Origin of the sequence: Microbacterium sp. MYb72, assembly GCF_002979415.1 — a bacterium.
In the GTDB taxonomy this organism is placed as follows: Bacteria; Actinomycetota; Actinomycetes; order Actinomycetales; family Microbacteriaceae; genus Microbacterium; species Microbacterium natoriense.
In genome coordinates, this window is sequence record NZ_PCOT01000028.1 from 1 (window position 1) to 53,771 (window position 53,771).

At 68.2% G+C, this 53,771-nt stretch carries 52 protein-coding genes; 10 read left to right on the plus strand and 42 right to left on the minus strand.

From position 1 onward, the window contains the following. Positions 1-73 precede the first annotated feature (73 nt). Genes CQ047_RS14490 through CQ047_RS14500 form a run of 3 tightly spaced genes read left to right on the plus strand, consistent with a single transcriptional unit; the run spans position 74 to position 1,481 of the window. Positions 74-487 carry a RidA family protein gene (locus CQ047_RS14490; RefSeq protein ID WP_105676423.1) on the plus strand — a complete coding sequence of 138 codons (414 nt, stop codon included), beginning with the start codon at positions 74-76 and terminating at the stop codon, positions 485-487. Continuing rightward, a complete protein-coding gene (locus CQ047_RS14495; RefSeq protein WP_105676424.1) occupies positions 484-1,020 on the plus strand; it encodes a GNAT family N-acetyltransferase in 537 nt (178 codons plus the stop codon). Before CQ047_RS14490 ends, CQ047_RS14495 begins: the two co-directional genes overlap by 4 nt. A 41-nt stretch (positions 1,021-1,061) precedes the next feature. Next, positions 1,062-1,481: a rhodanese-like domain-containing protein gene (locus CQ047_RS14500; RefSeq protein ID WP_105676425.1), complete on the plus strand. Its 420-nt coding sequence runs from the start codon at positions 1,062-1,064 to the stop codon at positions 1,479-1,481. A gap of 70 nt (positions 1,482-1,551) precedes the next feature. On the opposite strand, the gene CQ047_RS14505 is transcribed toward CQ047_RS14500, so the two are convergent. The 5 genes from CQ047_RS14505 to CQ047_RS14525 form a co-directional block, all read right to left on the minus strand. Beyond that, positions 1,552-1,986 carry a cytochrome c oxidase subunit 4 gene (locus CQ047_RS14505; RefSeq protein ID WP_105676426.1) on the minus strand — a complete coding sequence of 145 codons (435 nt, stop codon included), beginning with the start codon at positions 1,984-1,986 and terminating at the stop codon, positions 1,552-1,554. Between the two features lie 3 nt (positions 1,987-1,989). After that, the gene (gene ctaD / locus CQ047_RS14510) at positions 1,990-3,720 is read right to left on the minus strand and encodes a cytochrome c oxidase subunit I (protein ID WP_181155957.1); all 1,731 of its coding nucleotides are present in this window, start codon (positions 3,718-3,720) and stop codon (positions 1,990-1,992) included. 3 nt (positions 3,721-3,723) lie between these two features. Continuing rightward, positions 3,724-4,626, minus strand: coding sequence for a cytochrome c oxidase subunit II (coxB, locus tag CQ047_RS14515; RefSeq protein ID WP_105676427.1), 903 nt, complete (start codon positions 4,624-4,626; stop codon positions 3,724-3,726). Positions 4,627-4,723: 97 nt separating this feature from the next. After that, positions 4,724-5,089, minus strand: a complete 366-nt coding sequence (gene erpA, locus CQ047_RS14520; protein ID WP_105676429.1) for an iron-sulfur cluster insertion protein ErpA — start codon at positions 5,087-5,089, stop codon at positions 4,724-4,726. Positions 5,090-5,164: 75 nt separating this feature from the next. Next, the gene (locus CQ047_RS14525; RefSeq protein ID WP_105676431.1) at positions 5,165-6,568 is read right to left on the minus strand and encodes a dipeptidase; all 1,404 of its coding nucleotides are present in this window, start codon (positions 6,566-6,568) and stop codon (positions 5,165-5,167) included. Between the two features lie 46 nt (positions 6,569-6,614). Here CQ047_RS14525 and CQ047_RS14530 point away from each other — a divergent pair, with 46 nt between their 5' ends. Next, positions 6,615-7,184, plus strand: a complete 570-nt coding sequence (locus tag CQ047_RS14530; RefSeq protein ID WP_105676433.1) for a DUF3043 domain-containing protein — start codon at positions 6,615-6,617, stop codon at positions 7,182-7,184. Positions 7,185-7,193: 9 nt separating this feature from the next. Here the strand turns inward: CQ047_RS14530 and CQ047_RS14535 are convergent, their stop codons facing one another. The 13 genes from CQ047_RS14535 to CQ047_RS14600 form a co-directional block, all read right to left on the minus strand. After that, positions 7,194-8,231: a quinone-dependent dihydroorotate dehydrogenase gene (locus tag CQ047_RS14535; protein WP_105676435.1), complete on the minus strand. Its 1,038-nt coding sequence runs from the start codon at positions 8,229-8,231 to the stop codon at positions 7,194-7,196. A 29-nt stretch (positions 8,232-8,260) separates the two neighbouring features. Next, positions 8,261-8,713, minus strand: coding sequence for a transcriptional regulator NrdR (gene nrdR, locus CQ047_RS14540; RefSeq protein WP_105676437.1), 453 nt, complete (start codon positions 8,711-8,713; stop codon positions 8,261-8,263). Between the two features lie 9 nt (positions 8,714-8,722). Beyond that, positions 8,723-10,027, minus strand: coding sequence for a histidinol dehydrogenase (gene hisD / locus CQ047_RS14545; RefSeq protein ID WP_105676439.1), 1,305 nt, complete (start codon positions 10,025-10,027; stop codon positions 8,723-8,725). 2 nt (positions 10,028-10,029) lie between these two features. Then, positions 10,030-11,340, minus strand: a complete 1,311-nt coding sequence (locus CQ047_RS19130; protein WP_105676440.1) for a hypothetical protein — start codon at positions 11,338-11,340, stop codon at positions 10,030-10,032. 67 nt (positions 11,341-11,407) lie between these two features. After that, entirely contained in the window at positions 11,408-14,926 is a 3,519-nt protein-coding gene (dnaE, locus tag CQ047_RS14555) for a DNA polymerase III subunit alpha (protein ID WP_105676441.1), read from the minus strand. A 79-nt stretch (positions 14,927-15,005) separates the two neighbouring features. Further along, complete coding sequence (locus tag CQ047_RS14560; protein ID WP_105676443.1) at positions 15,006-16,118, minus strand: hypothetical protein; 1,113 nt, start codon at positions 16,116-16,118, stop codon at positions 15,006-15,008. After that, positions 16,093-16,698 (minus strand): RNA polymerase sigma factor, encoded by a 606-nt coding sequence (locus tag CQ047_RS14565; RefSeq protein ID WP_105676444.1) that lies wholly within the window; start codon positions 16,696-16,698, stop codon positions 16,093-16,095. The genes CQ047_RS14560 and CQ047_RS14565 overlap by 26 nt, the downstream gene beginning before the upstream one ends. A 321-nt stretch (positions 16,699-17,019) precedes the next feature. Next, positions 17,020-18,117, minus strand: coding sequence for a hypothetical protein (locus tag CQ047_RS14575; protein WP_146114357.1), 1,098 nt, complete (start codon positions 18,115-18,117; stop codon positions 17,020-17,022). Further along, a complete protein-coding gene (locus CQ047_RS14580; protein WP_105676448.1) occupies positions 18,104-18,694 on the minus strand; it encodes an RNA polymerase sigma factor in 591 nt (196 codons plus the stop codon). The genes CQ047_RS14575 and CQ047_RS14580 overlap by 14 nt, the downstream gene beginning before the upstream one ends. A 57-nt stretch (positions 18,695-18,751) precedes the next feature. Continuing rightward, positions 18,752-19,324, minus strand: a complete 573-nt coding sequence (locus CQ047_RS14585; RefSeq protein WP_105676449.1) for a GNAT family N-acetyltransferase — start codon at positions 19,322-19,324, stop codon at positions 18,752-18,754. Between the two features lie 34 nt (positions 19,325-19,358). Further along, the gene (locus tag CQ047_RS14590) at positions 19,359-20,081 is read right to left on the minus strand and encodes a hypothetical protein (protein WP_105676450.1); all 723 of its coding nucleotides are present in this window, start codon (positions 20,079-20,081) and stop codon (positions 19,359-19,361) included. After that, positions 20,078-20,527 carry a DUF6114 domain-containing protein gene (locus CQ047_RS14595; protein WP_219844629.1) on the minus strand — a complete coding sequence of 150 codons (450 nt, stop codon included), beginning with the start codon at positions 20,525-20,527 and terminating at the stop codon, positions 20,078-20,080. Before CQ047_RS14595 ends, CQ047_RS14590 begins: the two co-directional genes overlap by 4 nt. Further along, entirely contained in the window at positions 20,518-21,135 is a 618-nt protein-coding gene (locus tag CQ047_RS14600; protein WP_105676452.1) for a DUF6230 family protein, read from the minus strand. Before CQ047_RS14600 ends, CQ047_RS14595 begins: the two co-directional genes overlap by 10 nt. Positions 21,136-21,233: 98 nt before the next feature. Between CQ047_RS14600 and CQ047_RS14605 the strand changes: the two genes are divergently transcribed. Beyond that, positions 21,234-21,833: a TetR/AcrR family transcriptional regulator gene (locus CQ047_RS14605; protein ID WP_105676453.1), complete on the plus strand. Its 600-nt coding sequence runs from the start codon at positions 21,234-21,236 to the stop codon at positions 21,831-21,833. Here the strand turns inward: CQ047_RS14605 and CQ047_RS14610 are convergent. From CQ047_RS14610 to CQ047_RS14700, 19 genes are all read right to left on the minus strand, one after another. Beyond that, the gene (locus CQ047_RS14610; protein ID WP_105676455.1) at positions 21,830-22,759 is read right to left on the minus strand and encodes an RluA family pseudouridine synthase; all 930 of its coding nucleotides are present in this window, start codon (positions 22,757-22,759) and stop codon (positions 21,830-21,832) included. The genes CQ047_RS14605 and CQ047_RS14610 overlap by 4 nt on opposite strands. A 2-nt stretch (positions 22,760-22,761) precedes the next feature. Beyond that, entirely contained in the window at positions 22,762-23,307 is a 546-nt protein-coding gene (locus tag CQ047_RS14615; RefSeq protein WP_374197873.1) for a signal peptidase II, read from the minus strand. A 96-nt stretch (positions 23,308-23,403) separates the two neighbouring features. Then, the gene (locus tag CQ047_RS14620) at positions 23,404-24,006 is read right to left on the minus strand and encodes a DivIVA domain-containing protein (protein WP_105676458.1); all 603 of its coding nucleotides are present in this window, start codon (positions 24,004-24,006) and stop codon (positions 23,404-23,406) included. Positions 24,007-24,159: 153 nt separating this feature from the next. After that, the gene (locus tag CQ047_RS14625) at positions 24,160-24,456 is read right to left on the minus strand and encodes a YggT family protein (protein ID WP_105676459.1); all 297 of its coding nucleotides are present in this window, start codon (positions 24,454-24,456) and stop codon (positions 24,160-24,162) included. Between the two features lie 3 nt (positions 24,457-24,459). Continuing rightward, positions 24,460-24,933 carry a cell division protein SepF gene (locus tag CQ047_RS14630; protein WP_105676460.1) on the minus strand — a complete coding sequence of 158 codons (474 nt, stop codon included), beginning with the start codon at positions 24,931-24,933 and terminating at the stop codon, positions 24,460-24,462. A 43-nt stretch (positions 24,934-24,976) separates the two neighbouring features. Further along, the gene (locus CQ047_RS14635) at positions 24,977-25,660 is read right to left on the minus strand and encodes a YggS family pyridoxal phosphate-dependent enzyme (protein WP_105676462.1); all 684 of its coding nucleotides are present in this window, start codon (positions 25,658-25,660) and stop codon (positions 24,977-24,979) included. Further along, entirely contained in the window at positions 25,657-26,799 is a 1,143-nt protein-coding gene (gene ftsZ / locus CQ047_RS14640) for a cell division protein FtsZ (protein WP_105676463.1), read from the minus strand. The genes CQ047_RS14635 and ftsZ overlap by 4 nt, the downstream gene beginning before the upstream one ends. A 202-nt stretch (positions 26,800-27,001) precedes the next feature. Continuing rightward, positions 27,002-27,922 carry an FtsQ-type POTRA domain-containing protein gene (locus CQ047_RS14645; RefSeq protein ID WP_105676464.1) on the minus strand — a complete coding sequence of 307 codons (921 nt, stop codon included), beginning with the start codon at positions 27,920-27,922 and terminating at the stop codon, positions 27,002-27,004. Positions 27,923-27,926: 4 nt separating this feature from the next. Continuing rightward, complete coding sequence (gene murC / locus CQ047_RS14650) at positions 27,927-29,327, minus strand: UDP-N-acetylmuramate--L-alanine ligase (RefSeq protein ID WP_105676465.1); 1,401 nt, start codon at positions 29,325-29,327, stop codon at positions 27,927-27,929. A 12-nt stretch (positions 29,328-29,339) separates the two neighbouring features. After that, positions 29,340-30,419: a glycosyltransferase gene (locus CQ047_RS14655; protein WP_105676467.1), complete on the minus strand. Its 1,080-nt coding sequence runs from the start codon at positions 30,417-30,419 to the stop codon at positions 29,340-29,342. Next, positions 30,416-31,621 (minus strand): putative lipid II flippase FtsW, encoded by a 1,206-nt coding sequence (gene ftsW / locus CQ047_RS14660; RefSeq protein WP_105676468.1) that lies wholly within the window; start codon positions 31,619-31,621, stop codon positions 30,416-30,418. Before ftsW ends, CQ047_RS14655 begins: the two co-directional genes overlap by 4 nt. Next, positions 31,590-33,122 carry a UDP-N-acetylmuramoyl-L-alanine--D-glutamate ligase gene (gene murD, locus CQ047_RS14665; protein ID WP_105676469.1) on the minus strand — a complete coding sequence of 511 codons (1,533 nt, stop codon included), beginning with the start codon at positions 33,120-33,122 and terminating at the stop codon, positions 31,590-31,592. The genes ftsW and murD overlap by 32 nt, the downstream gene beginning before the upstream one ends. Beyond that, a complete protein-coding gene (gene mraY, locus CQ047_RS14670; protein WP_105676471.1) occupies positions 33,112-34,224 on the minus strand; it encodes a phospho-N-acetylmuramoyl-pentapeptide-transferase in 1,113 nt (370 codons plus the stop codon). The genes murD and mraY overlap by 11 nt, the downstream gene beginning before the upstream one ends. Continuing rightward, the gene (gene murF, locus CQ047_RS14675) at positions 34,221-35,633 is read right to left on the minus strand and encodes a UDP-N-acetylmuramoyl-tripeptide--D-alanyl-D-alanine ligase (protein ID WP_105676472.1); all 1,413 of its coding nucleotides are present in this window, start codon (positions 35,631-35,633) and stop codon (positions 34,221-34,223) included. The genes mraY and murF overlap by 4 nt, the downstream gene beginning before the upstream one ends. A gap of 31 nt (positions 35,634-35,664) precedes the next feature. Continuing rightward, positions 35,665-37,443, minus strand: a complete 1,779-nt coding sequence (locus CQ047_RS14680; RefSeq protein WP_105676473.1) for a penicillin-binding protein 2 — start codon at positions 37,441-37,443, stop codon at positions 35,665-35,667. 32 nt (positions 37,444-37,475) lie between these two features. Then, complete coding sequence (locus tag CQ047_RS14685) at positions 37,476-38,042, minus strand: hypothetical protein (protein WP_105676475.1); 567 nt, start codon at positions 38,040-38,042, stop codon at positions 37,476-37,478. Beyond that, the gene (gene rsmH / locus CQ047_RS14690; RefSeq protein WP_105676476.1) at positions 38,039-38,977 is read right to left on the minus strand and encodes a 16S rRNA (cytosine(1402)-N(4))-methyltransferase RsmH; all 939 of its coding nucleotides are present in this window, start codon (positions 38,975-38,977) and stop codon (positions 38,039-38,041) included. Before rsmH ends, CQ047_RS14685 begins: the two co-directional genes overlap by 4 nt. Before the next feature lie 102 nt (positions 38,978-39,079). Next, positions 39,080-39,511 carry a division/cell wall cluster transcriptional repressor MraZ gene (gene mraZ / locus CQ047_RS14695; protein ID WP_105676477.1) on the minus strand — a complete coding sequence of 144 codons (432 nt, stop codon included), beginning with the start codon at positions 39,509-39,511 and terminating at the stop codon, positions 39,080-39,082. Between the two features lie 270 nt (positions 39,512-39,781). Beyond that, positions 39,782-40,156 (minus strand): DUF3040 domain-containing protein, encoded by a 375-nt coding sequence (locus tag CQ047_RS14700; RefSeq protein WP_105676479.1) that lies wholly within the window; start codon positions 40,154-40,156, stop codon positions 39,782-39,784. An 85-nt stretch (positions 40,157-40,241) separates the two neighbouring features. Here CQ047_RS14700 and CQ047_RS14705 point away from each other — a divergent pair, with 85 nt between their 5' ends. Further along, positions 40,242-41,342 (plus strand): polyprenyl synthetase family protein, encoded by a 1,101-nt coding sequence (locus CQ047_RS14705; RefSeq protein WP_105676480.1) that lies wholly within the window; start codon positions 40,242-40,244, stop codon positions 41,340-41,342. Here the strand turns inward: CQ047_RS14705 and CQ047_RS14710 are convergent, their stop codons facing one another. Continuing rightward, a complete protein-coding gene (locus CQ047_RS14710; protein ID WP_374197872.1) occupies positions 41,343-41,702 on the minus strand; it encodes an Rv2175c family DNA-binding protein in 360 nt (119 codons plus the stop codon). Between the two features lie 122 nt (positions 41,703-41,824). Here CQ047_RS14710 and CQ047_RS14715 point away from each other — a divergent pair, with 122 nt between their 5' ends. From CQ047_RS14715 to CQ047_RS14725, 3 genes are all read left to right on the plus strand, one after another. Next, positions 41,825-42,976, plus strand: coding sequence for a LysM peptidoglycan-binding domain-containing protein (locus tag CQ047_RS14715; RefSeq protein ID WP_258132693.1), 1,152 nt, complete (start codon positions 41,825-41,827; stop codon positions 42,974-42,976). Between the two features lie 76 nt (positions 42,977-43,052). Further along, on the plus strand, positions 43,053-45,008 hold the full coding sequence (gene pknB, locus CQ047_RS14720; RefSeq protein WP_105676483.1) for a Stk1 family PASTA domain-containing Ser/Thr kinase: 1,956 nt from the start codon (positions 43,053-43,055) through the stop codon (positions 45,006-45,008). Positions 45,009-45,133: 125 nt separating this feature from the next. Further along, positions 45,134-47,896, plus strand: a complete 2,763-nt coding sequence (locus CQ047_RS14725; protein ID WP_105676484.1) for an esterase-like activity of phytase family protein — start codon at positions 45,134-45,136, stop codon at positions 47,894-47,896. A gap of 66 nt (positions 47,897-47,962) precedes the next feature. Here the strand turns inward: CQ047_RS14725 and CQ047_RS14730 are convergent, their stop codons facing one another. Then, a complete protein-coding gene (locus tag CQ047_RS14730; RefSeq protein ID WP_105676486.1) occupies positions 47,963-49,303 on the minus strand; it encodes a class II 3-deoxy-7-phosphoheptulonate synthase in 1,341 nt (446 codons plus the stop codon). 26 nt (positions 49,304-49,329) lie between these two features. After that, positions 49,330-50,028 (minus strand): 1-acyl-sn-glycerol-3-phosphate acyltransferase, encoded by a 699-nt coding sequence (locus tag CQ047_RS14735; RefSeq protein WP_105676488.1) that lies wholly within the window; start codon positions 50,026-50,028, stop codon positions 49,330-49,332. A 128-nt stretch (positions 50,029-50,156) separates the two neighbouring features. On the opposite strand from CQ047_RS14735, the gene CQ047_RS14740 reads away from it, so the two are divergent. Beyond that, positions 50,157-51,989 (plus strand): long-chain fatty acid--CoA ligase, encoded by a 1,833-nt coding sequence (locus CQ047_RS14740; RefSeq protein ID WP_105676490.1) that lies wholly within the window; start codon positions 50,157-50,159, stop codon positions 51,987-51,989. Positions 51,990-52,052: 63 nt separating this feature from the next. On the opposite strand, the gene def is transcribed toward CQ047_RS14740, so the two are convergent. Beyond that, a complete protein-coding gene (gene def, locus CQ047_RS14745; RefSeq protein WP_105676492.1) occupies positions 52,053-52,544 on the minus strand; it encodes a peptide deformylase in 492 nt (163 codons plus the stop codon). Further along, a partial coding sequence (locus CQ047_RS14750; protein WP_258132694.1) for a MinD/ParA family protein occupies positions 52,544-53,771 on the minus strand: 1,228 nt, incomplete at its 5' end. The genes def and CQ047_RS14750, both read right to left, overlap by 1 nt.

The window sequence follows — 53,771 nt, forward strand, 5'->3', positions numbered from 1 at the left end:
CGGTCGTGCTGATCCGTTCAGCACGACCGGGGCCTTCTTCGTCCCCGCCGCCCCGGCCTGACAGGATGGATCGATGACCTCTGTAGTCCAGCTGCTCCGCGCCCCCGCTCTCGCCGATGCTCCGTATGCCTACGCCGCCACCGCACCCGCGGATGCGCGGCTCCTCTTCCTCGCCGGCTCCTGCCCTCTGGACGCCGACGGAGCCACCGTCTCCCCCGGCGACCATGCCGCACAGGCCGCACGCTGTGTGACGAACCTCAGGGAGGCCCTGACGGCCGCAGGCGCTGAGCTCACGGACGTGATCAGCACGCGCGTGCTCGTGGCCTCCACGTCTCGCTCCGACCTCGTCGCCGCCTGGGACGTCGTGCACGCCGCTTTCGGCGACCACGATGTCCCCAGCACCCTGCTGGGAGTGACCGTGCTGGGATACCCGGATCAGCTCGTCGAGATCGAGGCGGTCGCCGCGGTGAAGGACGGGCTGCTGTGAGTTTCCTCATCCGCCTCGCCGAGTCCCGAGACTACGGTGCGACCGAACGCATCGAGGCAGTTGCGGACGCGCTCCTGATCGACCGCTTCGCCGCTCAGGACTGGCCAGGCGCCACGAGTGCGGCGGAGCGCGAGGCGGCTCCCGGCTTCGTCCTGGTCGCCGAGAACCAGGACACGGCCGAGGCGGTCGGATTCGTGCAGGTGCTGGAGATCGATGAACATGCTCACCTCGAGCAGCTCTCGGTTCTCCCGTCGTTCTCGCGTCAGGGTCTGGGACGTCGTCTGGTCCAGACGGCACTCGATGAATCGACGAAGCGCGGATACGAGGAGGTCACCCTTCGCACCTACGCGGACGTCCCCTGGAACGCACCGTTCTACGCCTCCTGCGGCTTCATCGAGACGGATCCTGACACGCACTTCCTGCGGTCTCTCGTCGACGTGGAGCGTGCTCTGGGACTCTTCGACCATGGTCCGCGCGTGCAGATGACGGCTCGCCTCGGCGACTGGCAGCATTCCTCGCTCGCGCGTCCGTAAAGTCGGCGACGTCTCGCTGGACCCCGCTCTAGGCTGAGGGCATGATCGAACGTGCCGACTACTACGCCGCCAAGCTCGCCTACGAGACCGATGCCAGCGATGTCCACGCGGCTCGCACGGCCGGCGAGACGATCTACGTGATCGACGTCCGCTCCGATGAGGCATGGGCTCAGGGTCGTGTCGCCGGAGCCGTCCATATGCACTACAGCGAGATCGCCACCCGCGCGCCTGCCGAGATCCCCGCGGGGGCGCCCGTGGTCGTGTACTGCTGGAGCCCCGGTTGCAACGCCGGCGCCAAGGGGGCCCTCGAGTTCTCTAAGCTCGGGTACGAGGTCCGCGAGATGATCGGCGGATTCGAGTACTGGGTGCGAGAGGGCTACCCCATCGAAGACGCAGACGGAGTCCATCGGCGTCCCGTCGACCCGCTCACGGGAATCGCGCGCGTACGCACTCGAGCCTGACGCGCGAGGGACATACCCCGCACATGCGGAAGGCCCCCGGAGATGTCTCCGGGGGCCTTCCGCATGTGGATCAGCGGGCGAAGTTGCCGCGGTAGTACTCGTAGACCCATCCGACGATCGCGACCACGAAGATCGCGAGACCGATCGGGAGCAGGAAGTGCCCGACGGCGAGGCCGACGACGAACACAGCGGCGGAAGCCGCGAGAACCAGCGGCCACCAGGACCACGGGCTGAACTCGCCGAGCTCGGGATCGCCGTCGTCGATGTCGGCCGTCAGGATGTCTTCGGGCAGCTCGCCCTGCTGTGCGTGGTGCGTGCGGTCGAGGTAGAACGCGACCATCGCGCCCATGAACGCCGCGAAGAACAGGGCGACCGTGCCGACCCACTCGATGCGCTCGGCGAAGTTGTCCGACGGCGTGGCCAGGATGTGCCAGCCCGTGTAGATCACGCCGATGAGGGCGAAGAACGCGGTGAGGACCCACCAGAGGATGACGTTGTCGCGCATGGCTCAGTGCACCTCTCGCTCGCCGGCCGCGACCGGGAAGTCGGCCGCCTCCGGGTGGTTCAGGTCGAACGCGGGACGCTCGCTGCGGATGCGCGGGATCGACGTGAAGTTGTGGCGCGGCGGCGGGCAGGAGGTCGCCCACTCGAGCGATCCGCCGTAGCCCCACGGGTCGTTGACCGTGACCTTGGGCGCCTTGCGTGCCGTGATCCAGACGTTCAGGAAGAACGGCAGCATCGAAGCGCCGAGGATGATCGCACCGATCGTCGAGACCTGGTTCTGCCACGTCCAGTTGTCGTACGACGAGTAGTCGGCATAACGACGCGGCATGCCGTCGACGCCCAGCCAGTGCTGGATGAGGAACGTCATGTGGAAGCCGATGAACAGCATCCAGAAGTGGATGTAGCCGAGGCGCTCGTTGAGCATCCGGCCGGTCCACTTCGGCCACCAGAAGTAGAAGCCGGCGAACATCGCGAAGACGACGGTGCCGAAGACGACGTAGTGGAAGTGAGCGACCACGAAGTACGAGTCGGAGAGGGCGAAGTCCAGCGGCGGAGCCGCGAGGATGACACCGGTCAGACCACCGAAGACGAACGAGACGAGGAAGCCGAGGGCGAAGACCATCGGGGTCTCGAAGGTCACCGAGCCGCGCCACAGCGTGCCGATCCAGTTGAAGATCTTCACACCGGTCGGGACCGCGATGAGCATGGTCATGACGGCGAAGAACGGCAGGAGCACGGAGCCTGTGACGTACATGTGGTGCGCCCACACCGCCACGGACAGCGCCGCGATCGCGATGGTCGCGTAGACGAGGGTCTTGTATCCGAAGATCGGCTTGCGGCTGAACACCGGGAAGATCTCGGAGACGATGCCGAAGAACGGCAGCGCGATGATGTACACCTCAGGGTGCCCGAAGAACCAGAACAGGTGCTGCCAGAGCAGGACACCGCCGTTGGCCGGGTCGTAGATGTGCGCACCGAGGACGCGGTCGGCTCCTGCGGCGAAGATCGCCGCGGCGAGCACGGGGAACGCCATCAGGATCAGGAGGCTCGTGATGAGCGTGTTCCACGAGAAGATCGGCATGCGCCACATGGTCATACCGGGGGCGCGCATCGTGATGATCGTCGTGATGAAGTTCACTGCACCGAGGATCGTGCCGAAACCGGAGATGCCGAGTCCCAGCATCCAGAGGTTTCCACCCGCACCCGGCGAGAAGGAGGCGCTCGCGAGCGGCTGATAGGCGAACCAGCCGAACGAGGCCGCACCCTGCGGGGTGAGGAAGCCGGCGACGGCGATCGTCGAGCCGAACAGGAAGAGCCAGAAGGCGAAGGCGTTCAGACGCGGGAACGCGACGTCGGGGGCGCCGATCTGCAGCGGCAGGATCGCGTTCGCGAAGCCGGCGAAGAGCGGCGTCGCGAACATCAGCAGCATGATCGTGCCGTGCATCGTGAACAGCTGGTTGTACTGCTCCTTCGTCGGGATGATCTGCATGCCCGGCGCGAACAGCTCGGCGCGGATGACGAGAGCCATCACGCCGCCGAGGAGGAAGAACAGCACGGAGGCGATGAGGTACATGTACCCGATCGTCTTGTGGTCAGTGGAGGTGATCCACTTGACGACGATGTTGCCCTTCTGCTCGACGCGCGAGGAACTCATCAGAGCAGCCTGACGCGCGGGAACAGCAGTCGGACGGGAGCGAGGAGCCTCGTCGGTGCGGGGTGCTTCAGTGGTCGACATGGCTTACTCCTCTCCTTCCTCGGTGCCGGTCGCGCCGGTCTTTCCGGGATAGTTCGACAGGCGATCGTAGGCTTCGGTGATGTCGCCCGTGTTGCCCTCTTCCTTGAGGGACTCGAGGTAGGCCTCGTAGTCCGCCTGGGAGACGACCTTGACGTTGAAGACCATCATCGAGTGGTACTCGCCGCAGAGCTCTGCGCACTTGCCGTCGTACTCGCCGATGCGGGTCGGGATGAAGGACCAGGAGTTGTCCCTCCCGATGAACATGTCCTTCTTGTAGAGGAAGTCGATGATCCAGAAGGAGTGGATGACGTCGCGCGACTGGAGGTTGATCGTGACCTTCTGGTCGACCGGGAGCACCAGGGTCGGCAGCGTCGAGCGGTCGATGTTGCCCTCGGCGTCGGGCTGGGCCTGGATGCCCATGGTCCAGACGGCGTCGGAGTTGTCCTCCTTCTCGCCGTCGTACTGGAAGTCCCACGCCCACTGCTTGGCGATCGCCGTGATCTCGACGTCGGGGTTGTCCCACTTCGTCTCGATCTCGGTCTGGTCACGAGCGGTGAAGAAGAACATGCCCAGGACGAGGATGAGCGGCACGATCGTGTAGAAGATCTCGATCGGCATGTTGTACCGCATCTGCACCGGCAGACCCGTCTGGCCCTTGCGGCGACGGTAGGCGATCGCGGCCCAAGCCATCAGGCCCCAGGTGATCACGCCGACGGCGAGCAGGACGATCCAGGAGTTGACCCAGAGAGACGACACGCGCTCGGTCTGGTTGGTGGCCGCAGGCTCACCCTCCACGAAGCCCGGCAGGTAGCCGTTCAGCTCGGTGGTGGTACATCCCGCCAGGATCACGGCTGCCACGACTCCCACGGGGAGTGCGGCCCAACGAAGGCGGCGTTTCGAGGGCACGATGCACCTTTCAGATTGCGGACAGGGCACACCCAAGTCTAGGGCAACCTCACACCTGATTCATGCCAACCACGCAGGTTGACCGAGGCCCATCGGGTCAGTGGAAGCTGTCGCCGCAGGCGCAGCTGCCCGCCGCGTTGGGGTTGTCGATCGTGAAGCCCTGCTCCGAGATCGTGTCCTTGAAGTCGATCGACGCGCCGTCCAGATAGGGCACGCTCATGTTGTCGATGATGACCTCGACGCCGTCGAAGTCGACGGTCTCGTCGCCCTCGAGATAGCGCTCGTCGAAGTAGAGCTGGTAGATCAGGCCCGAGCATCCGCCCGGCTGGACGGCGACGCGCAGACGCAGGTCGTCGCGGCCCTCCTGCTCGAGAAGGTTCTTCACCTTGGTCGCCGCGGCGTCGGTGAGGCTCACGCCGTGTGCGCGGGTGGTGTCTGCTGCTGTCAGGGTGGTGTCGCTCATGTCGCTCCTTGTGACGGGCGCCGCTCGCACGGCAGGTGCTTCGATTTTACCCTCCGGCGTGTCCGGAGGGGCGGTTCAGAGGGTGATCTCGTTCATCCGCGACAGCATCAGCGCCTCGGTGGCGACCGCGTGGCGGAACGTGTCGAGGTGCAGGGACTCGTTGGGGCTGTGCGCGCGGGAGTGCGGGTCCTCGACCCCGGTGACCAGGATCTGCGCGGCGGGGAACTCCCGGACGAGATCGGCGATGAACGGGATCGAGCCTCCGACGCCGAGGTCGACGGGCGGAACGCCGTAGCCGTCGCGCATCGCGTCGCGGGTGAGCGAGACGGCCCAGCCGCTGGTGTCGACGAGGAATCCGTTGCCGAGATCGACGTCGGAGAAGGTCAGCTCTGCGCCGTACGGGGCGTGCGCACGGAGGTGCTCCTCGAGCGCACGGTAGGCCTCCTCGCCCGTCTGCCCGGGAGCCACGCGAGCGCTGATCACGACGGTGACCTCGGGGAGAAGGGTGTTGGATGCCGCGGCGACACTCGTCGCATCGATGCCGATCACCGTGACGGACGGCTTGTTCCAGATCCGGCTGAGGATGGTGCCTTCGCCGATCGGCGAGGTGCCGGGCAGGAGTCCTGCCTCATCGCGCAGCGTCCCCTCGGTGTACTCGGGCGTGTCGGCATTCCTGGAGGTCATCCCGGCGACGGCGACGGAGCCGTCCTCGTTCCAGAGCGTCGCGAGCAGGCGGACGGTCGCCATCATCGCGTCGGGCACCGCTCCCCCGAACATCCCGGAGTGCGATGCGTGGTCGAGCGTGCGGACGCGCATCGTGAAGCGGGCGTTGCCCCGGAGTGAGACCGTCAGTCCGGGGGTGACCGAGTCCCAGTTGCCCGAGTCCGCGACGACGATAGCGTCGGCCCGCAGGGCCTCCTTGTTGTCGGAGAGGAACTGCGCGAAGGAGCGGGAGCCGTACTCCTCCTCCCCCTCGATGAACATCGCGATACCGAGCTCGAGGTCGTCTCCGAGCACCTCGGCGACCGCGCGGATCGATGCGATGTGCGCCATGATCCCGGCCTTGTCGTCCGCGGCGCCGCGACCGTAGAGCCGTCCGTCGCGGACGGTCGGCTCGAAAGGCGGAGTCTCCCACAGCGCGTCGTCCCCCGGGGGCTGCACGTCGTGGTGGGCGTAGAGCAGGATCGTCGGCTTGCCGCCGCGCGCCGCGCGCGTCGCGAGGACCGCGGGCTGCCCGTGCTCGTCCGTTCCCGGGATCGCCGCTCGGAGCACCCGCACCTCGTCGAAGACTCCGGTCGCCGTCGCCAGCGCCGCGACGGCGTCCGCGCTGCGCTCGAGCTGGGACTGGTCGAACGCCGGCCACGCCATTCCGGGGATGCGCACCAGGTGCCCGAGATCGCTGAGAGCCGCCGGAATGCCGGTGGCCACCGCGTCGAGGATCGTCGAGTCGTTATCACGGGGAGGAACGGGAGAGGTCATGCGAGTAATCTTAAGGTGATCCACCGCAAGCGAACCGAGGAACCTCGTGCCCAACAACCCCGCCTCCCCTTCGACGAACGACGACGCCCCCGAGACGCCTGCCGTCGGCAAGGGACGCGCGACGCCGACCCGCGCGGAGCAGGAGGCGGCTCGACGCCGCCCCCTCGTCGCGAACACCAAGGAGGCCAGGGCCGCTGCCCGCGCCGACCTCAACGAGCGCCGCAACCGCGCTCAGGCCGGGCTGGCCGCCGGCGAGGAGAAGTACCTCCCCGCTCGCGACAAGGGCCCGCAGCGCCGCTGGGTGCGCGACTACGTGGACGCCGGTTGGCACCCCGCCGAGTTCGTGATGGGCATCATGGTGCTGGTCATCGTCGCCTCGCTCATCCCCGTCACCGCCATCGCCTACTGGGCGTACCTCGTCATGATGGGGTACATCGTGCTCGCGATCGGCGGGATGGTCCTGCTCGGCATCCGCGTGAAGAGCAAGGCGGCGGCGAAGTTCGGCAAGGACCGCCTCGAGCGCGGTCTTGGCTGGTACGCCGCGATGCGATCGCTGCAGATGCGCTTCATGCGCCTGCCGAAGCCGCAGGTCAAGCGCGGCGACTACCCCGCCTGACCCGCCGGCTCAGCGGGCTCGACGCCGGAGGGCGATGAGCCCGCGGTTGATCTCGCGACCCCAGAAGGGCCCTCGGTAGAGGAACGCCGTGTAACCCTGAACCAGAGTCGCCCCGGCATCCAGACGCTCCTGCACGTCGGAGGGGGTCTCCGCTCCCCCGACCGCGATCACGCAGAAGTCCTCGGGCACGGCATCGCGCACGAGCCGCAGCACCTGCAGCGACCGCTCCTTCAGCGGCGCTCCGGAGAGCCCGCCCGCACCGGCCGCCTCGACCACGGCGGCATCCGTCAGCAGTCCTTCACGGGAGATCGTCGTGTTGTGCGCGATTATCCCCGCGAGACCCTCGTCCACCGCGAGCTGCGCGATCGCCGTGATCTCGTCGTCGGGGAGGTCGGGGGCGATCTTCACCAGGAGAGGTGTGCTGCCTGATGCCGCTTTCACCGCGCGGAGCAGCGGCGCGAGGGTCTCGACCGCCTGAAGTCCGCGCAGGCCGGGGGTGTTCGGCGACGAGACGTTCACCGCGAGGTAGTCGGCGAGGGGGGCGAGACGCGTAGCCGATGCGACGTAGTCGGCGGTGGCGTTCTCCACCTCGACGACGCGGCTCTTGCCGATGTTCACGCCGATCACCGTGTCAGGCGCGCCGCGTCGCAGCGTCGCGAGTCGGCGAGCGGCGGCATCCGCTCCCTCGTTGTTGAATCCCATGCGGTTGATGACAGCTCGGTCGGCGATCAGACGGAACAGCCGCGGCTTCGGGTTGCCGTCCTGCGGGATCGCCGTGACGGTTCCGACCTCGACGTGTCCGAAGCCGAGCGCTGCCAGGCCGCGCACTCCCACCGCGTTCTTGTCGAAGCCGGCGGCGATCCCGAACGGCGAGGGGAAGGTCAGACCCAGCGCCTCGACCGAGAGCGACGGATCGGGCCGGGTGACCGCACGGGTCGCCCAGGAGAAGGGCGGTACGCCGAGCACGCGGATCACCGCCATGCCTGCGTGGTGGGCGAACTCGGGATCGAAGCGCGAGAGGACAGCGCGGAAGAGCAGCGGATACATCACTGCCAGATTACCGCGCGGCGCCGTGCCTACTCGGCGTGATCGGCCCGGAGGTCGCTGATTGCGCTCTCGAAGTCCTCGAGAGAGTCGAATGCCTGATAGACGCTCGCGAAGCGCAGATAGGCGACTTCGTCCAGATCACGGAGCGGACCGAGGATCGCCAGTCCGATCTCGTTCGCGTCGAGCTGGGACACTCCGGTCTGACGCACGGCCTCCTCGACGCGCTGCGCGAGGATCGCCAGGTCGGCTTCGGTCACGGGACGCCCCTGACACGCCTTGCGGACGCCGAGGATCACTTTGTCGCGACTGAACGGCTCCATCACACCCGAACGCTTGATCACGTTCAGGCTCGCCGTCTCGGTGGTCGTGAAGCGGCCGCCGCACTCGGGGCACTGACGACGACGACGGATGGAGAGTCCGTCATCGCTCGTGCGGGAGTCGATCACGCGCGAGTCTGGGTGACGGCAGAAGGGGCAATGCACCTGAAGATCCTACGCCGTGAACCTGGCCTCGATCGCCTCACCGTGCGCGGGGAGCACTTCGGTGTTCGCGAGCGCGACGACGCCCTCCCGCACGGCGCGGAGCGCGTCGCGATCGTAGGAGATCACCTGCTGCGGCCGAAGGAAGGTGTACGACCCGAGTCCAGGGGCGTAGCGCGCCTGCCCACCTGTCGGCAGGACGTGGTTGCTCCCGGCCATGTAGTCGCCGAGGCTCACGGGGGTCTGGTCGCCGACGAAGACGGCGCCGGCGCTGGTGAAGGCGGATGCTGCGTCCTCCGCGTCCTGCAGGTGCAACTCCAGGTGCTCCGGCGCATAGGCGTTGCTGAATGCGGTCGCCATGGCGCGGTCGTCGACGAGGACGATCGCCGACTGAGGGCCGTCCAGGGCCGCGGACACGCGCGCCGAGTGGCGCGTCCTGGCCGCGTGCTCCGAGACCTCCACCGCGACGCGCTCCGCGAGCTCGGGAGAGTCGGTGACGAACACGGCGGAGGCCTGCTCGTCGTGCTCCGCCTGGCTGACCAGATCGGCCGCGATCAGACGCGGATCCGCGGGCGCGTCCGCCACGACGAGGATCTCGGTCGCTCCGGCCTCGGAGTCGGTGCCCACCACACCCGCGACGGCGCGCTTGGCCGATGCGACGTAGTTGTTGCCGGGGCCCGAGACCACGTCCACGGGATCCAGGCCGATCCCCTGCACGCCGTGCGCGAAGGCGCCGATGGCGCCGGCGCCGCCCATCGCGTACACCTCGGTCACGCCGAGGAGACCGGCGGCGGCGAGGATCGTGGGGTGGATGCGGCCGCCCTGATCCTCCTGCGGAGGAGAGGCGAGTGCGATCTGCTCGACGCCGGCGACCTGCGCCGGAACCACGTTCATGATCACGCTGGACGGATAGACGGCCTTGCCGCCGGGGATGTAGACGCCGACGCGCTGCACCGGCTGCCAGCGCTGCGTGATGCGCGCACCGGGGCCGATCTCGGTGATCTGCGTCTGCGGCACCTGTGCGGCCGACGCGATCCGCACGCGACGGATCGCCTCCTCCAGCGCGGCGCGGACGTCTGCCGAGAGCACCTCGAGCGCCTCGGCGATGTGCGCGGCGGGGACGCGGATGTCGTGTCCGCTCACGCGGTCGAAGCGATCAGCCTGCTCGCGCAGCGCCTCCTCACCACGGTCGCGGACGTCGTCGACGATGCGTGCCGCCGTGTCCAGCGCCTCTGCCCGCGCCTGCGTGGCGCGAGGGACGGCGGCGAGCATGTCAGCCGGCGAGAGCTCGCGCCCCCGCAGATCGATCGTGCGCAATGTCAGCCCTTCGTGATGTCGGAGATGTCGTGCAGATAGCCGATGCGGCCGTCGTCATGTCGCACGACGAATGCGCCGCCGCGGTCTTCGATCACCAGCGCCCACGCGGTCGGGCCGATCGTGAAGATCACATCACCGCGCTCGTCGTGCACATCGCGCTCGCTCGGGGCGAGGACCCAGAACGGCTGCTGCGGCTCGACGGCGGCCTCCCGAGCGCTGTCGGCCGAGGACTCGCGGGGGTTCGTCGCCTCGACGTCCACGTCGGATGCCTCGGCATCCGCGTCACGCCCCGACCGTCGCGACGGCACCGGCTCGACGGCGATCGGCTCGACCGCGTCGGTGTCGGGGGTCGGCTCGACGGCGATCGGCTCGACCGCGTCGGTGTCGGGGGTCACGAGCGCGACGATGCTGTCGGTGTCCGAGACGATCTCCTCGCCTCGCGACCGACGGGAGTAGACCGGGGTGTACTCCTCGTCTGCGGTCACCTGCTCCGTGCCGGTTCCCCCGCCCGAGGCGTGGGCCGCCAGCGGCACCTGTGCGGCCAGGTCGACACGGGCGATCTCGTCGGTCGCGTGCTGGCCGGAGAGCTCGACGTCGAGCTCGGCAGCGGGCGAGTAGGCGACGGTGACGGATTCCGACGGCGCGGGCTCGGCCTCAGCAGCCGCAGCGGGCTCCACGCCTGCCTCGGCGTCATCGACCGCGGCCGGCTCGGCCGCGACGACCGGTTCCGGTCGGGGGCGCGGGATGACGGGCCGGACGGGGTTGGCGTTGCGGTGCGCGAGCGTGACCAGCCGACCGTGGAAGTCGTCCTTCAGGCCGGGGATGATCGGCGCGAAGACGGTCAGCGCCACGAGTGCGAGGGAGAGGATGAGCTGCGCCCACGGCACCCAGACGACGGCGTCGAGTCCTGTCGCGATCACTGTCGCGAGGTACTCCCACAGCATCTGCACCCACCACACCGCGGCGACGGAGAAGGCCACTGAGGCGAACTGGTCGATCCCGAGGGATCCGACCCGGCGGATGCCGTCGGGCGAGAAGCGTCGGAGGACGATGAGGAACACCGCAGCAGTGGGGACGCCGATGGGGAGGATCCAGGCCACCCCCTGCGCCCACAGCGCCGGCGACCATCCCAGAGGGAAGAACGACAGCACGAACGTCACCAGCCAGACGCCCACGATGAGCAGCTCGCGCAGGGTGAATCCGAGGATGCCGTACTCCGGCGTCACGTCGTCGTCATACAGCACGCCGTCGTCGACGAATCCGCTGTCGGTGTCGAGGGTGTCGGATTCGGGAGTCTCCGGCAGATCGGTCATGGTGTTCCTTTCGTCACGGCGCGCGGCGAGGGGACCCGCGAGCCTAACGCGTCCCGATATTACCCGCTCACCCTAGACAGGAAGGTCCGAGCAGAGATTTGAGGTCACCGAAGAGGTCGGCCGACACCTTGACCGGCATCGGGACGTCGAACACCTTGGCGGTCCCCCCGCGGTGGACGCGGAGCACGACCTCCGTCTCGCCGTTGTGCCTGCGCAGCACTTCGGCGAGCTCGTTCATGACCCGCTCGGTCGCACGCTGTTCCGCGAGCACCAGGGCGAGCGGTCCTGCGGCGTCGAAGGAGCCGATGTCCGGAGCGAACGCCGACTGCGCATGGAGGTTCAGACCGTCGTCACGTCGAGACACGCGCCCCCGAACCGCGAGGATCGAGTCCTGCTGCAGGATGTGCTGGAACTCGGTGTAGGTCTTGCCCATGAACATCACGGTGACCTCGCCGTTGAAGTCCTCGACCGTGATCATGCCGTACGGATTGCCGCTGGCCTTGGCGACGCGGTGCTGGACGCTGGTCACCAGTCCTGCGACCGTGACCTGGTCTCCGTCCTGCATGTCCTCGGAGTTGTTGAGGTCGTGGATCGAGATCGAGGCGTGCTTGGCGAGCGGCACCTCGAGTCCGGCGAGGGGATGGTCGGAGACGTACAGACCGAGCATCTCGCGCTCGAACGCGAGCTTGTCCTTCTTGATCCACTCCGGACGATCGGGGACCTTCGCCGGCGGCGCCTCCTCCATCTCGTCGTAGAGGCTGTCGAAGTCGAATCCGATGGCGCCCTGTGCCTCGTTGCGCTTGCGGTCCACCGCGGCCTCGACGGCGTCTTCGTGGATCTCCATGAGCGCTCGTCGGGAGTCGCCCATCGAGTCGAAGGCTCCGGCCTTGATCAGGGACTCGACCGTGCGCTTGTTCGCGACGTGCAGAGGCACCTTGTCGAGGAAGTGGTGGAACGATGTGAACCGCTCGTCCTTGCGCGACTGGACGATGCCGTCGACGACGTTGCTGCCGACGTTGCGGACGGCGCCGAGCCCGAAGCGGATGTCGTCGCCGACGGCGGCGAAGAAGTTGATCGACTCCGAGACGTCGGGCGGGAGGACCTTGATGCCCATGCGACGGCACTCGTTGAGGTAGAGGGCCATCTTGTCCTTGGAGTCGCCGACGCTCGTGAGGAGCGCCGCCATGTACTCGGCGGGATAGTGCGCCTTGAGGTAGGCGGTCCAGTACGACACGACACCGTAGGCAGCCGAGTGCGCTTTGTTGAAGGCGTAATCGGAGAACGGGAGCAGAATCTCCCACAGCGCGTTGACCGCGGCATCCGAATAGCCGTTGGCATGCATGCCCGCCTGGAAGCCCTCGAACTGCTTGTCCAGCTCGGACTTCTTCTTCTTGCCCATCGCGCGACGGAGGATGTCTGCCTGACCGAGAGAGAAGCCCGCCACGCGCTGTGCGATGGCCATGACCTGCTCCTGGTAGATGATCAGACCGTAGGACTCCTCCAGGATGTCGGCGAGAGACTCTGTGAACTCCGGGTGGATCGGCGTGATCGGCTGCTGGCCGTTCTTGCGCAGCGCGTAGTTCGTGTGCGAGTTCGCACCCATGGGTCCCGGTCGGTACAGCGCGATGAGTGCCGAGATGTCTTCGAAGCTGTCGGGCTTCATGAGACGCATCAGCGCGCGCATGGGCCCGCCGTCGAGCTGGAACACGCCCAGCGAGTCGCCCTTGGCCAGCAGGTCGTATGCGCCCTGATCGTCGAGGGCGAGGTGTTCGAGGTCGAGCTCCTCACCACGGTTCATCCGGATGTTGTCGAGCGCATCCGAGATGATCGTGAGGTTGCGCAGACCGAGGAAGTCCATCTTGATGAGGCCGAGGGTCTCGCACGACGGGTAGTCGAACTGCGTGACGATCTGGCCGTCCTGCTCGCGGCGCATGATCGGGATGATGTCGAGCAGCGGCTCGGACGACATGATCACACCGGCCGCGTGCACACCCCACTGGCGCTTCAGGCCTTCGAGACCGAGGGCGCGGTCGAAGACCGTCTTCGCCTCGGGGTCGGTCTCGATGAGCGCGCGGAACTCGCTGGCCTCCTTGTAACGGGGGTGGGCCGAGTCGAACATGCCGTCGAGCGGCATGTCCTTGCCCATGACGGGCGGCGGCATCGCCTTGGTCAGCCGCTCCCCCATGCTGAACGGGAACCCGAGGACGCGTCCGGCATCCTTGAGCGCCTGCTTGGACTTGATGGTCCCGTAGGTGACGATCTGCGCGACGCGCTCAGACCCGTACTTCGCCGTGACGTAGTCGATGACCTCGCCACGACGACGGTCATCGAAGTCGACATCGAAGTCGGGCATCGAGACGCGATCGGGGTTGAGGAAACGCTCGAAGATGAGGCCGTGCTCGAGAGGGTCGAGGTCGGTGATCTTCATCGCGTAGGCGACCATCGATCCGGCACCGGAGCCACGCCCGGGTCCGACGCGGATGCCGTTGTCCTTCGCCCAGTTGATGAAGTCCGCGACGACGAGGAAGTAGCCGGGGAATCCCATCTGCAGGATGATGTCGGTCTCGTACTCGGCCTGCTTGCGCACCTTGTCGGGGATGCCGCCGGGGTAGCGGTACTGGAGGCCGTTCTCGACCTCCTTGATGAGCCAGCTGTCTTCCGTCTCCCCGTCGGGCACGGGGAAGCGCGGCATGAAGTTGGCCGAGGTGTTGAACTCGACCTCGCAGCGCTCGGCGATCAGCAGCGTGTTGTCGCACGCCTCCGGGTGATCGCGGAACATCTGGCGCATCTCGGCGGCGGTCTTGATGTAGTAGCCGTCACCGTCGAACTTGAAGCGGTTCGGGTCGTCGAGAGTGGAGCCGGACTGCACGCAGAGCAGAGCCGCATGCGCGTCGGCCTCGTGCTGGTGCGTGTAGTGAGAGTCGTTCGTGGCGACGAGAGGGATGCCGAGGTCTTTCGAGAGCCGCAGCAGGTCGGTCATGACCCTGCGCTCGATCGAGAGGCCGTGATCCATGATCTCGGCGAAGTAGTTCTCCTTGCCGAAGATGTCCTGGAATTCCGCCGCCGCCGCGCGCGCCGCGTCGTACTGCCCCAGGCGAAGGCGTGTCTGCACCTCGCCGGACGGGCATCCGGTCGTCGCGATGAGCCCCTTGCCGTAGGTCTGCAGCAGCTCGCGGTCCATTCGGGGCTTGAAGTAGTAGCCCTCCATGCTCGAGCGCGAGCTCAGCCGGAACAGGTTGTGCATGCCCTGGGTGCTCTGGCTCCACAGCGTCATGTGGGTGTAGGCGCCGGAGCCGGAGACGTCGTCGCTCTTCTGGTCGGGGGATCCCCACTGCACACGGGACTTGTCGCTGCGGTGCGTCCCGGGGGTCACGTAGGCTTCGAGGCCGATGATCGGCTTGACGCCCGCGGCCTGCGCCGCCCGGTAGAACTCGAACGCCGCGAAGGTGTTGCCGTGGTCGGTCACGGCGATGGCCGGCATGCCGTAGTCGGCGGCCGCCTGGGTCATCGCACCGATCTTCGCAGCGCCGTCCAGCATCGAGTATTCGCTGTGGACATGCAGGTGCACGAAGGAGTCGGATGCCATGCTTCGAGTCTACGGCGGAGCCCCGACACCGAAGGCCGGTGCCGGGGCCGAGCCGAGGCGGAGCCGGTACCCCATCGGGCTAATGCCGCGAGTCGACCACGCCCACCTCGAAGGTCCTCCGGATGTCCGGAACATCAGCAGGCGCCAGATCGACGGACGCGTCTCCGATGCGGTCGAACCGAGACGTGTACTCGACCGCCCATCCCGTCGCCATATCGATCGACAACGTCACCGCGCACGGATCGCTCATGTGAGTGAACCGGAAACGGTAAGTGACGACGCTGCCCACTGAGCCGATCTGCTCCGCCTCCCCTGTGAGCGGCAGCGCCTCGACGAAGGCGGCCCTGATGTCGGCAGGGGCGTAGTTGGTCGTGAGAACGTCGATGATGTTGCTCGCCGCCAGTTCCTCGGCCTCTTCCTCTGACGACCCGAAAGATACCGCCCTGTCATGGAACCATCGGACGAGAGCTGCTGGGTCGTTGGGATACTGATCATACGACTCGAGCGACCCGGTCAACGGGAGTATCTCTCCGCCGATCCCCCCGGTGTAGGTCCACTCTTCGACTCCGGCGCGGAAGGGGAGCATGGCATCCCAGGCCGCGCCGTCATCCGTGCTCTGTTCGCGAGAGAAGATGGTGACGCGTTCATTGGAGGGCCCGTACCTTCCGACCCACACCCCGCTACGGTCTCCCGGCATGTACAGGGTGTCGATGTTCCGGTACACGGCAGCCGACAGGGGAACGGACTGCGCTGGGCGGTAAGCCCACTCGTAGAACCACGACTGGCCTTGACTTCGGTAGAGGACGCGCTCGTCGGTCGTGACGACACGCAGGTACTGCCCCGCCTGCGGCGTGGTTCCGGGGAACGGCTCGGTCGCTGTCGTACCGGACGTCGGATCAGGGCGCGGAATGATCTCCCCCTGCGGTCGAGGAGAGATCGTCCCAGTCGGGACAGCCTCCACTCGGATTGTCGGCGCGCCGAGCTGGCTCACCACGATGAGGGTCGCCGTCACTGCGGCCACTCCCGCGACGAGCCCGGCGATCGGGAGGAGCAGCCGATGGCCGCTCCTCGTTCGTGCCGCTGCGCCTCCTTCGTCGATGCGCTGGACAAGCCGAGAACGTGCTCCTCGGATCTGATCCTTGGTGAGCGCAGTATCCGCGTTCACCTCACGCACTTGCTCCAACACGTCCATCGGTCTCTCCTTCCTTCTCGTTCATGACGCGAGTGCGAGCCCCGGCCCGGCCGGGGTCGAGTCGTCGACGTATGCTGTTCATCCGCGATCGGACAGTGCCGATGGGAACGCCGAGCGCGGCGGCGACCTCCTCATATGTGAGATCGCCCCACGCGTAGAGCAGCAGCGTGTCGCGGTCCTTCGCTGACAGCCGGGCGATCACGGGGGCGAGCACCCTCGTGGAGAGCTGGGCGTCGAGCCGCGCATTGGTCGCCTCGACATGTCCCGCCGACACATGCTCCTCGCGGCCCGCTGAGTGGATCGCCGACCGCAGATACCTCGCCTCCTGCGCCCTGTGCTTCCTGATCAGCCGGGACGCGATCCCGTACAACCAGGGAAGCGCCGAGTCCCAGGACGTGTCGAACGTGGCCCTCCTCGCGAAGGCGACGAGGAACGTCTCACTGAGGATGTCCTCACCTGCATCCGCGCCAAGACGCCGAGCGGCATAGCCGCCCAGCGTCCCGGCATGCCGGTCGAAGAGTTCAGCGAACGCCCGGGGCTGCCCGAGCGACCGCTGAATGATCTCGCTGTCTGTGCTCACACTATGTATTGCCTCAGAGAACCGAACCAGTTCGAAATCCGTCGCAGCGACGCTGGACGATCAGGGAAGACGCTCCACCACGTTCGCGGAGCACATGACCTCGACATCAGGGCCACTTCGGGGACCATCCCCTGGGTCGCCTGGGGTATCGAGGTGACCTTGATCGCGAGCCCCGTCGCCATCTCTATGGTCGAAGTCTGGCGGCTCACCGAGGATGCCGTACTTCCGCCTGCCGGGAGGTAGAACTCGAAGGTCACGGTGCGTCCTTTGAGTCCTGCGCAGCGAAGCGGATCCGCTCGCCGGCTCCGCTTCGATCTCGACTCAGGGTGCGTCGTCGACGACGGTGACCGTGCGCACAGTCACGTAGTCCGGCACGTCATCCGGCACGACTGCCCCGTTCGTCCCTTCGCCGAAGGTGACCGCATACCGAAGAACAAGGCCTGTGCGCGTGTCGATCTCGATCGCTTCGCGTCGCTCTTGCTCGGCATTGGTCAAGTAGCTCAGCGTGACGGCGTTGTCGTTCACACTGTCGATCCGCCCTCCCGGCACCATGCTGAGCGCGCGGAACATCGCGGAACGCAGATCCGCCGGAGCGGCGTTCAGCTGCAGCTCCTGGATGAATGAGTTCGCGATGAGGGCGTCCTCATCCATGCCATCGTGGGGCCCCAACCAGCTCCGCGTCCAATCGAGCAGCGCAACTGGATCCCGCGGCATCATCGGATAGGCCGCGATGTTGGCGTTCGAGGATCCGGACCCCCCAGGGGTGCGCTGCACCGACTCCTGCATCCATGAGACACCGTCAAGCCATCGCTCTGACTGTGCAGCCGCATCGGCGCCGAAGAGCTCGGTGACGGACATCTGTGCATGGAACACATCGACCCAGTCGTCTGTCACCGAGGCCGGGATGTACGAAGTGTAGGAGCTGTCGGCGACCCATCCAGCGGTCGCCTGCTCACGGGTTGCCTTCACCGGCTCATCCGGCGACCAGAGAACGAGATGGCGCGTCTGGTGCTCGATCTTGAGATACTGCCCAGGACCGGCGACCGGGGACTCGTGCGCTGCGGAGGCGCTCGCTGCGCCCATGAGCACGCCCTTCACCGTCAGCGGCTGCGGGGTCGGCGACGATTCCGCAGGGGTCCGTGTAGGTTCCGCACTGTGTGCCGGCCGGTTCGTTGGATTCGCATGGCTCACGGGTTCCGGTGCCGACATCATGGACCCCAGGATCACACCGGCCGTCACGGCCGCGCCTCCGGCGACAAGTGATCCGGCGACAATCCACGGGCGGCGTGCCACTCGGGTTCTCGCGGGCCTTTGCTCCCCCCGTATCTCCGCCATGAGAAGCGAGCGCGCCGCGCTGAGGTTCTCGTCGGCGCCATCGATCTCCGGCTTGGTCTCCCGCACCTTCTCAAACACGTCCAACGGACTCTCCCTTCTGCTCCTGCTTCTCGAATGCGCGGATCCTGCGCTCGGGGTCCAGACGTCTGCGCACCCTGTTCAACCGCGAACGCACAGTGCCGACAGGGACGTCGAGTGCGACCGCGATCTCGTCGTAGCTCAACCCCTCCCACGCGTAGAGCAAGAGGGTCTCCCTATCTTTGGGGGCCAATGCGGCGATGCGCGTCTTGAGCGTCGCGACCTCCCGCTCGGCGTCGACGCGAGCCATCGCATCCTCCAACCCTCCAAGCGATGAGTGATCCTGCCGCGAGACGGATGCCGCGAACGACAGCCACTGCTTCGCCTCCACGGCACGATGCCTGCGGATCAGGCGGGACGCGATCCCCAGCAGCCACGGCGAGGCGGACTCGGCATCGACGTCGAAGTCGGCGCGCCTGCGGAACGCCACGAGGAACGTCTCGCTCAGCACGTCCTCCGCCGCTCCGCGGCCGACACGATAGGTCGCGAACGCGTTGATCGTACGCGCGTGCCGATCGAAGAGCTCTGCGAACGCCGCCGGCTGATGAAGAGATCGTTGGATGATCTCGCTGTCTGTGCTCACACTGTCTATTGTCTGAGCGTCTCCGATGAGTTCACGTTTTCTCCATTCACAGGAGATTCACCTCAGGTCGAGTCTCATCAGCACCCGTGGGTACCCGTCGAGCACCGACCCGGTCTCGGCGGCCTTCGTGAAACCCGCCTGTTCGAAGAGGCTCCTCGTGCCGACGTAGGCCATCGTCAGGTTCACCTTCTCGCCGTCGTTGTCGACCGGATACCCCTCGACGGCAGGGGCGCCTCTCTCGCGCGCGTAAGCGATCGCGCCCTGGATCAGGGCGTGCGAGACACCCTGCTTGCGGAACCCGGGACGCACCCGGAAGCACCACAGCGACCACACGTCGAGATCGTCGACCTGCGGGATGAGCCGATTGGTCGCGAAGCTCGTGTCCCGCCGCGGGTGGAGCGCGGCCCACCCCACCGGCTCCCCGTCGAGATAGGCGATGACCCCGGGCGGCGGATCCTGGTGGCACAGCCCGCGCACCCGTTCTGCGCGCTCGGGGCCGCGAAGGGAGACGTTCTCCTTGTTCCCGATCCGGTAGCTCAGGCAGAAGCACACGTTGGACGTCGGCTTCTTGGGGCCGACGAGCAGCGCCACATCGTCGAACTCGGTCGCCGGACGCACCTCGATGCTCATGCGCCCAGTCTCGCGCACGCCTCCGACATGCCTTCTACTTCGCCGCGACGATGCGCTGATCGGTGTTCGAGTAGGTGATCCGATCCGCGATGCTGCCTACGAGGCCCATGCTGACGTTCAGCAGCCCCGGCTCGACGTCGGTGAGCGGCGGTGGCGTGTCGGTGCCGAGCGTCAGCGGGGCGCCGCCCATCGACGAAGCGGTCACCGACCCGATGTAGACGGTGACATCGCCCTGCAGGGACATGGTGTCGGCCGTCGTGACCAGGCCCGGTCCGTTCGGCGGCCGCACGGTGAGGGAGAAGCCCTCGATCGTGATGGAGTCGGCGGTGATCTTCAGCGCGCGGACGCTGCCTCCGCCGACCGTCGGCACGCTGACGATCGATATCCCCTTCAGCCCCGTGAACGAGAGGAAGCTCGACCCCATCGACGCGGGCGTGCCCGTGAACACCGGCGCGCCCTCGTCGATCGGCGCAGGCACGGGCTCGGACGGCTCCGGTGTCGCTGACGGATCGACGGGGGCCACCGGACCGACGGAGGGTGTCGGAACCGTGGGCGTCTCCGGGGCGGTGGGCGGCGCCGGATCCGTCGGGGACGGCGCCGAGGGTGTCGGGCTCGGCGAGGGCGACGGGCAGTAGATCAGCGGGATGCAGAAGCCGGCGTCGCGGTACTGCGGCGCCGCCGCGGCGCCGAGGATCGACGGCATCACGACCAGGGACGCCACCAGCAGAGCGGCGAGGCTCGGGCGGCGGGAGGTCACGACGTCGTCACCTCGTCCGCTCCGTCCGGCGCCGCCGCGGATGTCGCCTTCGGTCCCATCCAGGCCACGACGAGGATTCCGCCGACCGTCGAGAGCAGCATGCCGATCAGGAAACCGCCGAGGTTCACCCCGATCAGCGAATAGATCGCGACGGCGAGGGCGATGACGCCGTAGAAGATGTGATGCGTCGGCATCGCGATGGCGAGGATGCCGAGCAGCAGCAGGAGCACCGGGATGATCGTGGCCTGCATGCCCTCGATGCCCATCTGCACGTGCAGGTGCCCGATGTCCAGCTGCCCGGAGAAGAACATCTCCACGCCGCCGAGCGCGACGAGCACCCCGCCGATGAAGGGGCGCCGCCTGCGCCAGGATCGGAATCCTCCGGGCTCGGCAGGAACCATTGCGGCTTCCTCATCGATCACGGCATCCGCTCCGTTCAGAAGCATCCCTGCGAACCGTCCGTGAGCTCGAGCGTCATCCCGGTCAGAGTGAACACGGACGCCTGGGTGCTCCATGCCGTCTGCTGCAGGTTCTTGATCGAGACCGTGTCGGAGTCCTGGGCGAAGTCGCCGGCGCTGCCCTTGGCCTCGGTGTTGACCGTGGAGGCGTCGACGCCGATCCTGATCTTGCCGAAGGAGGCATCGCCCTTGAGTCCGGTCATGCCGATCTGCAGATCGCTCGCGGTCGCCGGGTTGCCGCCGCCCCCCGCTTTGATGAGCACTCCGACCGTGCCGAGGGGCGTCTCCGTGATGACGGACTGGCAGAGATCGCTCAGCGTCGCGCTCTTGATGTTCGCGATCGCGACCGTGTGCTCGACGCCCTCGGAGTCCGTGGCCACTCCCGCGTACTGCGAGAAGCCGGTGCCTTCGAGCTGGCTGGCGCCGATCTGGAACTGGCTTCCCGATACGGCGAACGACACGGGAACGGCGCCCTGCGCCACTCCCCCGAGCAGGGATGCCGCGACGATGCCGACGGGGACGGCGACGAGCGTGATCCGGCCGGCGTGAGATGCCGTGGCTTTCGACAGCGCCTGAGAGAGCTTCGGGAACTTCATCGATCCTCCTCCTTCGCACGGACGACGGCGTCCACGCGATATCTCGATACTAAGCACAATTGACCAGGAGTCAATACCATTCTGGCTAGGCTTCTCGCATGTCCTCCGAGCAGCGATCTCGCCTCAGCCCCGATCAGCGCCGCGCGCAGCTCATCGCCATCGGAGTGGGCTTTCTCGCCGAGCACCCGCTGGAGGAGCTGACGATCGAGGAGCTCGCCGCCCGCGCGGGAGTGTCCAAGGCACTGATCTTCCACTACTTCGACAGCAGGCAGGGCGTGGAACGCGCGATCGTGACCACCGCGCGCGACAGCCTCCTCCTTGCCAGCGAGCCCCGCCCTGACCTGCCGCCGCGCGAGCGCATCCACGACACGCTCCTGCGCATCGCCGGATTCGTCCGCGAGCACAGCGGGACGTTCTCCTCGCTCGTCCGGGGCGTCGCCAGCGGCGACTCCGCCGTGCGCGCGATCGTCGACGAGTCGCGCGAGCTGAACGCCCTGCGCCTCCTCGAGGCCTTCACCGAACTCGGCATACCCGACTCCGCGGCGCTCCGGGTGGCGCTGCGCGCGTGGGTGTCGTTCACCGAGGAGACCCTGCTCGAGCTCATCGTCGATCGCCGCGCCGATGACGACGCGGTCGTCGAGTTCCTGGAGCAGACACTGGACGGCGTCGTGGACGCCGCAGGGAGAGCCCGCTTCTAGACGCCGACTTCGCCGCGCAGCACAGCGAGCGCGTGCCGGAAGTCCGCGGGGTACGGCGACTCGAACTGCACCCACTCCCCCGTCGCGGGATGGGCGAACCCCAGCTGGTGGGCGTGCAGCCACTGGCGGGTGAGTCCCAGCCGCGCGGAGAGAGTCGGATCGGCGCCGTAGAGCGGGTCGCCCACGCACGGATGCCGCAGAGCGGCCATGTGCACGCGGATCTGGTGCGTGCGCCCCGTCTCGAGATGGATCTCGAGCAGAGAGGCGCCGGGGAACGCCTCGAGGGTCTCGTAGTGGGTCACCGACGACTTGCCGTCCGGCGTGACGGCGAACTTCCACGAATGGTTCGGATGCCGTCCGATCGGGGCGTCGATCGTCCCGACCAGCGGGTCGGGGTGCCCCTGCACGACCGCGTGGTAGATCTTCTCGACCGTACGCTCCTTGAAGGCCCGCTTCAGGGCGGTGTACGCGGACTCCGTCTTCGCGACGACCATGAGGCCGCTGGTGCCGACGTCGAGCCGATGGACGACGCCCTGACGCTCGGGGGCGCCCGTCGTCGCCACGCGGAAGCCGGCCGCGGCCAGTGCGCCGACGACGGTCGGTCCCTCCCAGCCCAGAGAAGGGTGCGCCGCGACGCCGGTGGGCTTGTCGACGACGACGATGTCATCGTCGTCGTACACGATGCCGAGCTCAGGAACGGCGATCGGCACGATCCGCGGCTCCTCCTTCGGCTGCCACTCGACGTCCAGCCAGCCGCCAGCGCGAAGGCGATCGGACTTGTCGAGAAGCGCGCCGTCGAGCCGCACACCGCCCGCGGCCGCGACGTCGGCGGCGAAGGTTCGGGAGAACCCGAGCATCTTCGCGAGAGCCGCATCGACGCGTACGCCGTCGAGCCCGTCCGGGACCGGGAGGGACCGCGATTCCACGGTCAGCGGCTCTCGGAGGGCGCGTCGTCGCCGGGTTCTCCGTCGACGCGATCCTGGCCCTCTGCACGACGCTCGGCGATCGCGACCGCCTCGGCCTCCTCGTCGGTCTCGACGACGACGTGATCCCGCTCACGCGTGCCGTCGAAGCGCAGTCCGAACACGACCAGCAGGGCGACGGAGATCATGCCGGTGACGATGAAGATGTCCGCGACGTTGAAGATCGCCGGGAGCATCCACGGCATGGAGATCATGTCGACGACGTGCCCGACGCCGAAGCCGGGCTCGCGGAACAGGCGATCGGTGAGGTTTCCGAGCACGCCGCCGAGCAGCGCGCCGAGCACGACGGCCCACAGGCGCGAACGCAGGCCGAAGGCCTTCCAGACGATCACGCCCGCGACCACGGTGAGCGCGATCGTGAAGATCCACGTGACCTCGGAGCCGAGCGAGAACGCGGCGCCGGAGTTGCGGATGTAGAAGAGCTGCAGGAAGTCACCCAGGACCGGTACGGCCTCCTCTTTGGGGAGGTTCTCGATGGTGAGGTGCTTCACAAACTGATCGGCGGCCAGCACGACCGCTGCGAGAATCGCAACGATCGCACCGGCCGCCGACCGACGAAGGGGACGGCGTCCTGACAAGAGGGCGCCTTACAGACCGATCGCGGAGACCGGCGTGGAGTCCGTCGACGCCGACTTCTCGTCGAGGTCGCGGAGCTGACCCTCGATGTAGCCGCGCAGCTGCGAACGGTAATCGCGCTCGAAGTTGCGGAGCTCGGTGATGCGGGCCTCGAGCGTGTTGCGCTCGCGCTCGAGACGAGCGGTCTCTTCGCGCTGCTTCGCCTCAGCCTCGGTGCGGATGCGGTTGACCTCGTTCTCGGCGTCGGCGATGAGCTGGTTGCGCTTCGCCTCACCCTCGGCGACGTGCTCGTCGTGCAGACGCTGCGCGAGCTCGATGATGCCGGCGGTAGCCGTGGCGGAGCCGGACGGAGCGGGCTCTGCGGCGACCGGAGCGGGCACCTCTGCGACGGGAGCGGGGGCGGGAGCCTCGGCGACAGGCGCGGCCTCTGCGGGCGCTGCGCCGGACTCGTAAGCGGCGAGCTTCGCCTTCAGCTCGGTGTTCTCCTCGATGGCCTTGCGCCACTCGATGACGATCTCGTCGAGGAAGTCGTCCACCTCGTCCGGGTCGAAGCCGTCCTTGAAGCGGACGTGCTGGAACTGCTTGGTGACGACGTCATCCGGGGTGAGTGCCATGGTGGCTCCTTCGATGATTTCGGTTGCCAGTTGTGAATGGCGCGGTCGTGATGTGGCGCGAACCCGGGGCGCGCACCTGGGAGCCAAGCATAGTCCTCGCTCCTGTCAGCCGCGACGCCGCAACACCAGGGCGCGACGAAAGTCGGGAATCTCTCAGATGAAGATCCGCACGATGTTCATGAGGATCAGCACGACGAGGATCGTCAGCGAGAAGCCGAAGTCCAAGGAGATCGAGCCGATGCGCAGCGGAGGGATGAACCGCCGGAAGAACCGGATCGGCGGGTCCGTCAGCGTGTAGGCGAACTCGGCGGCGACGAGGCCGGCGCCCTTGGGACGCCATTCCCTGTTGAACATCGGGATGTAGTCGAGAATCAGGCGCGCGAAGAGAACCAGAAGGTACAGCAGCAACGCCAGGTGGACGATGCTGGCGACGACGGAGACCAGCTCCACGGGCTACGACTGATCGAAGCCCGCAGACTCGGCGTCTGCGTGCGCGATTCCCCCGTGACCGGAGATCGCGATGTTCTCCGGAGACAGCAGGAACACCTTCGAGGTGACCCGCTCGATACGGCCGTAGAGGCCGAGCGAGAGCCCGCTGGCGAAGTCGATGAGACGCCGCGCGTCGGCGTCGCTCATCTGCGAGAGGTTGATGATGACCGGCACACCCTCGCGGAAGCTCTCAGCGATGAGCTGAGCGTCGCGGTACTGCTTCGGGTGCACGGTGAGGATCTCGTTCACTGCCCCTCCTGCGGGCTGACGCACGGCGACCGGGCGGCGCAGCGGCGTGATGGGAGCCGGGGTCGGCTCTTCGCTCGCGCGCTCGCGCTCCCGGTGGGAGCGGGCCGGTGCCTGCGTCTCTTCTTCGTAGACCTCTTCCTCGTCGGCGAGGCCGAGATACACCATGGTCTTCTTCAGCGGGTTACCCATTGTGTCCTCCGGTTCGAACGATTCGGGTTGGTCTTGTGACAGGTTAACCCCGGTCTGGCCGGGGTCCGGTGATTGCGGAGCCGATCCGCAGGTGTGTCGCGCCCGCCTGTATCGCCTCGACGAAGTCGCCGGTCATGCCGGCGGAGATCCAGGTGGCGGATGGGTCGAGTGCGCGGATGCCGTCGGCGACGCCGCGCAGACGTGCGAAGGCGGATGCCGGTTCCTCGTCGAGCGGTGCGACCGCCATGACCCCGCGCAGACGAAGGGAGGGGAGGGTCATCACGTGCTCGGCAAGAGCGGCAGCGGCGTCGGGAGCGACGCCTCCGCGTCCGACGTCGTCGGTGAGGTTCACCTGCACCAGGACATCGAGCACAGTGTCGTCCTCGGCCGCTCGGTGCAGCGCATCCGCCAGCCGATCGCGATCAATGGAGTGCACGACCTGAGCACTGCGCCGGATCGCCGACGCCTTGTTGGTCTGCGCCTGCCCGATGAAGTGCCAGCGCAGGTCGTCAAGCTCGGACAGCTCCACGCTCTTCGCGCTGAGCTCCTGCTGCCGGTTCTCCCCCACCTCGCGAACGCCGAGGCCGTGGAGTTCGCGAACGAGGGATGCCGGGTGGAACTTCGTGACGACGATGCGGGTGATCTCGTCCGCGTCCCTTCCGGCCAGGCGCGCGGCGTCGGCGATCTGCTCGTCGATCGCCGACAGCCGCGCTCCCAGGTCGGTCACTTCAGGAATTCGGGGATGTCGATGTCGTCGTCGACGATGGCGGGCTCGATGCTCGTCGTGGTGAAGCGCTGCACCGGCTCGGCGTCGACCTTCTCGGACGATGCGCTCTCGGGCTCCTCGGTGAGGGCGACCTCCGGCAGCGTCGTCGTCGCCGGGCGGGACACGACCATCGGGTCGAGGCGCAGCGACGGCTCTCCGCCGTCGAAGCCCGCCGCGATCACGGTCACGCGCACCTCGTCGCCGAGGGTGTCGTCGATGACCGTTCCGAAGATGATGTTCGCCTCGGGGTGAGCGGCTTCCTTGACGAGGTCGGCCGCGTCGTGGATCTCGAAGATGCCGAGGTTCGAACCGCCCTGGATCGAGAGGAGCACACCGTGCGCGCCCTCGATCGACGCTTCGAGCAGCGGCGACTCGACCGCGAGCTCGGCGGCCTTGATCGCACGATCGGCGCCGCGGGCGGAGCCGATGCCCATGAGCGCGGAGCCCGCGCCCTGCATGACCGACTTCACGTCGGCGAAGTCGAGGTTGATCAGACCGGGAGTCGTGATGAGGTCCGTGATGCCCTGCACACCGGCGAGGAGCACCTGGTCTGCCGTCGCGAAGGCCTCGATCATCGAGATGCCGCGGTCGCTGATCTCCAGCAGTCGGTCGTTCGGGACGACGATGAGGGTGTCGACCTCTTCCTTGAGCTTCGCGACGCCGGCCTCGGCCTGGCTCTGCCGACGACGCCCCTCGAAGGAGAACGGCTTGGTCACGACACCGATGGTCAGTGCGCCGATCGACTTGGCGATGCGCGCGACGACGGGTGCGCCGCCGGTGCCGGTTCCGCCGCCCTCGCCCGCGGTGACGAAGACCATGTCGGCGCCGGTGAGCGCCTGCTCGATCTCCTCGGCGTGGTCCTCCGCCGCACGTCGACCCACCTCGGGGTCGGCGCCGGCGCCGAGGCCGCGCGTGAGCTCGCGGCCCACGTCGAGCTTGACGTCGGCGTCGCTCATGAGCAGCGCCTGGGCGTCGGTGTTGACTGCGATGAACTCGACACCGCGCAGGCCGAGATCGATCATGCGATTCACGGCGTTGACGCCGCCACCGCCGACGCCGACGACCTTGATCACGGCGAGGTAGTTCTGGTTCTGGCTCATGGCCGGCCTCCGAAGTATTCGAGCCTGGATTTCTGACGAATACCGAGGGTTGAACCTTAAACCTCAACTAGAGGTGTAAAGTATTTCCCGGTATTGGTTTCTCTTGTTCGAAGGTAAGCGCCGCATACGCGCGCGCCCGCAGCGACACGGGCGTGTCGTCTGTTTGGCGTGCCGATTCGCCGATCACGCGACCGCGGCGCGGTCAGCCGATGACGGCGACGTGCGGCGAGGTGACGTCGATCGATGCGGCGCCGGGGTTCGCGGCCATCGCGGCTGCGAGTGTCAGGCCCTTCAGCGCCGACTCGTCGGAGCTCCCCCAGATGACCGTGAGCCCGCTGTTCAGCGTGAGGGTCACGTCGTCCGCCGTGCTCGCACGAACCCCCGTCAGTGCAGCCCGGACGTCGGCGGGGAGGGACCGGATGACGAGCCCCGTGCTCTCGAACGCGCGGGAGTCGATGCCGCCGTCGATGTCGAGCAGCGGCTGCCCCGGGGGCTGATCCGTCGTCGTCGCGAGGGCGACCCCTGCCGCATCGACGAGGGTGTACCCGGCGTCGGAGCGGATGACGCCGATCGGCGTGCGCTCGACGATCCGGACCGTCAGATCGTTCGGCGGCTTCGCCTCGAGCGCATACGTCTCGATGAGGGGGAACGCGAGGAGAGCGGCCTTGACCTCGCTCGTGCTGACCAGCGCCAGCGGCGTGCCGATCTGGTCCGCGAGCGCGGCCTCGACGGCAGCCGGGTCCAGCGTCGTCGCGCCGACGACCGTGATGCGCTGGACCGCGAACAGGGGGCTGTACGCCGCAGCGACGCTGCCGCCGATGAGCAGCAGCACGGCGCCGATCACGCTGAGCCAGATGATCCTGCGGCGCCGGGAGCGCTGGGTGAAGCGGCGGATCTCGGCGCGGAGCGCCTTGCGACGAGCGCGAGCAGCGCGCCAGACGTCGCGCGCCGATGTCGGCTGCAGCTCGGGCTCCTGCCCCGATCTCGCCTCGTCGATGTCGTTCAGGTCTTCGGATACGGCATCCGCCTCTGCACGCCCCCGGATGCGGGAGACCGGCCGCAGCGGAGTCTCCTTCTCGTCCGGGTTCTCCCGCGCGGCCGGGAGCGGAGCGGGGCGACGCATCGGCTCAGTCCTCTGACGACGCGCGCAGAGACTCGAGGACCTGCGGGATGATCTGGTACACGTTGCCGCATCCGAGCGTGACCACGAAGTCGCCGTCGCGTGCGACGCTCGCCGTGTAGTCGGCCGCCTGCTGCCAGTCGGCGACGTAGTGCACGTTGCCCTGATCCTGGAAGGCGTCGCTGACGAGCTCGCCCGTCACGCCGGGCACCGGGTCTTCGCGCGCGCCGTACACGTCGAGCATGACGGTGTGGTCGGCGTAGTGCTCGAGGACCTCGGCGAACTCGCGGAACATGTGCTGCGTGCGCGAGTACGTGTGCGGCTGCTGGATCGCGATGACACGTCCGCCGTCGGCGATGGAACGCATCGCCTCGAGCGCTGCGCGCACCTCGGTCGGGTGGTGCGAGTAATCGTCGTAGACGGACACGCCCCGTTCGACGCCGTGCTTCTCGAGGCGGCGAACCGTGCCGGCGAAGCCCTCGACGGCACGGGCGGACTCCTCGAGGCCGTAGCCGAGTGCGCCCAGCACCGCGATGGCGCCCGCGGCGTTGATCGCATTGTGCAGCCCCGGGACCGCGAGCTGCAGCCGGACGCTGTCGTCACCGCGCGTGATCGTCGCGGCGACCGGCCCCGCGGCGACGACGTCGGAGACGCGCACGTCGGCGTCGTCGGCCTGCCCGAACGTGATGACGTTGCGGTGCGAGAGTCCCGCACCCACGCGCAGAGCGCCCGCGTCGTCGCTGGAGATCACGACGGCCTCGGACGCGGCATCGGCGAACCGCACGAAGGCGTCGTGAAAGGCCTCGTCGGAGCCGTAGTGGTCGAGGTGATCGGGGTCGACGTTCGTGATGAGAGCCACCGCGGTGTCGTACAGCAGGAAGGTGCCGTCGGACTCGTCGGCCTCGATGACGAAGAGGTCGTCCGCTCCGGTGGCGCTGGAGAGGCCGAGCTGCTCGATCACGCCGCCGTTGACGAAGTTGGGGTCGGCGCCCAGTGCCTGCAGCGCCGTCACGATCATGCCGGTCGAGGTGGTCTTGCCGTGGGCTCCCGCGACCGAGACCAGTCGACGCGAGCCGATGAGCCAGTGCAGGGCCTGCGAACGGTGGATGACGTGCAGCCCGCGCTCCTTGGCGAGGAGGAACTCCGGGTTCTCCGGCCAGATCGCTCCGGTGTGCACCACGGTGTCGGCGTCGCCCAGGTGGGCGGCGTCGTGTCCGACGTGCACGGTGGCCCCTGCCGCGGCGAGGGCGCGCAGGTTGTCGCTGTCCGCACGGTCGGAACCGGAGACGCGGATGCCGGCGTCGAGGAACATCCGGGCGAGGCCGCTCATACCGGAACCGCCGATGCCGATGAAATGCGCGGAGGTGATGTTCTCGGGGATCGGGAGGGAGAGGTCGGGTCTGATCATGTCCGTCTCAGTTTAGTTCGAGGCGTCGAGCGCGCGGTCGATGAGGGCGATGACGTTGTCAGTGCCGCTGCGGGTTCCGACGCGCTCGGCGGCCGCGGCCATGCGCGCGATCCGCCCGGAGTCGCCGAGGAGCGGCACGACGATGCGGCGCACAGCGTCGGCGTCGAAGGTCGGGTCGTCCAGCAGCTCAGCGGCGCCTGCGGCCACAGCGGAGGCGGCGTTGAGGCGCTGCTCCCCGTTGCCCACCGAGTACGGCACATAGAGCGCGGGGATGCCGAGGGCGCTCACCTCGCTCACGGTCGCGGCTCCGGAGCGGGAGACGATCAGATCGGCCAGGGCGAACGCGAGGTCCATCCGGTCGACGTAGCGCCGCAGCGCGTATCCGGGCACTCCGGGGTCCGCCAGGTCGCTGCGCTCCCCCGTGACGTGCAGCAGCTGCCACCCGGACGCGAGGATGTCGCCCCACGAGCCCGCCAGCGCCTCGTTGAGACGCTGCGCCCCGAGCGATCCGCCGAAGACGAGGAGCACGGGGCGGGATTCGTCGAGGCCGAAGTACTCGGCGGCCTCGGCGCGGCGAGCGGCGCGATCGAGCTCGATGACCTCGCGGCGCAGCGGCATGCCCACCACTTCGCTCCCCCGCAGCGGGGTGCCGTCGAAGGCGACTCCCGTCGCGGCGGCACGGCGTGCGCCGAGCACGTTCGCGAGTCCGGGCTTCGCGTTGGCCTCGTGCACGACGAAGGGAACGCCTTCTCGGCGCGCCGCCACGTAGGCCGGAGCCGAGGCGTAGCCGCCGAAGCCCACCACGACGTCGACGCTGTGCGTCCGGATGTGCTCCCGCACCTGTGCGATCGCACGGCGGAAGCGTCCGGGGAACGCGAGGGCCTGCCCGTTCGGGCGACGTGGGAACGGCACCTTGGCGACGATCAGCAGCTCATAGCCGCGGGCGGGGACGAGACGGGCCTCGAGGCCTTCGGCCGTGCCCAGCACCAGGACGGATGCGTCGGCGTCCCGCTCGCGCAGCCCATCGGCGACGGCGAGCAGGGGATTGACGTGGCCGGCGGTGCCCCCGCCGGCGAGAAGGTACGTGGTCACCGTGTGACTTTACCCCGCTCGGCTGCGGGGATCGTGCGTGCGAAGGCCAGCAGCACGCCGCACGCGATGAGCACGGCGAGCAGCGCCGTACCGCCCTGCGACATGAAGGGCAGCGGCACGCCCATGACCGGGAAGAGCCCGATCACGACGCCGATGTTGAAGATCGCCTGGCCGACGATCCACACCGTGATTCCGCCGGCGGCGACCCGTATGAACGGATCCTGCGTCTTGCGGATGATGTGGAACACGCCGACAGCGAAGGTGGCGAACAGGGCGAGCACCACGAGGCATCCGATGAGCCCGAGCTCCTCGCCGACGATCGCGAAGATGAAGTCGTTTCCGGCGGCGGGCAGCCAGCCGTACTTCTCCTGGGAGTTGCCGAGTCCGACGCCGAAGATCCCCCCGGATGCCATTCCCCACATGCCGTGGATCGACTGGTAGCAGTCGCCGGTGTAGTTGTTCATGTCGGAGCAGACCGCGGTGATGCGGCGCATCCGGTCGGTGCTGGTCACCGCGAGGAGGACCACCGAGAGCACGCCGAGCAGCACCGGGATGATGAACAGCCGCAGCTTCACCCCGGAGAAGAACAGACAGCCGAGGAGGATGAGCACGAGCACCATCGCCGTGCCGAGGTCTTTGCCTGCGAGGACCGTGCCGATCGCCAGCGCCCCGACCGGAACGACCGGGATGAACACCTGATGCCAGGTGCCGAGCATGGTCCGCTTGCGCAGCAGCACGTAGGCGATCCAGAGAGCGAGAGCGAGCTTGAGGAACTCCGAGGGCTGGAGGGTGAAACCTCCGACGAGAATCCAGTTCCTGTTGCCGCCGTCGGCCTTGCCGAGTGGGGTGAAGACCAACAACTGAAGTGCGATGGCGCCGAACAGGGCGGGCCACGCCATCTTCTTGATGAAGTCGATCGGGAACCGTGAGATGACGAACATCAGCGGGATGCCGAGCACTGCGAAGATGCCCTGGCGGAGCGCGCCGTCCATGGGGTTCTCGCCCTTGGATACGGCGACGGCGCTCGTCGCCGACAGCACCATCACCAGGCCGAAGATCGTGAGCAGCAGAGCCGTCGACGCGATCATCATGAACTCGGTCGACACCGGGGTGAACCGGCGACCGAGCGAGACCCTGGCGGCGAGACCGCGCGACTCGGAGCGCGCGGGATCAGAGCGAGGTGTGCGAGCCACCTGCGTCATCGGTGCTCCCCCGGTCGATCCATTCCCGCACCGCTTCGGCGAAGCGGTGGCCGCGATCCGCGTAGTTGGAGAACTGATCGAAGGATGCCGCGGCGGGGGCCAGCAGTACGGTGCCCTCGTCGACGATCCCCGCAGCGATCTCCACGACGCGGTTCATGACCTGTCCAGTCTCGCCAGCATCCACCTCGAACACCGGCACTGTCGGCGCGTGTCGCCGGAATGCCGCGACGACGGCCTCGCGCTCGACGCCGATCACCACGGCCGCACGGGCGGTGCCGCCCACGTCGGCGACCAGCTCAGCGATGTCGACGCCCTTGAGATCGCCGCCGACCACCCAGACCGCGCCGGGGTAGGCGCGCAGGGACGACGCCGCGGCGTGCGGGTTCGTGGCCTTGGAGTCGTCGACCCACGTGATGCCCGCGTGCCGCGCGATCACCTGGATGCGGTGGGCGTCCAGACGGAACTTCTGCAGCGCGGAGTGGATCGCCTCGGGCTCCACGCCGAGGGACCGAGCGAGCGCGCTCGCGGCGAGGATGTTCTGCACGATGTGCGGCGCGGCGAGGCCGACATCGTCGAGATCTCGCAGGGTCGTGAGCTCGAGGGCGCTGCGCGCGCGATCGTCGAGGAAGGCCCTGTCGACGAGCAGTCCCTCCACGACGCCGAGGTCGCTGGGGCCGGGGGTGCCGAGGTCGAAGCCGATCGCTCGTGCCCCCTCGATCACATCGGCGTCCTCGACCATCCGCCTCGTCGCCTCATCCGCCTTGTTGTAGACGCACGCGACCCTAGTGTTGCGGTACACGTAGGACTTCGCCTCGCGATAGGCGTCGGCGCTGCCGTGCCAGACGAGATGGTCGTCGGCGAGGTTCAGGCACACCGATGCGTACGGGTACAGCTCGCCCTCCGCGCTCGACTGGCCGATGTACCAGAGCTGGTGGCTGGAGAGCTCCACGACGAGCACGTCGAACCCGGCGGGGTCGCGCACGGCGTCGAGCACGGGCACTCCGATGTTGCCGCACGGCGCGGCTCGCAGCCCGCCTTCGACGAGGAGGGATGCCGTGAGCTGCGTCGTCGTGGTCTTGCCGTTCGTGCCCGTGATCAGGACCCACTCTGCCGGAGTGCCATCGACACGGGTCACCTTGTCGCGCACGCGCCAGGCGAGTTCGATGTCGCCCCAGATGGCGATCCCCGACTCCTGCGCCCAGCGGATCACCGGATGCGACGGAGAGAACCCCGGCGAGGCGATCACGACGTCGGCGTCGAAGCTCTCGAGCGCCTCGGGCACCTCGGAGAGGGAGCCCAGCTCGAGGCGCGCGCCGATCACCGGGAGCAGTCGCGCGTACTCCTCCTCGGCGGACTCGCTGAGGACGAGGACATCGGCGCCCAGCTCGGCGAGGGTGTCGGCGACGGAGAAGCCCGTCATCGACAGTCCGAGCACGGCGACCCGCAGACCGGACCAGTCGGAGTGCCAGCTCGTCAGGGTCGAGAGGCGTTCAGCTGACACGCGTCAGCCACTCCACGTAGAACAGGCCCACCGCCGTCACCGCGAGGAGTCCGGCGATGATCCACATCCGCACGACGATCGTGACCTCGGACCAGCCGCGCATCTCGAGATGGTGGTGGAAGGGGCTCATGAGGAAGAGCCTCTTGCCACGCGTGATCTTGAAGTAGGTGCGCTGCAGGATGACCGAGCCGGAGGAGAGCACGAAGACGCCGGCGATCACGAACAGGAGCAGCTCGGTGCGGGTGAGGATCGCCATCGCGGTGATCACGCCGCCGATCGCCATCGAGCCGACGTCGCCCATGAACACCTTGGCCTTGGGGGCGTTCCACCACAGGAAGCCGATGAGGCCGGCGGCGAACGCGGCGGCGACGATCGCGAGATCCAGCGGATCGCGCACCTCGTAGCAGCCTCCGAGGGCGGCCTTCTCGATCGACTCGCCGACGCAGGACTGCTGGAACTGTCGGAAGGAGATGAGGCCGTAGGCGCCGACGACGATGATGCCGGCGCCGGCCGCGAGGCCGTCGAGCCCGTCGGTGAGGTTCACGCTGTTCGACGTGGCGACGCCGATCACCGAGATCCAGACGAGGTAGAGCGCCCAGCCGATGACAGCGGCGAACGCGAAGAAGTTGAGCCACGGGATGTCGCGGAACAGCGAGACGGCCCCGGACGCCGGAGTCTGCCCAGCGTGGTTCGGGAAGTTGAGCGCGACGATGCCGAAGGGCACGATGACGAGCAGCTGGCCGATCACCTTGCGCCAGCCCGACAGGCCGAGGCTGCGCTGACTGCGGACCTTCATGTAGTCGTCGATGAACCCCACGACGCCGAAGCCGACCATGAGCCAGATCACCAGGATCGACGAGAGCGCGGGGACCCGCCCGCCGGCGAAGACACCGGCGAAGTAGCCGACCATGGTGCCGACGATGAAGATCACGCCGCCCATCGTCGGGGTGCCGCGCTTGGCCTCGTGGCTGGGGTTCTCGACCGCCTCGGGGGTGCGGATGACCTGCCCCCATCCCCACTTCCGGAAGAGTCTCAGGAAGACGGGGGTCAGGAACAGGGTGAAGGCGAGCGAGATCGCCGCCGCGATGATGAGAGACCTCACGAGAACAATTCTCCCAGACGATCGCCGAGATGCCTGAGGCCTACGGAGTTTGATGACTTCACGAGGACCCTGTCCCCGTCGCGCAGCTCGGTGCGCAGATACTCGAATGCCGCATCCTGATCCGGCAGATGCACGGCCTCGCTGTCCCATGACCCCTCGCCGACGGCGGAGAGATACAGCCGACGCGCCTCGGGTCCGACCACGACGATGCGCTGGATGTTGAGTCGCACCGCGAGCAGGCCGATGCGGTCGTGCTCCTCGCCCGCGGTCTCGCCGAGCTCGCTCATCGCGCCGAGGACCGCGACCGTGCGCTCCCCCGGTCCGGTGATCTGCGCGAGGGTCCTCAGGGCGGCCGCCATCGAGTCGGGGCTCGCGTTGTAGGCGTCGTTGATGATGCGGATGCTGTCGTTGCCCATCGGCTGCATGCGCCAGCGCTCGGCGATGTCGAGCGTCTCCAGGCGGGCGATCGCATCGGCGGCCGGGATGCCGAGTGCTCCGGCTGCCGCGATCGCGGCGAGGGCGTTGCTGATGTGATGGGCTCCGAGCACGCGCAGGTGCAGCGGCATCCGCTGTCCGTCCGCCTCGATGATGCAGGAGGTTCCGGATGCCGACACGACGAGGTCGTGGGCCCGCACGTCTGCCGCAGCGGTCTGGCCGAAGCCGATGACGCTCATGCCTCGGGACTCGGCGAGCTCGCGCATCGCTGCGACGCGCGGGTCGTCGAGGTTGAGCACGGCGACCCCGTTCGGCGTCGCCGCGGCGACCAGCTCCGATTTGGCCTTGGCGGTCTCCTCGATGCCTCCGAAGCCGCCCGCATGCGCCATGCCGACCATGAGGACGACGGCGACGTCGGGCTCGACGAGTCCCGCGAGACGCGCGATGCTGCCGGGAGCGGCGGCCCCGAACTCGCTGACCAGGTACCGGGTGCTCTCCGTGACGCGCAGCATCGTCACCGGCGCTCCGACCTCGTTGTTGTACGAGTTGATCGGGGCGACCGTCTCGCCCTCGTCCGAGACGATGCGCGCGAGGAAGTTCTTCGTCGTGGTCTTGCCGTTGGATCCGGTGATGCCGACGATCTTGAGATCTCCCCGCGCGCGCACGCGCGAGACGACCTCACGGGCGAGATCGGCGAGGGCTGCGACGGCGTCGGCCACGACGATCTGCGAGACCGGCTCGTCCACGGGATGCTCGACGATGGCGAGGCGGGCGCCCGCGGTCACAGCCGCGCCGACGAAGCGGTGGCCGTCGGTCTCGGCGCCGGGCTTGGCGACGAAGATCGACCCCGCGGACATCGTGCGGGAGTCGGTGTCGACGACACCGTCCAGGACGGTCTCCGCCGTATCGGTTCCGATGAGGCGCAGCTCACCGCCGAGGATGGCGGCGATCTCAGCGAGCGACAGGGCGATCATGACATCTCCAGGCGCGGCATGGGGGTGCCGGCTATTCGAACTTGGGAAGAAGGGCGTCCATGGGGACGGTCGAGGGCATCACGCGGTAGGTCTTCATCACCTGCGTCATCGCCTTCTGGAAGGCGGATGCCGTCGCAGCGGACGATGTAACTCTAGTCGGCTGGTCGAGAGTGACGATCACGACGTACTGCGGATCGTCGACCGGCGCGAAGCCCACCATGCTGGTGTAGTAGACGCCCGACTTGTAGCCGCCGTTGCCGTCGGGGATCTGCGCGGTACCGGTCTTGCTGGTCACCCGGTAGCCGGGAACCTTGATCCGCTCGGCGTTGCCACCCTGCACCGCGACGTTCTCCAGCATGCGCGTGAGCTCCGCAGCCGTCTCCGGCTTGATGATCTGCTCCTTCTTCGGTGCAGCCGCCTCGTGCACGGTGCCGGCGGCGTCGGTGCACGACTCGATGAGCGAGAGGTCGATCTTCTCTCCGCCGTTCGCGATGGCCTGGTATGCGCCGGCGATCTGCGGAGCGGTGACGGTGAAGTGCTGGCCGAAGGTCGTGGTGTACAGCGACTGGTTGTCCCATTCGCTGGTGGGGTGCAGTTCGCCGCCGGACTCGGCCGGGAATCCGACGGTCGGTGTGCCGACGCCGAAGCGCTGCAGGTAGTCGTAGCGCACGTCGGGGCTGACCATGGTGCCGAACTTCGACAGCGCGACGTTCGAGGAGTCGATCAGAGCCCCTGCGAGCGTGTAGTTGTAGGTCGGGTGCACGAAGGCGTCGTTGATGACGGCTCCGTTCTCGAACTTCTCCTTCGAGGAGGCGGTGACGGTGGGGCTGGTCGGCGTCACGCCGGCGTTCTCCATGATCGCCGCAGCCGTGACCGCCTTGAACGTCGAACCGGGCTCGAAGGGGTAGGTGAAGAGCTTGCTGCCCCAGGTGCTCGGCGCGGACGCATCGAGGTCGTTGGGGTCCATCGTTGGCCACTCGGCGGCGACGCGGATCTTGCCGGTCTTGACGTCGACGACGGTGACGGTGCCGCCCTGTGCTCCCTGAGCCTGGGCCTCTTCCGCGATCATCTGCGTCATGTACCACTGCAGATCGCTGTTGATCGTGAGCTGCACTGTGCCGCCGTTCACCGCATCCACCGTGCGCTCGCTGCCGGGGATCACGACGCCGTCCATGCCCTTGCGGTAGCTCTTCTCACCATTGCTGGGAGCGAGGCACTGTCCCTCCATCTTCTCGACGCCGGCCTGAGCCGTGCCGGAGCCGTCGAGGTAGCCGAGCAGGTTGCCCGCGACAGCGCCGTTCGGATACACCCGCTTCTCGCGCTTCTCGAAGTGGAGGTACGGCAACTTGAGTGCGCGCAGCTGCGTGTGCTGTTCGGCGTTCATGCTCTTGGCGAGCTGGTACCACTGCGTGTCGGGGTTCTCCGCCTGAGCGGCGGCGACGCCTGCGCGCAGCTCGTCGGCGTTCAGGCCCATGATCTCGGCGATCTTCGTGGAGGCCTCGGCCCACGGGAGCTTCGGCGGGTTCTTCTCGTTGTCCTCCACCGTCTTCATCGCCTTCGGGTCCATGACGTAGTCGTAGACCGTGACGCTCTCGGCGAGCACCGTGCCGTCGGCGTCCACGATGTCCCCGCGCTGCCCGGGGATGGAGTCTCCCTCGCCGAGATACTTCAGCGACTGGTTGACGTGCTCGTCGGCGCTCACGACCTGGATGTCGACCAGGCGCACGATGAACACGCAGAGGATCGACAGGATGACGGCGAGTGCGACGACGGTGCGTCGCCGGGGACTCCGGGTGGCTCGTGTCGTCATGGACTCTCTCCGTCAGATGGTGGTCGTGGGTGTCAGTGGGTCGTGGGGCTGGGAAGGCCGTCGGTGATCGCCGGCGGCAGCTGCTCTGTGGGCGTCGTCGCGTCCTCGGTCACGGGGCCGTCGGTCGCGTCGTTCGTCGGCGCCTGCAACAGGGAGTTGCTCACCGCTCCCGCTCCGTTCGGATCGACCGTCGAGGCCCATCCCGCGCCGGTGCCCGCACCGATCACGGCGCCGTCGCTGAGCCGCAGGTACGAAGGAGCGCCCGCCACGACCATGCCGAGAGCGGAGGCGCCCGTCGCCAGCGCCTGCGGGGAGCTCACTCCGGTGAGCTCCTCCTGCAGCGCCTGCGTGCGCAGGTTCAGATCCCCCTGCTGCGACGACAGGGAGGCCAGCGTGAAGGAGTCCTGGGTGATCGCGAGCGAGAGCCCGATCTGCGCGGCGCCGATCGCCATCGCTCCCCCGAGCGCGACGAGCGCGTAGGCGAGTTTCGGCTTGCGTCGAGCCCGCGGCGCGGTGACCGGCTCGAGACGCGCACGGGGCGCCCGAGACGGCGCCTCGGGGGCGACCTTGGGCGTGCGGACGACGGCGTTCAGACTCATGCGCTCTCCCGCACCTTCTCGGCTGCGCGCAGCCGTACCGGGATCGCACGCGGATTGCGCGCGCGCTCCTCGTCGTCGGCGAGCTCTGCTCCCCGCGTGATGATGCGGAACTTCGGTGCGTGCTCGGGAAGCTCGACCGGCAGCCCCTTCGGAGCGGTGGATGCCGCGCCCGCCGCGAACGCCTGCTTGACCAGGCGGTCTTCGAGGGACTGATAGGACATGACCACGATCCGCCCGCCGACCGCGAGCGCGTCCATCGCGGAAGGGATGGCGTCGGCGAGCACGTTGAGCTCGGCGTTCACCTCGATCCGCAGCGCCTGGAACACCCGCTTTGCGGGGTGCCCCGCGCGCTGAGCGGCCGCCGGTGTCGCGGCGATGAGGATCTCGACCAGCTCTCCCGATCGGGCGATCGGCTGCTTCTGCCGCGCATCGATGATGAAGCGCGCGTAGCGGCCGGCCAGTTTCTCCTCGCCGTATCGCTCGAAGATGCGACGGAGGTTTCCCTCGTTGTAGGTCGCGATGACCTCGGCGGCGGTGATGCCCTTCGTCTGATCCATGCGCATGTCCAGCGGCGCATCCTTCGAGTACGCGAAGCCGCGCTCGGCCTCGTCGAGTTGCAGGGAGGAGACGCCGAGGTCGAACAGGATGCCCGCGGCGCCCTGCGCGTGCAGGCCGATCTCGTCGTAGACCGTGTGCACGAGGGTGATGCGGTCCTTGAATCGGGCGAGCCGCTCCCCCGCGATGCGGAGGGCGTCGGTGTCGCGGTCGAGACCCACGAGGCGGATGTTCGGGAACCGCTCGAGCAGAGCCTCGGAGTGCCCGCCCATCCCGAGGGTGGCGTCGACGAGCACCGCTCCGTCCGCCTGGAGGGCGGGAGCGAGCAGCTCGATGCAGCGCTCGAGCAGGACGGGGGTGTGTATGTCTCGGAGGTTCATGATCTTTCTCGGGGTGACCTTCGGCTCTGATCCCCCTCCGCTGCTCGACCCGGCACCGGGGAAGTGTGTCGGGGCGGGAGCGGCGGGGCATCACAGCCGTGGTCAGAAGAGTCCCGGAATCACCTCCTGCTCCAGCTCGGAGTAGGTCTCCTCGCCGGCGGCGAGGTAGGTGTTCCAGCTCTCGGCGTCCCAGATCTCGGCGTGTGCGCCGACACCGGTGACGATGAGCTCCTTCTGAAGCCCGGCGTACTGACGCAGGTGAGCAGGGATGGTGATGCGGTTCTGGCTGTCGGGCATCTCCGCACTTGCACCGGAGAGGAACAGGCGCATGAAGTCGCGCGCCTGCTTGTTGGCGAGCGGCGCCTGACGGATCCGCTCGTGCATGGACTCGAACTCGGCCGTGCTGAAGACGTAGAGGCAGCGCTCCTGACCACGGGTGACGACGATGCCGCCGCCCAGGTCCTCGCGGAACTTCGCGGGCAGGATGACCCGCCCTTTGTCGTCCAGCTTCGGTGAGTGCGTACCCAGCAGCATCGGCCATCACCCCCTCTCCGTCCGGCCAACTCGAGGTGCGCCCCACTTTACTCCACTTCCCTCCACTTTCCTACGACAATTCGGTGAAATACCAGCATCGTCCGGTCAGGGCACCCCAAGTTTCCGCGGAAAGACGCGGTGGAGGAGAGTGGAGTGCCAGTGGAGGACGGGTGGAAGCCCGTGGAGGACGGCTCCAGCCCCCTCCAGCGCCACACCGGACACGAAAAAGGCCCGGATGCTGAGCATCCGGGCCTTGAGAAGTTCTTGCGGTCAGTGACCGTCTTGGCGGCGATCCCATCGATCGTTCATGCGATCCATGAAGGAGGCCGAGTTCTGCTGCTGCTTCTTCGCGCGCTCGCGGGGAACGGCGGAGACGGGGCGTCGAACCGGGGTGACGGCGAGCATCACACCGCCGAGCATCGCGGCGAAGGCGACGACGCCGACCACGATCCCCCAGACGTCACCGAGGATGACGCCGACGATCAGACCGCCCACGCCTGCCAGGAGCAGCAGGGCTCCGTAGACGAGATTGCGATAGCTCAGAGTGCGGTCGCCGGTAGGCGCGCTCACGACATCCGCGTCGTTGTGGAGGAGATGGCGTTCCATCTCATCGAGCAGACGCTGCTCCTGTTCGGAGAGTGGCATTTCGTCCCCCTCGGGTTTCTTCCGACCATTCTACGCGCGCCTCGGCGCCTCGGGGTAGCCGTTCGTGCCCGGATTCCCTTTACGTATGCTGGGAGTCGTGCCGTCACCCACTCCCGTCCCCGACGCCGTCGCCGAACGCCTCGATCTCTTCATCGAGAGGATGCGCGTCGAGTCCGTCGAGTACGGTCCCGACGCGGCCGCGATGCTCCACGCGGCCGCGGACACCCTCGTCGGAGGCAAGAGGCTGCGCGCCCGGTTCTGCCATTCGGGCTGGAGCGCCGTAGCACGGTTCCGCGACCGCGACGCCGCCGAGACCTCTTCTCTCTGGGACGTCTGCGCCGCACTGGAGATCTTCCAGTCGGCCGCGCTGGTCCACGACGACCTGATCGACAACTCCGACACGCGACGGGGCCGGCCGGCCGCGCATCGCGCCCTCGAGGGTGCTCACGAGAGCTCGGGCTGGACCGGAGACGCCGCTGCGTTCGGACGCTCGGCAGCCATCCTGCTCGGAGACCTCCTCGTCGCGTGGAGCGACGATCTGCTGGAGGACGCGCTGGAGACGCATCCGCACGCCGCTCGCGTGCGACGGGAGTACGCACGGATGCGCCGCGATGTCACGGTCGGCCAATTCCTGGACATCGCGGAGGAGTCGGCATGGAGCGTGAACGCCGCCGACTCCCACGTCGAGCGCGCACTGCGCGTCGTCTCCCTGAAGTCGGCCCGCTACAGCATCGAGCAGCCGCTCGTGCTGGGCGCGTCCCTCGCGGGCGCGGACGAGGAGCAGCTGCGGGCGCTGCGCAGGTTCGGACATCCGGTGGGGATGGCGTTCCAGCTGCGGGACGACGTCCTCGGCGTCTTCGGCGACACGGCGGTCACCGGCAAGCCGGCCGGAGACGATCTCCGTGAGGGCAAGCGCACCGTCCTCGTCGCACTGACGAGGCAGACCCTCGACGCCTCCGCCAGGAATCTGTTCGACGAGATGCTCGGGGATCCGGATCTCGACGCGCAGCAGGTGTCCTTCCTGCAGGCGACGATCGACGGCTCCGGCGCCCTCGCCCGCGTCGAGGAGATGATCGACGCCTATGCGAAGGATGCCGACCGTGCGCTCTCGGGCGCTCGGCTCGACAACGCCGCCGTCAGCGGCCTGCGCGACCTCGCCAGGGCGGCGACGACGCGATCGGCCTGATCATGCGAGCGCGCGCGCGATGCGCCGCACCTCGCTCTTGTGCCCGGCGAGCAGCGCGGCGATCGGCGAGCGGCCGAGCGTCTCCTCTTCGCCGCGGAGCCAGTCGATGACCTCGTCGTCGCTGAACCCGGCGTCCTGCAGCGCGATGATGGTGCCGCGCAGCGACGGGAGCGGGTGGCCGTCCACGATGAACTCCGTGGGAACGGCGAAGACGCCGCTGCGCTTGGAGCCGATCAGGTAGTGCTCGTCGATCAGGCGGCGCACGCGGCCGAGCGGCACATCGAGCACCTCGACGAGATCGGGCATGGTCAGCCAGGCGGACTCGGTGGATGCAGCGACGTTCTCAGACACGTTGCCCACTATCTCACCTCTGCGCGCGCGGCGCATATCGTCACACCCGTCACATCTTTCACTTGAGTCACTATTGTTGACTTCTGTTTACTTACGTGTCAGCGTGGGCAGACGTCGAACAAGGGGGACCCGTGAGACCGAACTCCGCAGCGCGACGCATGCGCTACCTGCAGCTGGGGGTGCCCGCTGCCGTGCTCGGCACCCTCGCCGGAACGATCGCCGCAGCCCCGGCATCCGCCGACGCGTCATCGACGCAGATCGAGCGTCTCCATCTCTCCGGCCTTCGGATCGTGCCCGCCACGGCTTCGCCGACGAGCTACGTCGTGCAGCCTGGCGACACGGTGTCCGCCATCGCGCAGCAGCACGGTCTGCGCACCACCGATGTGCTCGCATGGAACGGCCTCACCTGGCGCTCGGTGATCTACCCCGGCCAGACGCTCACCCTCACGGGCGCCGCAGCGCCCGCCTCTCCCGCGCCGTCGGCTGCAGTCGGGCAGAGCCACCTGGTCGTCGCCGGGGACACCGTCTACGGCATCGCGCAGAAGTACGGCACCACGGTCGACGCCGTGCTCGCTGCCAACGGTCTCACCAGGGCATCCGTGATCTACCCGGGCCAGACCCTTGCTGTCACCGGAGCCTTGGCCCCTGCAGCGGCTCCCGCTGTCGTCGCCGCACCGGCGCCGACGGGCGGGCAGGCCTACACGGTGGTCGCGGGCGACACGCTCTCCGCGATCGCCCAGAAGTACGGCACCTCGACCGCGAACCTGTACGCGTGGAACGGCCTGGGCCCGGGATCGATCATCTATCCGGGGCAGAGCATCACCGTCTCCGCTCCCCCTGCCGCAGCGGCATCCGGCACCGAGCAGCTCAGCGCGAGCCTCGACGCGGAGCAGACGGCGAACGCGGCGCTCATCGTCCGCATCGGCCGCCAGCTCGGGGTCTCCGATCGCGGCGTCGCGATCGCACTGGCCACCGCGATGGTCGAGTCGGGCATGCGCAACCTCTCCTACGGAGACCGCGACTCGCTCGGACTCTTCCAGCAGCGCCCGAGCACCGGGTGGGGCGCCGCGGAGCAGATCATGGATGCCGACCGCAGCACCCGCGTCTTCTACGGCGGGCAGAGCGACCCCAACGGGCAGAACTCCCGAGGTCTGCTCGACATCCCCGGATGGGACGGCATGGCGTTCACAGACGCCGCCCAGGCGGTGCAGATCTCCGCGTATCCCCTGCGTTACGGCCAGTGGGAGTCCCAGGCATACCAGTGGCTCGCCCACCTCGGGTGAACCTCCCGGCAAACCCGCAGCCCTCAGGGGCGAGCCGTTCCGCAGGCTTTCAGCCTGTCTTCCATAGAATCTTGACGTGACGACCAATCAGCAGGCCGACCCCCTCATCGGGCGGCTCGTCGACGGTCGGTACCGGGTCAGGGCCCGGATCGCGCGAGGCGGCATGGCGACGGTGTACGTCGCCACCGACCTCCGCCTCGAGCGGCGCATCGCCCTCAAGGTCATGCACGCGCACCTCAGCGACGACTCGGCCTTCCAGAGCCGGTTCATCCAGGAGGCCCGTTCGGCGGCGCGTCTGGCCGACCCGCACGTCGTCAACGTCTTCGACCAGGGCCAGGACGGCGAGCTCGCCTATCTGGTGATGGAGTACCTGCCGGGCATCACCCTGCGCGAGCTCCTCCGCGAGCAGAAGCGCCTCACGATCTCGCAGACGATCACGATCATGGATGCGGTGCTCTCCGGGCTCTCCGCCGCTCACCGCGCCGGCATCGTGCACCGCGACGTGAAGCCCGAGAACGTGCTGCTGGCCGAGGACGGCCGCATCAAGATCGGCGACTTCGGCCTCGCACGTGCCACCACGGCGAACACCGCGACCGGTCAGCAGCTGCTCGGCACGATCGCCTACCTCGCCCCCGAGCTCGTCACACGCGGCACCGCCGATGCCCGCAGCGACATCTACGCGCTCGGCATCATGCTCTACGAGATGCTGGTCGGCGAGCAGCCCTACAAGGGCGAGCAGCCCATGCAGATCGCCTTCCAGCACGCGACGGAATCGGTGCCGAGGCCGAGCGCGCGCAACCCCGGCGTGCCAGAGCAGCTCGACGAGCTCGTGCTCTGGGCCACCGAGAAGTCCCCAGACGACCGTCCGGACGACGCGGGCCAGATGCTGGAGCGCCTGCGCGAGATCGAGCGTTCTCTCGGCATCGCCCCCGCTGTCGCCTCCGCCACCGCGCCACAGCGCGCGCACGCCGACTCCGGCGATCTCACCAAGGTCATGCCGGGAACGCTGCCCATCGCCGACCCCACGGCTCCCGTGCCGCAGACGGTCGACAACGCGACGCTGCTGCGTCGCCGGTCGTCCAAGCGACGTGCCCGCGGCGCCTTCCTGCTCACGCTCGTGCTGCTGCTGGCCGCGGTCGCCGGCGGCGTCGGCTGGTGGTTCGGATCGGGCCCCGGTTCGCTCGTGGCCGTGCCCGGTGTGGCCGGGATGTCGTACCAGGACGCCGCGGATACGCTGACGTCCGAGGGATTCGTACCGGTGCAGAAGGACGAGTTCTCCGTCGACATCCCCGCAGGAGAGGTCATCAAGACGGACCCCGGAGAGGGCCAGCGTCTCGACAGAGGCGTGACGGTCACGGTGATCGTCTCCACCGGACCCGCACCGCACGATCTCGCCCCCGTCGCCGGAGTGGACGTCGAGACCGTCCGCGGTCAGCTCGACGCGGCGAACCTCGACATCACCGACGACGAGAAGTACTTCGACGACCTCGACGACGGCATGGTCCTCAACGTGCGCATCACCCCTCGTGGCGGCGGCGACGCCTTCGGCTGCGACCAGGGCTGCACGGTGCACGAGAAGGACACGGCGACCATCCAGGTGTCGGTGGGCCCTGTCCCCGACGTCAGCGGCATGAACGTCAACCAGGCGACCAAGACGCTGACCGACAAGGGTCTCGTGGTCAACCCGGAGAGCCAGACCGTGTTCAGCGAGGACGTCGCCAAGGACAAGGTGATCGGGTACGCCGACCGCGCCGAGGCGGGATCCTGGCGACCGGGCGACACCATCCAGCTCATCGTCTCGAAGGGGCCCGAGCTGTTCGACGTCCCCGATGTGAAGGGGATGACGCGGGACAAGGCGAAGGAGGCCCTCACCAACGCCGGGTTCAAGTGGAGCTACACCAGCGACACCATGATCCCGGATGGCGCGTGGGACCTGCTCGACAACAAGAACACCAAGGTCGTCTCCTACAGCCCGACCGAGCCGCAGCGCAAGAGCACCACCATCGTGCTCCAGATGGGACTCAGCGGCTAGCATCCGCTGCGCGTCACCCGCCGTTCACCTCCCGGCCACGGCGGGGCAACTCCCCCGGCATCTGCCGGATGCCTGACGCCCACACTCTGTCGAGTACCCCCGTACTCGCCGACCCGGAGTGTGCCATGCCCTCTCGTCCCCTCTCCGCCGCGGTGCTCGCGACCTGCCTTCTGGCCGGCACGATCACCGTCGCCGCCGTCCCGGCCTCCGCGGCCCCCCGCACCGCCGACGTCTTCTCCCGCGCCGCGACCTACCCCGTGTACCTTAACGCTCCTGCGGGGGTGGACCCGGCATCCGCCACCGTCGCGGAGATCTCCACGATCACCGCCGACGGCACCGTCGTCTACACCGACGCTCTCGGAAAGCGGATCGGCTTCGTCGATGTGACCGACCCGTCGAACCCCCGCGGAACCGGAACGGTCTCCCTCGCCGACCTCGGCCACCCCGACGACCAGCCCACGTCGGTCGCCTCCTACGGCGACTACATCCTCGTCGTGATCGACGAGACCGGCGGGCAGTTCACCGATCCGCACGGGCGGCTCGACGTGCTGCGCGCATCCGACCGCTCCCTCGTGCGCTCGATCGATCTGGGCGGCCAGCCCGACTCCATCGCGATCTCGCACGACGGCGCGTACGCGGCGATCGCGATGGAGAACCAGCGCGACGAGGAGATCAAGCCCGCCGGCGGCAAGAAGGGGGATCTCCCCCAGCTGCCCGGCGGATTCGTCCAGGTGCTCGACCTCGGCGAGGACCCCGCCGCCTGGACCACGACCCCCGTGCGCTTCCTCGCCGAGGACGGCAGCCCGCTGCCAATCGTCGCGGCATCCGGAATCGACACCCCGCAGGACCCGGAGCCGGAGTACGTCACCATCGACGATCGCAACCGGCTCGCGGTGACGCTCCAGGAGAACAACGGCATCGCCGTGATCGACCTGGAGACCAAGACGCTCACGTCCGTCTTCTCGGCGGGCGCGGTCGCGCTCAGCGGCGTGGACACCGTGAAGGACGGCCGCATCGACCTCACCGGATCGCTGCCGGCGACGCCTCGCGAGCCCGACTCGATCGCGTGGGTCGGCGACGGTCTGGTGGCCACGGCCAACGAGGGCGACTGGAAGGGCGGCACCCGCGGTTGGACGGTGTTCGACACCGCGACCGGTCTGCCGGTGTGGGACGCGGGGAACAGCTTCGCGAACATCGCCGTGCAGTACGGCCTGCACAACGAGGACCGCGCGGCCAAGAAGGGGGCCGAGCCCGAAGGGCTCGCGTTCGCCGAGTTCGGCGGCACGCCGTACGTGTTCGTCGCCAGTGAGCGCTCCAACTTCGTCGCCGTGTACGACATGACCGACCCGGCCTCCCCCGTGTTCGATCAGATCCTGTTCACGACCAACGGCCCCGAGGGCATCCTCCCGGTGCCGGGGCGCGATCTGCTCGTCGTGTCCAGCGAGACGGACGACGCGAGCGTCGGCGTCCGCGCCTCCGTGAGCCTGTTCTCCTTCGGCGCCGGTGCGCCCGCGCAGCCCAGCATCCTGTCCGATGCGGTCGGCGGCGCGCCGATCGGATGGTCCGCGCTCGGCGCGCTCTCCGGGCACCCGACGAACTCCTCGCTCGTCTACGCCGCGAGCGACGCCGTCGTCTCCCCGGCGACGATCTACACCGTCGACGTGTCGCAGACTCCTGCCCGCATCACCGCCTCGACGGCCGTCACCGAGAGCGGCTCGCCCATCGCTCTGGATGTGGAGGGCATCTCCACCGCCGCGGACGGCACCTTCTGGCTGGCCGTGGAGGGCGCGGCGGGAGCCGGCAACACCATCGTCCACACGGATGCCGCAGGTACCGTGCTCTCGCGTCACCCGCTGCCGGCCGAGGTCGCCGCGCACGTCGGCAAGTGGGGCTTCGAGGGCGTCAGCGTGACCGGCGAGGGCGCCGACCTCCGTGTGTGGAGCGTCATCCAGCGTCCGCTCTGGACAGACCCATCGAACCTCGCCGCCGGCACCGTGGACGGAGCCGACATCACCCGCATCGGCCGCCTCGACCCGGCGACGGGCGCATGGGAGTGGTTCGGCTACCGCCTCGACGCGACGACCGCCCAGGGAGACTGGATGGGGCTGTCGGAGATCACGGCGATCGACGACGACACGTTCGCGATCATCGAGCGCGACAAGCTCAACGGCCCCTCGGCCGCGGTGAAGCGCGTGACGCGCGTCGACATCCCGGCGGATGCTGCGCCCAGCGCGTTCGGACAGCCTCTGACCGTGCTCGAGAAGACGACCGCGATCGACGTGCTGCCGCAGCTGAGGGCGACGGCCGGTTGGACCCAGGAGAAGCTCGAGGGCTTCGCGATCGCCGCGGACGGCCGCCTGTACGGGGTCACCGACAACGACGGTCTGAAGGACGCCACGGGCGAGACCGTGTTCCTGCGCCTGGGCGCCGCCTCCGAGGTCTTCCCCGACACGTCGGCGCCCGCGGTGCCCTCGCTCACCCTGAGCGCGTCGAGCGTGAAGGCCGGCGCCGAGCTCACCGTCACGGGAACGGGGTTCCCCGCTTCGACGGAGGTGCGCATCGAGCTGCACAGCGATCCGGTCGTGCTGGGCACCGCCTCGACCGACGCCCAGGGCGCCCTGCGCTTCACCGGGGCGGTCCCCGCGGGCACCGCGCCGGGAGCGCACGAGATCGTCGCCGTCGCGGGCGAGGTCACGGCCCGCACCCCGCTGACGGTGACCGCGTCCGGCGGGGCGACGACCCCCGGCACCGGAGGTTCCGTGCGACCTGGCGACCTGGCCACGACCGGCGGTGACGCGTCCTGGCTCCTGCCGGTGGCCGTGGGCGCCGGCATCCTGCTCCTCGCGGGTGCCGTGCTGCTGATCGTCCGCCGCCGCACGCGTTCCTGACCCGACACGGAGAAGGGCCGGAACCCAGGAGGTTCCGGCCCTTCTTCATTCGGCGTTCGGCGCGTGTCAGCGCTTCTCGAGCTCCTCGGCCACGAGGAAGGCGAGCTCGAGCGACTGCATGTGGTTCAGACGCGGGTCGCACAGGCTCTCGTAACGGGTGCCGAGCGCGGCCTCGTCGATCTGCTCGGAACCGCCCAGGCACTCGGTGACGTCGTCGCCGGTCAGCTCGACGTGGATGCCTCCGGGGAACGTGCCCACCGCGCGGTGCGCCTCGAAGAATCCGCGGACCTCGTCGACGACGTCGTCGAAGCGACGGGTCTTGTACCCGGTCGGCGTGGTGATGCCGTTGCCGTGCATCGGGTCGGTGACCCACAGCGGCTGCGCACCCGAATCACGGACGGCCTCGAGCAGCGGCGGAAGCGCATCGCGGATCTTGCCGGCGCCCATGCGCGTGATGAAGGTCAGGCGACCGGGCTCACGGTTCGGGTCGAGCTTGTCGATCAGCGCGAGCGCCGTGTCGGGCGACGTCGTCGGGCCGAGCTTGACGCCGATGGGGTTGCGGATCTTCGAGAAGTAGTCGACGTGCGCGCCATCGAGCTCACGGGTGCGCTCGCCGATCCAGAGGAAGTGCGCCGAGGTGTTGTACGGGGTGTCGGTGCGGGAGTCGATGCGCGTCATCGGCCGCTCGTAGTCCATCAGCAGGCCCTCGTGACCGGTGAAGAACTCGACGCGCTTGAGCTCGTCGAAGTCCGCACCCGCGGCCTCCATGAACTTGATCGCGCGGTCGATCTCGGCGGCCATGCGCTCGTAGCGCTGGTTCGCCGGGTTCTGCGCGAAGCCCTTGTTCCACGAGTGCACCTCGCGGAGGTCGGCGAAACCACCCTGTGTGAAGGCGCGGATGAGGTTCAGCGTGGACGCGGCCGTGTGGTACCCCTGCAGCAGTCGGCCGGGGTCGGCCTGACGGGATCCCTCGGTGAAGTCGTAGCCGTTGACGATGTCGCCGCGGTAGGCGGGGAGCGTGACGTCGCCGCGGGTCTCGGAGTCGCTGGAGCGCGGCTTGGCGAACTGCCCGGCCATGCGTCCCATCTTCACGATGGGCATCGACGCGCCGTAGGTGAGCACGACGGCCATCTGCAGCACCGTCTTGATGCGGTTGCGGATCTGCTCGGCGGTCGCTCCGGCGAACGTCTCGGCGCAGTCGCCGCCCTGCAGCAGGAACGCCCGGCCGGATGCCGCGCGAGCGAGGCGATCCCGGAGGTTGTCGACCTCACCGGCGAACACCAGCGGAGGGAGGGTCGAGATCTGGCGGGAGACCTCGGCGACGCGCTCTGCGTCGGGCCACTGCGGCTGCTGCTTGATCGGGAGCGAGCGCCACGCGTCAAGGGCGTCGATGTGGTGCGGGAGCATGCCCCCAGCCTAGCGGGAGCTGAGGCTCAGGAGCGCCGTGTGGCAGCGACCGGAAGGCGGTCCTTGACGGTCGACGCGTAGACGTCTTCGTACTCCTGCTCCCCCAGTCGCTGGAGCGCGACCATGATCTCGTCGGTGACGGATCGGAGGATGTAGCGGTCGTTCTCCATGCCCGCGTAGCGCGAGAAGTCGAGCGGCTCTCCGATGACGATCCCCACGCGCATGATCCGCGGGATGCGCCGGCCGATCGGCATCGCCGTGTCGGTGTCGACCATGATCACCGGGACGACGGGGACCTTGGCCTCGAGCGCCATCCGGGCGATGCCGGTGCGCCCCCGGTACAGCTTGCCGTCGGGGCTGCGCGTCCCCTCGGGATAGATGCCGAGGAGGTCGCCGCCGCCCAGCACCTGCAGTCCCGTGTTGAGGGATGCCTCGGATGCCTTGCCACCAGAACGGTCGATCGGCAGCTGACCCGTGGCCTTCATGAAGAACTTCGTCGCACGGCCCTTGATGCCGCGTCCGGTGAAGTAGTCGCTCTTGGCGAGAAAGGACATGGACCTGTCGAGCATGAGCGGCAGGAAGATCGAGTCGGCGAACGACAGATGGTTGCTGGCGAGGATCGCCGCGCCGCTGGCGGGCACGTTCGCTCGGCCCACCACCCATGGTCGGAAGATCGCCTTCACCAGAGGGCCGATCACGACGTACTTCATCAGCCAGTAGAACATCGTGGTGAAGTCTAGCGCCGTGGATGGCTTCCATTCACGGTGGCGACTGAGTTTCATCCTGAATGAAATTCAGTCCCATGCCTTAGACTCGGGTGAACACGTGCCCGACCGGTACCGAAGGAGCTGCCGTGGTCCAGTTTGAAGTCCCCGCCGTCGTCCCCGCCGACCCAGATGCGAACATCTCCGACATCCTGGCGAAGCGCGTCGAAGCCACTCCGAACCTCGCGCTCTTCTCCGTGCCCGAAGGAGAAGGCTGGCGCGACATCACCGCCGCCGACTTCCAGACGGCCGTGATCGCCCTGGCCAAGGGGTTCGCCGCCGCCGGCATCCAGCCGGGAGAGAAGGTCGGCTTCCTCGCTCGCACGACGTACGAGTGGACGCTCGTCGACTTCGCGCTGTTCTACGCCGGGGCCGTGATGGTCCCGATCTACGAGACCAGCTCGCCGTCGCAGATCCAGTGGATCCTCGAGGACTCCGGCGCCATCGCCCTCCTCGTGGAGTCCCCCGAGCACTTCTCCCGGGTCGACGAGGTCCGCGGCGACCTCCCCCTGATCCGCGAGGTCTGGCAGATGCACCTCGGAGCGATCGACGCCCTCACCGCGCAGGGTGCCGCGGTGACGGATGACGAGATCGAGCGTCGACGCAACCTCGCGGTCGGCAGCGACATCGCGACCCTCATCTACACGTCGGGCTCGACCGGCCGCCCCAAGGGCTGCGTTCTCACCCACAGCAACTTCGTCGAGCTCTCCCGCAACGCGGCGAAGTCCCTCAACGAGGTCGTGCAGACGCCCGGAGCCTCCACGCTGCTGTTCATCACCACGGCGCACGTGTTCGCGCGCTTCATCTCGATCCTCGACGTGCACGCCGGCGTCCGCACCGGCCACCAGCCCGACACCCGGCAGCTGCTGCCGGCGCTCGGATCCTTCAAACCGACCTTCCTCCTCGCGGTGCCCCGCGTGTTCGAGAAGGTCTACAACTCGGCCGAGCAGAAGGCCGAGGCCGGCGGCAAGGGCAAGATCTTCCGCGCCGCCGCCGAGGTCGCGATCGAGCACTCGAAGCTCCTCGAGGCCGGCAAGCCGATCCCGTTCGGCATGCGCCTGAAGTTCGCGCTCTTCAACAAGCTCGTCTACAGCAAGCTGCGCGAGGCCATGGGCGGCAACGTCGTCTACGCCGTGTCCGGCTCCGCCCCCCTCGGCGCGCGTCTCGGCCACTTCTTCCACAGCCTCGGCGTGGTGATCCTTGAGGGCTACGGCCTGACCGAGACCACGGCGCCCGCCACGGTCAACCTCGCGGACAAGTCGAAGATCGGCACGGTGGGCCCCGCGCTCCCCGGCGTCGGCATCCGTCTCGCCGAGGACGGCGAGATCGAGGTCCGCGGCATCAACGTGTTCAAGGAGTACTGGAACAACCCGCAGGCGACCGCCGACGCGTTCAGCGAGGGCGGCTGGTTCCGCACCGGCGACATCGGCACCTTCGACGCCGAGGGCTTCCTCACGATCACGGGTCGCAAGAAGGAGATCATCGTGACGGCGGGCGGCAAGAACGTCGCCCCCGCCGCGCTCGAGGACCCGATCCGCGCGAACCCGATCATCGGTCAGGTGGTCGTCGTGGGCGATCAGAAGCCGTTCATCTCCGCCCTCATCACGCTGGACCCCGAGATGCTCCCGACCTGGCTGGGCAACAACGGGCTCCCGGCCGACATGTCCCTCGAGGAGGCGTCGACGAACGCCGCCGTGCGCGCCGAGGTGCAGAAGGCGGTGGATGCCGCGAACACCCGCGTCTCCCGCGCGGAGTCGATCCGCAAGTTCACGATCCTCGACAGCGAGTGGACTGAGGCCTCGGGACACCTCACGCCCAAGCTCTCCATCAAGCGGAACGTCATCATGAGCGACTTCGCCGACGAGATCTCGGCGATCTACGACGAGCCCGTCGCCACCACGAACGTCGCGATCGGCGGCTGAGCTCGGATCCACCATGGTCATGCAGAAGGGCCCCGCCGAGGCGGGGCCCTTCTGCATGACCGGTCAGAACCAGGAGCTCTCGCGCACCTCGCGCATGGCGACCTTGCGGGTCTCCGGATCGAGGCGGGTGAGGTACAGCTTGCCGTCGAGGTGATCCGTCTCGTGCTGCAGGGCCTGGGCCAGCAGACCGTCGCCCTCCAGCACCACGGGGTTGCCGTCGAGATCGATGCCCTCCACACGGGCCCACGGATGCCGCAGAGCGTCGTGCCAGAGCCCTGGCACCGAGAGGCAGCCCTCGCCGGTCGGCACGGCCTCACCGCGGACCTCCGTCAGCACCGGGTTCAACACGTAGCCGATGTCGCCGTCGATGTTGTAGCTGAAGGCGCGCAGCGCGACGCCGATCTGCGGCGCGGCGACGCCCGCCCGTCCGGGCAGCTCCACGGTCTCCACCAGATCGGTCACCAGGGCGCGCACGCCGTCGTCGATCACCTCGATCGGCGCGCACACGGTGCGCAGCACGGGGTCGCCGAACACGCGGATCTCACGGACGGCCATCAGGCGGCCTTCGCCCGGAGGCCCTCGACCAGCAGCGCCGCGAGCTCTCGCGCCGCGACACGGGTCTCCGGCTGCAGGTTCGCGAAGACGATCGTGCCGCCTCCCGCGATCTGGGAATCGTACGGCACCCGGACGACCTTCTTGGCCCTGGTGCGGAAGTGCGCCTCGAGCTCGTTCAGCCGCACCAACGGCGCACCGGGCGTGGACTGGTTGAGCACCACGATGGCCTCCCGCGCCTGCTCCGCGTAACCGTTGGTCTCCAGCCAGGTCAGCGTCTCGGACGCCAGTCGCGCCTCGTCGACGCTGAGACCCGACACGATCACGACCTGGTCGGCGAGGTCGAGCGTCGCCGACATCACGGAGTGGACGATGCCCGTGCCCGTGTCGGTGAGGACGAGGGAGTAGTAGTGCGCCGCGACGCCTGCGACGTCGCGGTAGTCGCTGTCGCTGAACGCCTCCGCGATGCGGGGGTCGGAATCCGAGGCCAGCACATCGAGACGGGTGGCGTCGCGTGCGACGATCGAGGAGATGTCGTGGTAGCCCTTCACGTCATCGTGGATGCGCACGAGGTCGCGCACCGTCCGGCTGTGGGCCGACCGCACGACGCGATCGGCGAGAGTGCCCCTGTCGGGGTTGGCGTCGACCGCGATGACCCTGTCCTCGCGAGCATCCGCGAGCGCCATCCCCAGGAGCGCGGTGATCGTCGTCTTGCCGACGCCGCCCTTGCGCGACAGAACGGGCACGAAGCGCGCGCCGCCGGACAGCGGGGCCGCGATCCTCGCACTGAGCGCCTTTCGCTCGCGAGCACGCCTGCCGTCGCCGATGTTGATGCGACGCCCGGAGACCGTGTAGAGGAAGTGGCTCCACGCGCCCTCCGGCTCGGGCCTGGTGACGCGGCTCGGGTCGAGCAGACGGTCGGCGGTGAGCAGATCGGCGCTCTCGCGCGAGGCCTCCCCCAGATCGTCGAGGCGCTTCGACGAGAGCGCCACCTCGGTGCGCGACGCACGGGTGGGCTGCGTCGCCACGGACTTCTCCTTCGCATCGTTCACGACGGGGAGCTCCTTTCGGGATGCGACAGACGGTGAAGGGGCGAGAGCCGTCGCCTTGGCCTCGAGATCGGCCTTCGCACGCGCGATGAAGGCAGCGGCCGCTGCCGCCTCGGCAGCGACGGCGTCCTCGGGCTCGGGCTCGGGCTCGGGCTCATTCACGGCTTCCGGCTCGGGCGCA

What these genes read in the sequence shown, in the direction of transcription:
- CQ047_RS14490 (WP_105676423.1), top strand. Translation starts at nt 74, where the DNA reads ATGACCTCTGTAGTCCAGCTGCTCCGCGCCCCCGCTCTCGCCGATGCT.
- CQ047_RS14500 (WP_105676425.1), top strand. Translation starts at nt 1,062, where the DNA reads ATGATCGAACGTGCCGACTACTACGCCGCCAAGCTCGCCTACGAGACC.
- CQ047_RS14505 (WP_105676426.1), bottom strand. Translation starts at nt 1,986, where the DNA reads ATGCGCGACAACGTCATCCTCTGGTGGGTCCTCACCGCGTTCTTCGCC.
- ctaD (WP_181155957.1), bottom strand. Translation starts at nt 3,720, where the DNA reads ATGTCGACCACTGAAGCACCCCGCACCGACGAGGCTCCTCGCTCCCGT.
- erpA (WP_105676429.1), bottom strand. Translation starts at nt 5,089, where the DNA reads ATGAGCGACACCACCCTGACAGCAGCAGACACCACCCGCGCACACGGC.
- CQ047_RS14525 (WP_105676431.1), bottom strand. Translation starts at nt 6,568, where the DNA reads ATGACCTCTCCCGTTCCTCCCCGTGATAACGACTCGACGATCCTCGAC.
- CQ047_RS14535 (WP_105676435.1), bottom strand. Translation starts at nt 8,231, where the DNA reads ATGTATCCGCTGCTCTTCCGCGCTGTCCTCTCGCGCTTCGATCCCGAG.
- CQ047_RS19130 (WP_105676440.1), bottom strand. Translation starts at nt 11,340, where the DNA reads ATGACCGATCTGCCGGAGACTCCCGAATCCGACACCCTCGACACCGAC.
- dnaE (WP_105676441.1), bottom strand. Translation starts at nt 14,926, where the DNA reads ATGGCATCCGACTCCTTCGTGCACCTGCATGTCCACAGCGAATACTCG.
- CQ047_RS14560 (WP_105676443.1), bottom strand. Translation starts at nt 16,118, where the DNA reads ATGGACGTGTTGGAGCAAGTGCGTGAGGTGAACGCGGATACTGCGCTC.
- CQ047_RS14585 (WP_105676449.1), bottom strand. Translation starts at nt 19,324, where the DNA reads ATGAGCATCGAGGTGCGTCCGGCGACCGAGTTCGACGATGTGGCGCTG.
- CQ047_RS14595 (WP_219844629.1), bottom strand. Translation starts at nt 20,527, where the DNA reads ATGCTTCTGAACGGAGCGGATGCCGTGATCGATGAGGAAGCCGCAATG.
- CQ047_RS14600 (WP_105676452.1), bottom strand. Translation starts at nt 21,135, where the DNA reads ATGAAGTTCCCGAAGCTCTCTCAGGCGCTGTCGAAAGCCACGGCATCT.
- CQ047_RS14605 (WP_105676453.1), top strand. Translation starts at nt 21,234, where the DNA reads ATGTCCTCCGAGCAGCGATCTCGCCTCAGCCCCGATCAGCGCCGCGCG.
- CQ047_RS14620 (WP_105676458.1), bottom strand. Translation starts at nt 24,006, where the DNA reads ATGGCACTCACCCCGGATGACGTCGTCACCAAGCAGTTCCAGCACGTC.
- CQ047_RS14630 (WP_105676460.1), bottom strand. Translation starts at nt 24,933, where the DNA reads ATGGGTAACCCGCTGAAGAAGACCATGGTGTATCTCGGCCTCGCCGAC.
- ftsZ (WP_105676463.1), bottom strand. Translation starts at nt 26,799, where the DNA reads ATGAGCCAGAACCAGAACTACCTCGCCGTGATCAAGGTCGTCGGCGTC.
- CQ047_RS14645 (WP_105676464.1), bottom strand. Translation starts at nt 27,922, where the DNA reads ATGCGTCGCCCCGCTCCGCTCCCGGCCGCGCGGGAGAACCCGGACGAG.
- murC (WP_105676465.1), bottom strand. Translation starts at nt 29,327, where the DNA reads ATGATCAGACCCGACCTCTCCCTCCCGATCCCCGAGAACATCACCTCC.
- ftsW (WP_105676468.1), bottom strand. Translation starts at nt 31,621, where the DNA reads ATGACGCAGGTGGCTCGCACACCTCGCTCTGATCCCGCGCGCTCCGAG.
- murF (WP_105676472.1), bottom strand. Translation starts at nt 35,633, where the DNA reads ATGATCGCCCTGTCGCTCGCTGAGATCGCCGCCATCCTCGGCGGTGAG.
- CQ047_RS14680 (WP_105676473.1), bottom strand. Translation starts at nt 37,443, where the DNA reads ATGACGACACGAGCCACCCGGAGTCCCCGGCGACGCACCGTCGTCGCA.
- CQ047_RS14685 (WP_105676475.1), bottom strand. Translation starts at nt 38,042, where the DNA reads ATGAGTCTGAACGCCGTCGTCCGCACGCCCAAGGTCGCCCCCGAGGCG.
- rsmH (WP_105676476.1), bottom strand. Translation starts at nt 38,977, where the DNA reads ATGAACCTCCGAGACATACACACCCCCGTCCTGCTCGAGCGCTGCATC.
- mraZ (WP_105676477.1), bottom strand. Translation starts at nt 39,511, where the DNA reads ATGCTGCTGGGTACGCACTCACCGAAGCTGGACGACAAAGGGCGGGTC.
- CQ047_RS14700 (WP_105676479.1), bottom strand. Translation starts at nt 40,156, where the DNA reads ATGCCACTCTCCGAACAGGAGCAGCGTCTGCTCGATGAGATGGAACGC.
- CQ047_RS14705 (WP_105676480.1), top strand. Translation starts at nt 40,242, where the DNA reads ATGCTGGGAGTCGTGCCGTCACCCACTCCCGTCCCCGACGCCGTCGCC.
- CQ047_RS14725 (WP_105676484.1), top strand. Translation starts at nt 45,134, where the DNA reads ATGCCCTCTCGTCCCCTCTCCGCCGCGGTGCTCGCGACCTGCCTTCTG.
- CQ047_RS14730 (WP_105676486.1), bottom strand. Translation starts at nt 49,303, where the DNA reads ATGCTCCCGCACCACATCGACGCCCTTGACGCGTGGCGCTCGCTCCCG.
- CQ047_RS14735 (WP_105676488.1), bottom strand. Translation starts at nt 50,028, where the DNA reads ATGTTCTACTGGCTGATGAAGTACGTCGTGATCGGCCCTCTGGTGAAG.
- def (WP_105676492.1), bottom strand. Translation starts at nt 52,544, where the DNA reads ATGGCCGTCCGTGAGATCCGCGTGTTCGGCGACCCCGTGCTGCGCACC.